The 57,671-nt window shown below is 48.8% G+C and carries 55 protein-coding genes (2 of these 55 cut by a window edge); 13 read left to right on the plus strand and 42 right to left on the minus strand.

Going from position 1 to position 57,671, the window contains the following annotated elements:
• From eutC to eutL, 14 genes are all read right to left on the minus strand, one after another.
• A protein-coding gene (eutC, locus tag C3B52_RS03675) for an ethanolamine ammonia-lyase subunit EutC (RefSeq protein ID WP_103104752.1) crosses the window boundary here: on the minus strand, positions 1-260 show its beginning. 658 nt of this gene lie to the left of the window's left edge; the window shows 260 of its 918 coding nt (coding positions 1-260); it begins with the start codon at positions 258-260; the stop codon falls past the left edge of the window.
• Between the two features lie 20 nt (positions 261-280).
• Positions 281-1,642, minus strand: coding sequence for an ethanolamine ammonia-lyase subunit EutB (locus C3B52_RS03680; RefSeq protein ID WP_103104753.1), 1,362 nt, complete (start codon positions 1,640-1,642; stop codon positions 281-283).
• A 20-nt stretch (positions 1,643-1,662) separates the two neighbouring features.
• Positions 1,663-3,123 carry an ethanolamine ammonia-lyase reactivating factor EutA gene (locus tag C3B52_RS03685; RefSeq protein ID WP_103104754.1) on the minus strand — a complete coding sequence of 487 codons (1,461 nt, stop codon included), beginning with the start codon at positions 3,121-3,123 and terminating at the stop codon, positions 1,663-1,665.
• A gap of 173 nt (positions 3,124-3,296) precedes the next feature.
• On the minus strand, positions 3,297-3,887 hold the full coding sequence (locus tag C3B52_RS03690; protein WP_441299876.1) for an ANTAR domain-containing response regulator: 591 nt from the start codon (positions 3,885-3,887) through the stop codon (positions 3,297-3,299).
• Positions 3,853-5,313: a sensor histidine kinase gene (locus C3B52_RS03695; protein WP_103104756.1), complete on the minus strand. Its 1,461-nt coding sequence runs from the start codon at positions 5,311-5,313 to the stop codon at positions 3,853-3,855. The genes C3B52_RS03690 and C3B52_RS03695 overlap by 35 nt, the downstream gene beginning before the upstream one ends.
• Positions 5,314-5,391: 78 nt before the next feature.
• A complete protein-coding gene (locus tag C3B52_RS03700) occupies positions 5,392-5,835 on the minus strand; it encodes a EutP/PduV family microcompartment system protein (protein ID WP_103104757.1) in 444 nt (147 codons plus the stop codon).
• Positions 5,832-6,173 carry an ethanolamine utilization microcompartment protein EutS gene (gene eutS, locus C3B52_RS03705; RefSeq protein ID WP_049740732.1) on the minus strand — a complete coding sequence of 114 codons (342 nt, stop codon included), beginning with the start codon at positions 6,171-6,173 and terminating at the stop codon, positions 5,832-5,834. The genes C3B52_RS03700 and eutS overlap by 4 nt, the downstream gene beginning before the upstream one ends.
• A 2-nt stretch (positions 6,174-6,175) precedes the next feature.
• Positions 6,176-6,463: a EutN/CcmL family microcompartment protein gene (locus C3B52_RS03710; RefSeq protein ID WP_049740731.1), complete on the minus strand. Its 288-nt coding sequence runs from the start codon at positions 6,461-6,463 to the stop codon at positions 6,176-6,178.
• Positions 6,464-6,467: 4 nt separating this feature from the next.
• The gene (locus tag C3B52_RS03715; RefSeq protein ID WP_103104758.1) at positions 6,468-7,286 is read right to left on the minus strand and encodes a hypothetical protein; all 819 of its coding nucleotides are present in this window, start codon (positions 7,284-7,286) and stop codon (positions 6,468-6,470) included.
• Positions 7,287-7,301: 15 nt separating this feature from the next.
• Positions 7,302-8,078, minus strand: a complete 777-nt coding sequence (gene pduL / locus C3B52_RS03720) for a phosphate propanoyltransferase (protein WP_049740729.1) — start codon at positions 8,076-8,078, stop codon at positions 7,302-7,304.
• Positions 8,079-8,084: 6 nt separating this feature from the next.
• Positions 8,085-8,372 (minus strand): ethanolamine utilization microcompartment protein EutM, encoded by a 288-nt coding sequence (gene eutM, locus C3B52_RS03725; protein ID WP_005827515.1) that lies wholly within the window; start codon positions 8,370-8,372, stop codon positions 8,085-8,087.
• Between the two features lie 95 nt (positions 8,373-8,467).
• Complete coding sequence (locus C3B52_RS03730; RefSeq protein WP_103104759.1) at positions 8,468-9,961, minus strand: acetaldehyde dehydrogenase (acetylating); 1,494 nt, start codon at positions 9,959-9,961, stop codon at positions 8,468-8,470.
• Positions 9,961-10,452 carry a BMC domain-containing protein gene (locus C3B52_RS38015; protein WP_103104760.1) on the minus strand — a complete coding sequence of 164 codons (492 nt, stop codon included), beginning with the start codon at positions 10,450-10,452 and terminating at the stop codon, positions 9,961-9,963. The genes C3B52_RS03730 and C3B52_RS38015 overlap by 1 nt, the downstream gene beginning before the upstream one ends.
• Before the next feature lie 35 nt (positions 10,453-10,487).
• Positions 10,488-11,138: an ethanolamine utilization microcompartment protein EutL gene (gene eutL / locus C3B52_RS03740; RefSeq protein WP_103104761.1), complete on the minus strand. Its 651-nt coding sequence runs from the start codon at positions 11,136-11,138 to the stop codon at positions 10,488-10,490.
• A gap of 573 nt (positions 11,139-11,711) precedes the next feature.
• Here eutL and C3B52_RS03745 point away from each other — a divergent pair.
• Positions 11,712-12,401 (plus strand): hypothetical protein, encoded by a 690-nt coding sequence (locus C3B52_RS03745; RefSeq protein WP_103104762.1) that lies wholly within the window; start codon positions 11,712-11,714, stop codon positions 12,399-12,401.
• 118 nt (positions 12,402-12,519) lie between these two features.
• Here C3B52_RS03745 and C3B52_RS03750 read toward each other — a convergent pair whose 3' ends face one another.
• Together C3B52_RS03750 and C3B52_RS03755 are read right to left on the minus strand one after the other, a co-directional pair.
• Positions 12,520-13,278, minus strand: coding sequence for an SDR family NAD(P)-dependent oxidoreductase (locus tag C3B52_RS03750; protein WP_103104763.1), 759 nt, complete (start codon positions 13,276-13,278; stop codon positions 12,520-12,522).
• 6 nt (positions 13,279-13,284) lie between these two features.
• On the minus strand, positions 13,285-13,722 hold the full coding sequence (locus tag C3B52_RS03755; RefSeq protein ID WP_103104764.1) for a MarR family winged helix-turn-helix transcriptional regulator: 438 nt from the start codon (positions 13,720-13,722) through the stop codon (positions 13,285-13,287).
• A gap of 289 nt (positions 13,723-14,011) precedes the next feature.
• Here C3B52_RS03755 and C3B52_RS03760 point away from each other — a divergent pair, with 289 nt between their 5' ends.
• The 5 genes from C3B52_RS03760 to C3B52_RS03780 all read left to right on the plus strand — a co-directional run bounded on the left by C3B52_RS03760 (position 14,012) and on the right by C3B52_RS03780 (position 18,796).
• The gene (locus tag C3B52_RS03760) at positions 14,012-14,689 is read left to right on the plus strand and encodes a response regulator transcription factor (protein ID WP_103104765.1); all 678 of its coding nucleotides are present in this window, start codon (positions 14,012-14,014) and stop codon (positions 14,687-14,689) included.
• The gene (locus tag C3B52_RS03765; protein WP_235615594.1) at positions 14,640-16,181 is read left to right on the plus strand and encodes a sensor histidine kinase; all 1,542 of its coding nucleotides are present in this window, start codon (positions 14,640-14,642) and stop codon (positions 16,179-16,181) included. Before C3B52_RS03760 ends, C3B52_RS03765 begins: the two co-directional genes overlap by 50 nt.
• An 83-nt stretch (positions 16,182-16,264) precedes the next feature.
• Positions 16,265-16,831: an RNA polymerase sigma factor gene (locus C3B52_RS03770; RefSeq protein WP_103104767.1), complete on the plus strand. Its 567-nt coding sequence runs from the start codon at positions 16,265-16,267 to the stop codon at positions 16,829-16,831.
• 3 nt (positions 16,832-16,834) lie between these two features.
• Positions 16,835-17,587, plus strand: a complete 753-nt coding sequence (locus C3B52_RS03775; RefSeq protein WP_103104768.1) for an anti-sigma factor — start codon at positions 16,835-16,837, stop codon at positions 17,585-17,587.
• A gap of 78 nt (positions 17,588-17,665) precedes the next feature.
• On the plus strand, positions 17,666-18,796 hold the full coding sequence (locus tag C3B52_RS03780) for a stalk domain-containing protein (RefSeq protein ID WP_164684690.1): 1,131 nt from the start codon (positions 17,666-17,668) through the stop codon (positions 18,794-18,796).
• Between the two features lie 64 nt (positions 18,797-18,860).
• Here the strand turns inward: C3B52_RS03780 and C3B52_RS03785 are convergent, their stop codons facing one another.
• Positions 18,861-19,757 (minus strand): LysR family transcriptional regulator, encoded by an 897-nt coding sequence (locus C3B52_RS03785; RefSeq protein WP_103104770.1) that lies wholly within the window; start codon positions 19,755-19,757, stop codon positions 18,861-18,863.
• 128 nt (positions 19,758-19,885) lie between these two features.
• Here C3B52_RS03785 and C3B52_RS03790 point away from each other — a divergent pair, with 128 nt between their 5' ends.
• Both C3B52_RS03790 and C3B52_RS03795 read left to right on the plus strand, forming a co-directional pair.
• Positions 19,886-20,953 carry a YeiH family protein gene (locus C3B52_RS03790; protein WP_103104771.1) on the plus strand — a complete coding sequence of 356 codons (1,068 nt, stop codon included), beginning with the start codon at positions 19,886-19,888 and terminating at the stop codon, positions 20,951-20,953.
• Between the two features lie 105 nt (positions 20,954-21,058).
• The gene (locus C3B52_RS03795) at positions 21,059-22,726 is read left to right on the plus strand and encodes a sulfatase-like hydrolase/transferase (protein ID WP_103104772.1); all 1,668 of its coding nucleotides are present in this window, start codon (positions 21,059-21,061) and stop codon (positions 22,724-22,726) included.
• A 118-nt stretch (positions 22,727-22,844) separates the two neighbouring features.
• Here the strand turns inward: C3B52_RS03795 and C3B52_RS03800 are convergent, their stop codons facing one another.
• The 9 genes from C3B52_RS03800 to C3B52_RS03840 form a co-directional block, all read right to left on the minus strand.
• Positions 22,845-23,102 (minus strand): HPr family phosphocarrier protein, encoded by a 258-nt coding sequence (locus C3B52_RS03800; RefSeq protein WP_103104773.1) that lies wholly within the window; start codon positions 23,100-23,102, stop codon positions 22,845-22,847.
• Between the two features lie 14 nt (positions 23,103-23,116).
• Positions 23,117-24,844, minus strand: a complete 1,728-nt coding sequence (gene ptsP / locus C3B52_RS03805) for a phosphoenolpyruvate--protein phosphotransferase (RefSeq protein ID WP_103105058.1) — start codon at positions 24,842-24,844, stop codon at positions 23,117-23,119.
• A gap of 18 nt (positions 24,845-24,862) precedes the next feature.
• A complete protein-coding gene (locus C3B52_RS03810) occupies positions 24,863-26,023 on the minus strand; it encodes a mannitol-1-phosphate 5-dehydrogenase (RefSeq protein WP_103104774.1) in 1,161 nt (386 codons plus the stop codon).
• 6 nt (positions 26,024-26,029) lie between these two features.
• Positions 26,030-26,464, minus strand: a complete 435-nt coding sequence (locus C3B52_RS03815) for a PTS sugar transporter subunit IIA (protein WP_103104775.1) — start codon at positions 26,462-26,464, stop codon at positions 26,030-26,032.
• Positions 26,464-28,569 carry a BglG family transcription antiterminator gene (locus C3B52_RS03820; protein WP_103104776.1) on the minus strand — a complete coding sequence of 702 codons (2,106 nt, stop codon included), beginning with the start codon at positions 28,567-28,569 and terminating at the stop codon, positions 26,464-26,466. The genes C3B52_RS03815 and C3B52_RS03820 overlap by 1 nt, the downstream gene beginning before the upstream one ends.
• 62 nt (positions 28,570-28,631) lie before the next feature.
• Positions 28,632-30,074 (minus strand): PTS mannitol transporter subunit IICB, encoded by a 1,443-nt coding sequence (locus C3B52_RS03825; RefSeq protein ID WP_103104777.1) that lies wholly within the window; start codon positions 30,072-30,074, stop codon positions 28,632-28,634.
• Positions 30,075-30,354: 280 nt separating this feature from the next.
• Positions 30,355-31,884 (minus strand): DEAD/DEAH box helicase, encoded by a 1,530-nt coding sequence (locus tag C3B52_RS03830; RefSeq protein ID WP_103104778.1) that lies wholly within the window; start codon positions 31,882-31,884, stop codon positions 30,355-30,357.
• Between the two features lie 253 nt (positions 31,885-32,137).
• Positions 32,138-32,515 carry a PH domain-containing protein gene (locus C3B52_RS03835; RefSeq protein WP_103104779.1) on the minus strand — a complete coding sequence of 126 codons (378 nt, stop codon included), beginning with the start codon at positions 32,513-32,515 and terminating at the stop codon, positions 32,138-32,140.
• 124 nt (positions 32,516-32,639) lie between these two features.
• Complete coding sequence (locus C3B52_RS03840) at positions 32,640-34,289, minus strand: formate--tetrahydrofolate ligase (protein WP_268811875.1); 1,650 nt, start codon at positions 34,287-34,289, stop codon at positions 32,640-32,642.
• 253 nt (positions 34,290-34,542) lie between these two features.
• On the opposite strand from C3B52_RS03840, the gene C3B52_RS03845 reads away from it, so the two are divergent.
• Positions 34,543-34,986 (plus strand): hypothetical protein, encoded by a 444-nt coding sequence (locus tag C3B52_RS03845; protein WP_103104781.1) that lies wholly within the window; start codon positions 34,543-34,545, stop codon positions 34,984-34,986.
• Positions 34,987-35,065: 79 nt separating this feature from the next.
• Here C3B52_RS03845 and C3B52_RS03850 read toward each other — a convergent pair whose 3' ends face one another.
• The 9 genes from C3B52_RS03850 to C3B52_RS03890 form a co-directional block, all read right to left on the minus strand.
• Positions 35,066-36,430, minus strand: a complete 1,365-nt coding sequence (locus C3B52_RS03850; protein ID WP_103104782.1) for an FAD-binding oxidoreductase — start codon at positions 36,428-36,430, stop codon at positions 35,066-35,068.
• 16 nt (positions 36,431-36,446) lie between these two features.
• The gene (locus tag C3B52_RS03855; RefSeq protein WP_103104783.1) at positions 36,447-37,721 is read right to left on the minus strand and encodes a TRAP transporter large permease; all 1,275 of its coding nucleotides are present in this window, start codon (positions 37,719-37,721) and stop codon (positions 36,447-36,449) included.
• 7 nt (positions 37,722-37,728) lie between these two features.
• Positions 37,729-38,196, minus strand: coding sequence for a TRAP transporter small permease (locus C3B52_RS03860; protein ID WP_103104784.1), 468 nt, complete (start codon positions 38,194-38,196; stop codon positions 37,729-37,731).
• A 63-nt stretch (positions 38,197-38,259) separates the two neighbouring features.
• Positions 38,260-39,327 (minus strand): TRAP transporter substrate-binding protein, encoded by a 1,068-nt coding sequence (locus C3B52_RS03865; RefSeq protein ID WP_103104785.1) that lies wholly within the window; start codon positions 39,325-39,327, stop codon positions 38,260-38,262.
• An 82-nt stretch (positions 39,328-39,409) separates the two neighbouring features.
• Positions 39,410-40,180: an SDR family oxidoreductase gene (locus tag C3B52_RS03870; RefSeq protein WP_103104786.1), complete on the minus strand. Its 771-nt coding sequence runs from the start codon at positions 40,178-40,180 to the stop codon at positions 39,410-39,412.
• Positions 40,177-41,601, minus strand: coding sequence for an aldehyde dehydrogenase family protein (locus tag C3B52_RS03875; protein ID WP_103104787.1), 1,425 nt, complete (start codon positions 41,599-41,601; stop codon positions 40,177-40,179). Before C3B52_RS03875 ends, C3B52_RS03870 begins: the two co-directional genes overlap by 4 nt.
• 20 nt (positions 41,602-41,621) lie before the next feature.
• Positions 41,622-42,698 carry a tartrate dehydrogenase gene (locus C3B52_RS03880; RefSeq protein WP_103104788.1) on the minus strand — a complete coding sequence of 359 codons (1,077 nt, stop codon included), beginning with the start codon at positions 42,696-42,698 and terminating at the stop codon, positions 41,622-41,624.
• Positions 42,699-42,887: 189 nt separating this feature from the next.
• Positions 42,888-44,747: a sigma-54 interaction domain-containing protein gene (locus C3B52_RS03885; RefSeq protein ID WP_103104789.1), complete on the minus strand. Its 1,860-nt coding sequence runs from the start codon at positions 44,745-44,747 to the stop codon at positions 42,888-42,890.
• Positions 44,744-46,480, minus strand: a complete 1,737-nt coding sequence (locus tag C3B52_RS03890; protein ID WP_103105059.1) for a sigma-54-dependent Fis family transcriptional regulator — start codon at positions 46,478-46,480, stop codon at positions 44,744-44,746. The genes C3B52_RS03885 and C3B52_RS03890 overlap by 4 nt, the downstream gene beginning before the upstream one ends.
• Positions 46,481-46,722: 242 nt before the next feature.
• Between C3B52_RS03890 and adh the strand changes: the two genes are divergently transcribed.
• Together adh and C3B52_RS03900 are read left to right on the plus strand one after the other, a co-directional pair.
• Complete coding sequence (adh, locus tag C3B52_RS03895) at positions 46,723-48,243, plus strand: aldehyde dehydrogenase (RefSeq protein ID WP_103104790.1); 1,521 nt, start codon at positions 46,723-46,725, stop codon at positions 48,241-48,243.
• A gap of 4 nt (positions 48,244-48,247) precedes the next feature.
• Positions 48,248-48,589: a DUF779 domain-containing protein gene (locus C3B52_RS03900; protein WP_103104791.1), complete on the plus strand. Its 342-nt coding sequence runs from the start codon at positions 48,248-48,250 to the stop codon at positions 48,587-48,589.
• Between the two features lie 158 nt (positions 48,590-48,747).
• Here the strand turns inward: C3B52_RS03900 and C3B52_RS03905 are convergent, their stop codons facing one another.
• Complete coding sequence (locus C3B52_RS03905; RefSeq protein ID WP_103104792.1) at positions 48,748-50,337, minus strand: DEAD/DEAH box helicase; 1,590 nt, start codon at positions 50,335-50,337, stop codon at positions 48,748-48,750.
• A 29-nt stretch (positions 50,338-50,366) separates the two neighbouring features.
• Positions 50,367-50,984, minus strand: a complete 618-nt coding sequence (locus C3B52_RS03910) for a class I SAM-dependent methyltransferase (protein ID WP_164684691.1) — start codon at positions 50,982-50,984, stop codon at positions 50,367-50,369.
• 184 nt (positions 50,985-51,168) lie between these two features.
• Here C3B52_RS03910 and C3B52_RS03915 point away from each other — a divergent pair, with 184 nt between their 5' ends.
• Both C3B52_RS03915 and C3B52_RS03920 read left to right on the plus strand, forming a co-directional pair.
• Positions 51,169-51,861, plus strand: coding sequence for a response regulator transcription factor (locus tag C3B52_RS03915; protein WP_103104793.1), 693 nt, complete (start codon positions 51,169-51,171; stop codon positions 51,859-51,861).
• Entirely contained in the window at positions 51,839-54,031 is a 2,193-nt protein-coding gene (locus C3B52_RS03920) for a sensor histidine kinase (RefSeq protein WP_103104794.1), read from the plus strand. Before C3B52_RS03915 ends, C3B52_RS03920 begins: the two co-directional genes overlap by 23 nt.
• Before the next feature lie 374 nt (positions 54,032-54,405).
• On the opposite strand, the gene C3B52_RS03925 is transcribed toward C3B52_RS03920, so the two are convergent.
• The 5 genes in view from C3B52_RS03925 to chbG are tightly spaced (at most 21 nt apart) and all read right to left on the minus strand, a layout consistent with a single transcriptional unit that may run on beyond the window.
• Positions 54,406-54,669 (minus strand): HPr family phosphocarrier protein, encoded by a 264-nt coding sequence (locus C3B52_RS03925; protein ID WP_103104795.1) that lies wholly within the window; start codon positions 54,667-54,669, stop codon positions 54,406-54,408.
• A gap of 21 nt (positions 54,670-54,690) precedes the next feature.
• Complete coding sequence (locus C3B52_RS03930) at positions 54,691-55,536, minus strand: Cof-type HAD-IIB family hydrolase (protein ID WP_103104796.1); 846 nt, start codon at positions 55,534-55,536, stop codon at positions 54,691-54,693.
• On the minus strand, positions 55,533-56,855 hold the full coding sequence (locus C3B52_RS03935; RefSeq protein WP_103104797.1) for a 6-phospho-beta-glucosidase: 1,323 nt from the start codon (positions 56,853-56,855) through the stop codon (positions 55,533-55,535). Before C3B52_RS03935 ends, C3B52_RS03930 begins: the two co-directional genes overlap by 4 nt.
• Positions 56,852-57,178 (minus strand): PTS lactose/cellobiose transporter subunit IIA, encoded by a 327-nt coding sequence (locus tag C3B52_RS03940; protein WP_103104798.1) that lies wholly within the window; start codon positions 57,176-57,178, stop codon positions 56,852-56,854. Before C3B52_RS03940 ends, C3B52_RS03935 begins: the two co-directional genes overlap by 4 nt.
• A gap of 12 nt (positions 57,179-57,190) precedes the next feature.
• On the minus strand, positions 57,191-57,671 hold the 3' portion of the coding sequence (gene chbG / locus C3B52_RS03945; RefSeq protein WP_103104799.1) for a chitin disaccharide deacetylase. 272 nt of this gene lie beyond the right edge of the window; 481 of the gene's 753 nt are visible here — the last part of the coding sequence; its start codon lies beyond the right edge, outside the window; it ends in the stop codon at positions 57,191-57,193.

Below are 57,671 nucleotides of genomic sequence, written 5' to 3' on the forward strand. Positions count from 1 at the left end.
GCAGGCGTGCTGTCCAAAAGCTCGTTTAATCCTTCCTGCCATTTCGGGTTGGGTACATGCGCCGTTCTTTCCGGTTCTACTGGCAAAGCCAGCTGCTCACGTACAGTAGGAGAAGCGGCTTTTTGCTCCGCCTCCATCTGTGGTGCGGCAGGTGCTTCTGTCTTGTGCGTCCCGGCTGGTGCGGTCTGTCCCATTTCCCCCAGCTTCTTTTGCAATTCAGCTACTACCTTGTCTACTAGAAAATCCAATTGTTGTTCCATCCGTATGTCACCTCCCCTTCTTACATGAAGATTGTCGGATCGCCCGCGATTGAAGTCAGCTTGCCATTTTCCATGATGCCCATCTTCTCCAGCCACTTTTCAAAAGCTGGTGCTGGACGCAGACCAAGCACTTCACGGAAAGCCGCGATATCATGGAAGCTGGTCGATTGGTAGTTCAGCATGACGTCGTCCGCCATCGCTACACCGATCACAAAGTTTACGCCTGCTGCCGAAAGCAGGATGCCGAGATTGTCCATATCGTTCTGGTCGACCTTCATGTGGTTCGTATAGCAAACGTCACAGCCCATTGGGAGTCCGTGCAGCTTGCCCATGTAATGGTCTTCCAGTCCAGCACGGATAACCTGACGGCTGTCGTACAAATATTCAGGTCCGATGAAGCCAACTACCGTATTGACGATAAACGGGTTATACTTGCGAGCCAAACCGTAGCAACGCGCTTCCATTGTCAGCTGGTCAATGCCAAAATGCGCTTCAGAGGAAAGCTCAGAGCCTTGGCCCGTCTCAAAATACCAGAAGTTCGGCCCGTAGGAGGTACCTTCCTTGCGCATCAGCTCATCCGCCTCATCCAACAGCGCGACGTCGATACCGAAAGCATTGTTTCCTTTTTCGCTTCCCGCCAAGCTTTGGAAAATCAGGTCAGCTGGTGCGCCCTGGCGAATCGCCCGCATTTGGGTAGATACGTGAGCCAGTACACAGTTTTGCGTCGGAATATCGAACTTATTCATCACGTCTTTGGTCATCGTCAAAATGTCCTTGACGCTGTCCGCAGTATCAATAACCGGGTTGATCCCGATAACGGCATCGCCAATACCGTAGCTGAGTCCTTCGTACAAAGCAGCCTTGATGCCCTGTACATTGTCAGAAGGATGGTTTGGCTGCACGCGTGCCGCCAGTACCCCTTGCTGACCAATTGCTGTGTTGCAATGTGTAATGTTGCGAATCTTGGCTGCCGCCGTGATCAGGTCCAGGTTGCTCATAAGCTTTGCAGTAGCTGCAATCATTTCACTGGACAAGCCTCTGCTGATGCGTTTGATTTCACTGTCGCCAGCCTTGTGGCTCAAAATGTACTCGCGCAGCTCTGCAACGCTCCAGTTTTTGATTTCGTTGTAAATCTTTTCGTTAATACCTGCTTCAATTACCCGGGAAACCTCATCCTCTTCTGGCGGAAGCATCGGGTTATTGCGAATGTCTGCGAGCGTAAGATCAGCCAATACTTGCTTGGCAGCCACTCGCTCTCTCGAATCCGCAGCAGCAATACCTGCCAGCTGGTCACCCGATTTGTCTTCATTCGCTTTCGCAAATACTTCTTTTAAATCACGGAATTGATAGGTCTGTCCAAGCACAGTCGTTTTCGTGTTCATCGCGTCCACCCCTTCTTACGTTACGGCCTTTCATCGAAAGCGAGCGTTTTTACCACGACCGGAATAATCGTTCCCGAAATAGGCTCTCCCAGGTCGATGTAATCGCCATATTCTACACGCACCTGATCGATACAAATTATCTCCGGTGCTCCTTTGCATCTGAGCGCCAATGCCTGACCAAGCGCTTTTGCCATATCCGTTTCACAAATGACTACCATGGTCTTGCTCTCGGTAAATGTCTGTCGGTATTGATCGGCCAGTTCCTGTGCGATTGTCTGAAGCAGCGCATAAGAACAGTAGCCAATACCCGAAATCGCCAAGGCAAACGGAATTCCCGCCGTCTTTTCAAACAGACGCTCTCCCATGCCATACACCGATGCTACTTCTTTGCGCAATTGCTCTGGGTCCGTCAATTGCTCTGATGTCAGCTCCAGCTTGAGAATCGGAATGTTCTTGATCGGCAAAAGCTCTGGTTTGATATGGACTGTTGATCCACTAATCTCTGTGCTTTGCATCCCTGCACCAATTACTGTCGCCCGCACTGTCTGCTCAGGATCGAGCCATCGGACCGGATACGCTCCCTTTTCCCGTTCCTGCTGGAGGACGTATCCGAGGAGCGGACCAAAATCGCCGTACCGGCTAACATCAGCGATACTGTTCACTGGCCCCGCCGTCATGAGCTGTCCAACCCCACCGGAAACAGTGAGTTCATCGACTGGAAAAGCAGCCCGCAGATGCGGGCCTAGCACTAACAGCCCGGATACCTGGCGCTCTTTACCCGTCAAATAGTCCAGCATGCTTCTTGCCATTTGCTCTGCAACTTCCTTGATCTGTTCAAATCCGATTGCTTGCCCGGTCTGGATACGCAGCCCTTTGGCAGACAGCCACTGCGAAATGTTTGGAGAAACGTATTGGACTACTCCCTGTGGATCGAGGCGTATCAGTCGTCCACCAACATGAAACGTAACGGTCGCAATCGCTCTGCCTCTCGCAAAATACGCGGCATTCGCCGTTCCGCCTCCAATATCGACGTTAACGATCGTCCCTTGAAGCGTTTGGGAACGCTTTTCCGCACCTGCTCCCTTACCCGCCAGCACGCCTTCCAAATCGGCACCTGCCGTCGCCACGACAAAATCACCGGATCGCTCTGCCAGCAAATGAACAATATGCTGAGCGTTCTTTTTACTCGCTGTTTCCCCGGTAATAATAACCGCGCCTGACTTGATGGAAGAAAGGCTAATCTGTGCCGTTTCATATTCACGGCGCAGAATCTCACCGATGCCTTCTGCGTCAATCTCGTCAAATCCAAGCAGCGGTGTAGAATGGACAGCACTTGCGTAGAGCAGCTGCCTCTCTACAATTTGGTAGCGGGGCAGCGAAAAAGTGCTGGACATCCGTCCTAGTCGCAGTCGACTCACAATCATTTTGGTTGTGCTGGTTCCGACATCTATTCCAACGCTTTGGATCCATTGTTCATCCATATGAACCTCCTTGAACCATTGGCGTGCCTGACGGGGAGTACGAGAAAAAACGCTTGAACAGCCGGTTCCTCGCTTCCGGTCTGACTCAAGCGCCTTTGCTTATTCGTGCTATCCACTTGTCATGTTCGATCTAATCGTGCATGAGCAACCTCTAAAACGGTTACCTATGCAACCTAAGGCAAAAGCTCGTGCTCGCCGGAGAGGATTTCCTCTGCCAGCTTTACAAGTGGCATGCGCCGTTGCATGCTTACTTGCTGCAACCATTTATAAGCAGCATCTTCTTCCAGGGAAAGGGCGCTCATCAGCTTGCCTTTTGCCTTTTCCACTGATTTTCGATCCTCAATTTTTTGTTTCAAATCGCTGATATCCTTCTTGAGCGACACTACTTTTTCCTTCTGGCTCAAGGCGATTTCAACTGCGGGAATCAGATCATCCTCAGATACTGGCTTTACCAGATACGCGGTCACTCCAGCCTTTCTGGCATCCTGCACCAGCTCCTTCTGACTGTATGCAGTCAAAAGCAGGATCGAGCTGTCGGAAAAGGAACGAATGATGCTGCTTGCCTTGATCCCGTTCAAGACAGGCATTTTCACATCCATGATAATGAGATCGGGCTTGTGACGATGGGCGAGAGAGACAGCCTCTTCCCCGTTCTTCGCCTCGGCAATAACCTGATATCCTTCGTTTTCGAGCATCTCACGCAAATCCATGCGAATGATTGGCTCATCATCAACGACCATAATCTTCGGCTGTGTCATCTTCATCCCCCTTTTGGATCGGATAGAGAATCGTAACCTCTGTACCGTTTCCTGTATTGCGGAAATGCATCGTGCCTTCCAGGTCTTCCTTGACCAGCGTATCCACGATTTTCAATCCCAGATGGCCTTTTTTCAAAATTTGTTCCATGTCCTCGATGCCATTGCCATCATCAGTAACGGAGATGCTGACGAAGTCTTCCTTGGAGACGAGCGCGATGGAGATTTTGCCTTCATGCAGATTGCGAAACCCATGGATCATGCAGTTTTGAATCAATTCGGTAACGATCAGGGCAAATGATGTCGCCTTGTTTGATGGCAAGTAAACCGATTCGCCCGATACTACTACTTGTATAGCTTGCTCAGAACGTCTCATGGAGGAGACGATAATTTTCGATATTTTAGTGAGAATCTCTTTGAAATCAATCTGTTCCAGACCATCTTGTGCCAGATACTCGTGTATGATGGCGATGCTGTTGATTCGATTGATGCTTTCCCGGTATACCTTTTCAATCTCCGTTGATTGCGAGCGCCGCATCTGCAGTCGCAGCAAGCTGGAGATGGTTTGCAAATTGTTCTTCACGCGATGGTGAATCTCTTTAATAACAGCCGATTTGATCATCAGCTGCTTTTCTTTTTCCCGAATATCGGATATATCTCTCAGGAGAATGATTCCCCCGATGATGTCTGGCTTGCGAGCGGACGAAACCGCTTTCATCATGATAAAATGCTTTCCTCGTGACAGCTCATCCTGAATGTAACCCCCGTGTCTGACAAAATTCTCCGGGGAAACACGCCAGGAAAAAATCCGCTCAATGCTCTCTCCCTTTTCCGGCTTCTCAAAGCCGATCAGAGACAAAAGCTTGTGCGCACGTACATTGGCGTACGTGATCATCCCATTTTGATCAAACAAAATCATGCCTTCATGCAAAAGGGATGAAATCGGCATATCTGGAGCGGCAAACTGGATCAGAGTCTCGCTTAAATGCTCGGTGGTTTCCTTGAGCATTTCCACGTTTCTCTCCTGCTCCACCTGCTTGGAAATATCCTGCTCCGTTATCAACGTACCAATCGTTTCTCCTACCGCGTTTGTGATAGGAACTACGCTTTGCCGCATCACGACTTGCTCCTGTGATACACCGCGCGATCCGATCACTGGCTTTCCTGTTGTCAGGCAGTACATGACCGCAGGCTCGTTGACCGCTGTCGCCAGTTGCCCCACGACCGATCCACTATACATCGAACGAGCTGTAGAAGGCGTTGCCTGCGCGATGACAAGCGCTGAGCTACGGTCAATCGTCGGGCAGTCGATAAACATATCGGCTTGCGACAGATCAGCAAAAATCTGCAATTTGGCAGCCAGATCTTCAATGATCCGAATATCGTCCTCACTCAATGTTGTGGCAGCAATACACAGTTCTCGTATAGATTGCATGCATGTGAACCTCTTTTCACCTGCTTGAAATAGATACTGACCTCATTTTCTCACAGACTAGCCATGGCGGATAGAGGTTTATTGATTAACAATTTCTTGTAAATAGGCACGTAATTCCGGTACCCCTTCACTCGTGTAAGAGGAAGTCCGAAAAATGTTCCCGTCGCCAAGCGATTGGCGCAAAAATCCTTCTGCCCGCTCTACATTGGCATCGGGATGATCCATCTTGGTAATCACCCCTACACATGGTTGGGGAAATCCTTGCGAAAACCCTGGGGGAAAATAGTTGCGCTCGCGTGTGGCATCCTGCACCATCACAATAAGCTCCGCCTCCAGAGAAGTCGCCATGAGCGTACGATAAAACATCGGGTTTTCGCTGTACTCTCCTGGAGTATCAATGACCCAATCCCGATATTCCAAAGCCTGTGTCTTTCTGGCCGGCTGTTCGTCATTGAACAGTGCCTTGACCAGAGAAGACTTGCCTGCTTCGATGGCTCCGATAATCATTACACGCCCGGTCATGATTTCGTCACCAAAGCCGGAGTAAAGCGTAGTTTTTCACTCAAGACCGTGTTGACTGCCTCTACAGCCATCTCCACCGCGGACACATCGCCCACGACGATCAGCGATCCTGTAAACCGGTCAAGAAAGCCGAGCTCGACACCTGCTGCCTTCGTCGCGATATCAGCTGCGATAATGGCGGTCTCTGTTGGGGTCAGGGTTAAAATTCCGATTGCCCCTGCTTCCTTGATTCCGAGCTTGGTGTAGAGCATCTGGTCAGGGTTGGCAATCACATGAGCCAATGTTACCTGTTTGCCCGGAACAAATTCCTGTATGACTCGTGAGCGTTCCTGTTCCATCTTTATCCCTCTCCTCCTGCAGCTCCCGGCACCTCAAACGAATCCACAATTCCTACGATGATCGCATCAATTGGAACGCTATTTCCGGTGAAAAGGATACGGGCAGGTGTTCCTCGGGAGACAATAACCTGCTCGCCAATTCCTGCCCCAATCCGGTCTGCTGCGATAACAGTTTGTCCGCCTTCCTCACCACGCCAGTCAATCGGCTGGACAACCATCAATTTCAGATTTTCCATACCTGTTTCCTTTTGTGTAGCCCACACGCTGCCGATCACTTTTCCCAAAAACATGCGATCACCCTTTTCCCAAATAGCTGACGGTAATGCCGCGTTCTCTCATGCTGTCAAAAGCCAGCGGAGAGACGATCGCTCCTTTTTTCACGTGCAGGATCGTATCTTTAAGCTCTGGCTGCGATTTAATCCAGTCTGCAGTCAACAGCTTCCCGGAAAAGACCGCTTCCGCCTCATCGAGAGCGGTCAGAGCTGGCTGCTCTGGCTTGGTCTCATCCTTTTGCAGCTGTGCTTTCAGCTTGGAAACAACGCGATCTGCCAGACGTCTTTGTTCTGCGAACTCTACGCCCAGCTCTTTCATCGCTTCGACATGACGTTGGAACAGCTTTTCGTAAGCTGGTGGCAGCGTCAATGTTTGCAGCGTGCGACGGTCTGCGCGCTTGATGCCCGGAACATCGGAGCCTGCGATGACGAATTTGCCTGTCACCAGTGCAGCAAAAACGATCTCCGCTTTGATTGTTCCCTTTAGCCCAGCAGCGATACGCCCTGCATTGTCCAGATCAATCTCTGGAATGACGATACCGGCATAATCTTTCGGCACTTCGAGTGGAGCAGGAGCGTATTCATCAGCAGTAATGATCTTGCCTGCTCCGCCACATTCGATTTTGTGCATCCCCAGCCAGGAGGAGGTTTCCCCGTCCAAGAAGAGGATGTCGTGGCAGATGCCGTGATTTTTCAGCTGGATGAAATGATCGGTATACGCCTCATGAGCCTGGCTGTCACAAAAGACATACAGGACACGAGGCGCTTCTTTTTTCTTTTCTGTATTCATCGATAGCAGAATCTCTTTTGTAATAGATGCCACCATTTCTCTGATGTCCATCAAGCTCTACCTCCGTTAGCCGGAGTAAAACTGGCCGTTTTTGCCGATCACTTTTACCCGGTCGCCCGTTTTCAAATTAGCGGCATTCCCTTCATCCAAATCCACATGGAAATCGAGCGCAAATCGCGGATGAACGCGAACGACTACATCCGGATAGATAATAGGGCGGTCGCTCTGTGTCGCGAGGATCAGCGTATCGCCATCATTTACTTGAAAGCTCTGTGCTTCCTCTGGCGACATATGAACGTGCCGCTTGGCTACAATGACGCCTTTGTCCAGCATGACTGTGCCTTTTGCCGTGACGAGTACCAGACCCGGTGTACCTTCGATATCTCCAGACATCCGTACAGGTGCATGAACACCCAGTGCAAAGCCGTCTGTACGGGAGATTTCCACTTGTGTCGCTCCACGCGCCGGACCGAGGATACGAACCCCGTGGATGCTGCCTTTTGGCCCTACGATTGTAACGGTCTCCTGGCAAGCAAACTGACCTGGCTGGGACAGATCGCGCATAGGCGTCAGCTCATGTCCTGCTCCAAACAGTTTTTCCACATCTTCCGGTGACAAATGGACGTGACGATTGGATACGCCCAGGGGAATTTCACGTACTGCCTCGGCAGCTTGATTGGTGGAAGGCTGCTGATGTTCTTCAAACGATTTCACTTCAATCCCTCTTCCTTTCAAGAAATCTGCCGCTGCGGGTGTTATTTTATCCCCTTTCTCTAGGAGAAAGGGGTTTGGTATGCCTGTTTTGTGCATCGCTCTAAGGGATGCTTCTGTAATGACTGCCATCGGGGATTACCCTTCGAGCTTAGGCAGGATCAGTTCAATGTCGCCATGAGGGCGTGGGATGACGTGTACAGATACGAGTTCGCCTACTTTTTCGGCAGCAGCGGCACCTGCGTCCGTGGAAGCTTTTACTGCACCTACATCACCGCGTACCATTACTGTGACGAGACCGCCACCTACGTGTACTTTACCAATCAGTTTTACGTTTGCTGCTTTTACCATTGCGTCAGCAGCTTCTACTGCTCCTACCAAACCTTTTGTTTCTACCATTCCCAATGCGGACATTTCTCCAGCCATGATTCATTTCCTCCTTAAATGTATGGACATTTTTTTAGTAGTTAATGCTGTTATGCAAAAGTCCGCCATATTTCGCGGTCTTTTTAAACTGTTTTTTAAGACGTCATTTCAGTCAAAACCGATTTGATAATATTTTTGATCTCATCACGGCTCAGACCGACATTCATCGAAGAGACAGCTTGCAGAACCGCTTCTTCCGCTGGGGAAGTTGCTTGTGTCTGTGCTGGCTTGGACTCCGGCATCTCTCTTACGCCAAACGCAATGCGCTTGATGTTGAACAGATGCTTAGGTCCGATGTTGTCCGAAGTTATGTTGCCGCCAAACGAACCGCAACCAAGTGTAAAGGATGGCTGAATGCCAGTAGTGGCGCCAATTCCTCCGAAGGTCGTACCGGTGTTGACCGGAACCCGGGATGCTGGCATCGCTTGGCCATAGGACGCAATTACGTTTTCGTCTGTAGCGTGGATACCTGCTGTATGTCCCAGACCACCATGCTCCAATAGCTCGCGGCAACGTGCAAATGCTTCTGTCGCATCCTGAACAGTATACAGGGCAAGGATCGGAGCCAGCTTTTCGACGGACAGCGGATACGCCTTTCCGACACAGCTTTCCTCAGCGATCAGTACACGTGTATCAGCCGGGATGGAAATGCCAGCCATCTGCGCTATCACATGCGGGGAGCGACCTACAATCTTGGCATTGAGCGAACCGTTGACCATGATAATAGCGGCTACGCGCTCTTTTTCATGCTCATCGAGGAAGTAGGCTCCTTCTCGCTTCAGTGCTGCGATCATTTGGTGCTTGATGGTTTCTTCAATCACCAGCGCCTGCTCGGAAGCGCAAATCGTACCGTAGTCAAACGTTTTGCTCTGTACGATCCGTTTAGCAGCTGCTGCCAGATCTGCACTGTGGTGAATGTATACCGGTACGTTGCCCGGTCCCACGCCATATGCTGGTTTACCAGAGCTATAGGCAGCGCGTACCATTGCCGATCCACCTGTAGCCAGGATGACGTTGGTCAGCTTGTGCTTGATCAGCTCGTTGGTAGCTGGGAGCGTTGGTTTGCTGACACAATGGATCAAGCCTTCTGGTGCCCCAGCCTGCACAGCGGCCTTCGCCATCAGCTGCGCTGCTTCCAGCGTACATTTGGCTGCGGACGGGTGAGGACTGAAAACGATCGCATTTCGTGCCTTGAGGGCAATCATCGATTTGAAAATAACGGTGGACGTAGGGTTGGTGGAAGGTACGATACCAGCGACAACACCGAACGGCTGTGCCACTTCCCATACTTTGTTTTCCTCGTCCTTACCTATGATGCCGACCGTCTTTTGGTCTTTGATCCACGCGTAAACATCCTGAGAAGCAAACAGATTTTTCATTCGTTTATCAGGGATGTTACCGAAGCCTGTCTCTTCCACTGCCATTGCGGCCAGTCGTTCTGCTGCCTCGACGCCCGCTTTGGACATCGCTGCAATGATCGCATCGATTTGTTCCTGCGTGTAGGAAGCGAGCTTTGCTTGTGCCTCCTTGGCCTGAGCCAGATAGGTGCGCACTTCCTGAATGGAATATAAATCAGCATCGAGTGTCATTAGGCTTGTTCACCTCCGCCTTGTTGCTTTTCCTCTAGCAGGCGAATGAGATCTTCTTTTTTCGCTGTATTGATTTCATTTGTGGAAAGAGGGAAATCAGCGTACGAACGCGCCAGCTTGCGCAGATCGTTGATCGATTGTTCAGCAAGAGCGGATGCAGGTTGTGCCTGTGCCGGCTCCGGCTTTACCTCTTCCTGTACGGGTGGTTTCAACAGGTTCTTAATCATTTTCGGTACACTTTCATCCGGGCGCGGGATGACGTGAGAGTGGAGCAATCGTCCAACACGTCTCGCTGCGTCAGCTCCAGCATCGACAGCCGCTTGTACCGAGGATACATCACCGATCACATACACGGTGACGATTCCGCCATCCGCTCCTTCATAAGTCGCTACCTTGACATCTGCGGCTTTGGCAGCAGCATCTGCGGCAGCGATAAGAGCAGGCAAGCCCAATGTTTCAATCATGCCAAGTGAGTATGCATGAGCGCGCATTTACACGTCCTCCCCTTATAGAGGGAAATTCCCTTTTATCGTTTTACAGGTTGTTGGGCGACACTTCTAACTGCAGTGGCAAATGCATCTGCCGCTGCTGTGCAAGCAGACTGGCTACCCGTTAAAAGCGCTCCCCCGAAGTTGGTTTCTGTAGGCGGTCCAAAAAACTGCATCATTTGTACGTCTGCTGCCTTGAGAGCTGCATCGATTCCGTACATGGCTTCCAATGGTGGAGCGATCAAATAAGCGAGCGGCTCCCCTTCTGGAATTCCCGCCAGCTGGGACAAATAGCTTCCAGTCCGCGACACGACATGGGCGTAATACGCATGCGTTCCCTCTTCATTTAGAGAGTAAAAGCATGCTCCGCTTTCCATGAATGCAACGGCTGCATCCAGACCGCTCTGTACCTCCGATGGCGTCGCTCCTCCAATCATCCCGATGAACTCGCCGGATAACGGACCAGAAGCGTGGCCGGAGCCCGCATAAAACGACTTGGCATAAACAACTTCTACTGCTGCCTTTTTCGTCGCCTCATCGATCGCCGTGTATCCCACATCATCAATCGTGGAAGTCAAAAGACCCAGACTTCGAATATTCGAAGGCAGGTTCAGCTTCTCCGCGAATTGAGGATCGACATTGGGAATCAGCCGGATCGCAAGCGGCGTCGCTCGAATTGGTTTTTCCATGCGTGTCACTCCTTTCAAACAACTACTACCCTTTTCAAAACGCAAAAAAAGGTGTCCAGAACACAGGAAACAATCCTCATGTTCATGGCACCTTTGCCTTTTGTTTGTTCACTTGTTGAATAAGAAACAAAACAAAATTTTGTATTCTTATCCGTGTCTCTAATGTAAGACAATGGCGGGAAAATTGCAAGCGTTTTCGCTTACCTGTCACTTTCCAAATTCCTGCATGTTTTGATTTTACCGAACTGATCGACAACGATAAAATGGACTAATCTCACGAAAAATAAATGGAGGGATGTTCAAGGTGGATCATTGGATGATGCTTGTGTCGATCGTCCTAAAAGGATCAGCCAGAGTGTATTCCAAATCCTCACCTACGTCATCCTGCTGTTTACAGGCTTGTATTTATTGACTACAAGTCTGTTTACGGAATTCAATCCCGTTCCATCACTTTTTCTAAATTCAGCCATTTAACGGACACACGCGCGGATTATCTTTGTTGTGTAGCCGGGACGGGCAAGCCCGAAAGCTGGCTTAACACACTAAAAGATGAATCCCGAGGAGGAATTTCACATGAAAAAGAAAATCGTAATGTCTGTAATGGCTCTCGCCGTATCCGCAATGGCAGGTTCTGCATTCGCAGCTGAAAAAGCACCTGCTGCCAAAATCGAAGGCGCTACCCAAATGAAGATGGTAAACCTTACAACAGCGGCACCTGCCATCAGCTTGGAGCAAATGGCAAAGGAAAAAGGCATTACTGTAGAAGAGCTGATTGCTCAGCTTGAAAAAGAAGGAAAAATCGTTAAAAGATTAACTCTGGTTGACGGCAAAACCGATCCAGCTGATGGTGACAGTAGCGTACCTATGACGGCAATCTTCCATTTAAACGATGATGAGCAAGGAAATGCGACCATCTCCCTCACAAAAGTGATTAGTTTGGAAGAAATCGCGAAAGAGAAAGGGATCACTGTAGAAGAGCTGATCGCTCAGCTAGAAAAAGAAGGCAAGCTCGCAAAGGCTCTCCCAACAACAGAAGCTGCACAGAATACTGAGGGCGACTCTTCTAAAGCAGTAATGATGAAAAGAATCGAACTGAATGGTGAGGCAGGCGAACTCTCAACCTCCGTACCATTTGCAACAGTTATCGACCTGGAGCAACTCGCCAAAGAAAAAGGAATCACTGTTGAAGAACTGATCGCTCAACTCGAAAAAGAAGGCAAAATCTCCAAAGCCGTACTTACAACTCCTGCAGCAAAGAAATAAGCAACTAGAAAAAAATAACGCATCTTAGGCGATTCGGGCTACGTGTAAATAGCAAAAAGGCCTTTGACGAGAGAACTGAGCTCGTCGAAGGCCTTTTGCTTATTGGTAGTGAGTAGAATTACAAAGTAAGTCCGCCATCAATCGCTACAATCGAACCCGTCATGTAGCTTGACCCACTCGAAGCCAAGAACGCAACCACATTGGCGATTTCATCGGCTTCTGCCATGCGTCCGATGCGCGGGAATTGAATTTCTGGCACGTTTCCGGTTTCTTTGATCGTTTTTTCCAATCCTGCCACCAGGCTTGTTGTTACTCCTCCAGGGCATACCGCATTGATGCGAACACCTGTTTTTGCATATTCCAGTGCTGCCGCTTTAGTAATACCCACTACAGCGTGCTTGCTTGCTGAATATACGGACAAGCTGTGCTCGCTCTTCAGTCCAGCTGTGGATGCGGTGTTAATGATGGAGCCCGAACCTTGTTTCACCATCACCGGAATCACATATTTCAAGCCAAGAAATACACCCTTTAGGTTAACGGCCAAAATACGATCATACTCCGATTCCGGTACCTCAGCCAACAAGGATGGCTTTTGGATAACTCCAGCATTGTTGAAGAAGACGTCGATCTGCCCGAAAGCTTCCATCGCTTTGTTTACATAGTTTTGTACGTCTGCGGATTCTGCTACGTTTGCTTGCACAAAGATACCGGCTCCGCCTTTTTCCTTGATCATACCTAATGTTTCTTCACCTGTTTGCTGATTGAAGTCGACCAGAACTAGCTTCATTCCCATCTCAGACAGCTTCAGGCTTGTAGCACGTCCCATTCCGCTTCCAGCACCTGTTACTACAGCAACTTGTCCTTGTTGATTGGTCATGTCATGTCACTCCTTATGTTTTTGATGTTCTTCGAGGTTCGCTACCATCTTTTTATAAGATTGGAGAAGCTCACTTAGCTCTTCATCGGAAAAATTGGTCCATAGCGCATCTGTCAACGTCGCATAGCGATTGTTAATCATGTCGAGAATTTCTTGGCCTAATGGAGTTATGGCAAGCAGAGTAACACGTCGATCTGTTTCGGGTATTTGTCGTTCAATATATCCTTTTTTCACTAGTTTATTGGCTAGATTCGTGACGGCAGGCAAGCTGATGAACAATCTCTCAGCGAGCTCCGAGCTTTTGACTGCACCATCTTCCGCCAAAATTTCTAGGATGTACACCTGAGAACCCGACATGTCGCTGTCCAGAATCTTTCCATACGAAATGATAAACTTGTGGACCATGCTCGACAGTAATTTGGATAGTTCGTCCCGCTCTCTCATCTTGGCTGGGTCGTCACCTCTTTTTATAAATAAGTTAAAACTACTAATAGTTAAAAGTATTAACTATTAGATAATTACAGTCTACTCGTCCTTCTTACTCTTGTCAACCAGCCACACATCGGACAGCTTCGCCATATTTCAGACACACAGATCACCTACAATAGAACATCCATGTTTAAATGGTGGATAGACGCACTCCTTAACAAATGATGGCAGACCATATACCCCATTGCCTTGCTATGATAAAAGCAATCCAATATGGACCGGTTAGAAAAGAGGTCGTAAACTCGTGAAACGAATTTATATCATTGAAGATGAAATGCCGATTGCTCGTCTGATGCAGGTATATCTGCAGCGAGCCGGCTATGAAGTCAATTGGAATGATGGAAATCTGGACCCTCTCCAAACCTTCCTTTCCTGGAAGCCCGATCTGGTTTTGCTTGATCTCATGCTCCCTGACCACGACGGTCTGGAAATACTGGAGCAAATTCGTCAGTACAACAGCTGCCCCGTGATCATCATAACGGCCCGCGGCACGGTGCCTGACAAGCTTCAGGGCTTGTCCCAAGGTGCGGATGACTACATCGCCAAGCCTTTTGATCCCGAAGAGGTTCTTGCCAGAGTACAAGCTGTACTGCGCCGTTCCTCCTATCTCGCTGAAGCGGACATTGTCAGACTTGGCATGCTGTCGATTGACTTTTCGGCACAAAACGTACTCCTTGGAAAAGAACCTGTTTCGTTGATGCCGCGCGACTGGCAGCTGCTTGCTTTTCTGGCACGTCACCCCAACCAGTGCTTCAGTCGCGATCAGCTTTTGGACCAGGTATGGGGAATGGATTTTGACGGAGGAGATCGCGCTGTGGATACTGCTGTCAAACGCTTGCGCAAGAGCTTGCAGCAGTGGCCAAGTACCGAGGGTGAAATCACTACAATCAGAGGAATGGGGTACAGTCTGCGTGTTTATTAAACGAAGCTCTAAGCCCAAGTCGCCAGTGCCTCTCTTGCGCTACTGGACCTGGCGCTATGCGATGATTTTGTCGATCATGCTGCTTGGGATTGGCTTTTTCGGCATTTACTGGATTAATAAAAATGCCACCGAGCAGCAGTTTGCTGTATTGGAAGCGAGAACGCAGCTGTTGGCTGATTCGTATTCCAAGGTAGCTTTTGCAAGAACTTACACACTTTCTCCAATAGAAACACTGCAACCCTCGATCTCGCTGGTCAAAGCGACTCAAGCGATGCCAACGACAACAGCTGCCCTTGCTGCGAAGGGCATGCCTGATATTCCAATGGATCATGTGGTTCAAATCTCTAATCTGTCAAACATGCAGCTCAAGAACTTGACTGCTGTGACTCCTGCCACAAAGGTTGTGCTGCCAACTCCGATTACACCTGCCAACAAAAAAATGGAAACTCGTGAAGTCATCGCTACAAATGATGCTACCTGGCTGCGTGTAGGTGTACCATACTATCTGCAAAATGAAGTAGCCGGTACGTATTATGTGAGCACTCGGCTTAATAATGATCTCGTCCATACGTATATCACCATCATGGTATCCATCGGGATCATTACCTTGTGTGGCTGGGGTATTGTTTATGTCTTGTCACGCTCACTGACCCAGCCACTTCGACAGCTGGCACTGGCTGCCGAGCAAATTTCTACTGGCAACTATGAACCCGCTTTGCCTGATGCTTCGCGAATCAAGGAGTCCGAAATCAGTCAGTTGATCGTATCCTTTGATGAGATGGCTAATCGCCTGGGTCAGCTGGAACGGATGCGCACGGATATGCTCGCTGGCGTTTCACATGAGCTGCGTACTCCAGTCACTTCAATTCGCGGCATGATACAGGCAGTAAAGGACGGGGTAGTAAGCGGACCTGATGCAGACGAATTCATGCAAATCAGCATGGATGAAGCCAAACGCTTGCAAACGATGGTAAATGACCTGCTTGATTTTTCCTCTATGGAGGCAGGGGCCGTTCACGCGGAAAACAAGGAAATAAACGTATCGGAACTTTTCGATCAATTGATTTCACAGGTGAACACACTGCCCTCCTTTGCAGATGTTGAAGTAAGCGCCTCTCTCCAACCGACCGATCTCATCTGGACAGGAGATGAGTCACATATCAAGCAAATCTTGCTCAATCTGCTTGGAAACAGCGCTGCCGCCAAAGCGACACAAATTCAAATTATTGCGGAAAAACAGGGTGATCCATTCATCATCGACGTTATTGACAATGGCAGGGGCATCCCGGAATCAGAAGCACCGTTCATTTTCGAGCGGTATTATCGCGGGGATAGCAAGCGAAAGAAAAAGCATGGACTCGGTTTGGGACTGACGATTTCTAGGCTGCTTGCCAAAGCTCATCAAGGCAATGTGGAATTAGTCCGAAGCAGTGAGGCAGGTACAGTTTTTCGCCTCACTCTTAAAAACTCACCCACACCTAAAAACTTTTAGGGAAAATCGAACCGCTCGCACAATACAATCGTTTCCTAGAGAAAGAAGTAGAGATCAGGGGGAGAAAGAGGTGTGCCTATCTCATGCAAAACTGGAGTGACGCGGACTTAATGCAACTCGTCATGCAAAAACACCGTCCAGCGCTAGAGGAACTATATGACCGCTACATTAAGCTAGTCTACTCTTTTGCTTTGAAAAGCACACAAGACGAGCAGCATGCCAGAAGCATTGTTCAGGCAGTATTTACTCGTCTGTGGACATCGGAGTCGGGCTACAGCGCTGAAAAGGGGCAGTTTGTAAACTGGCTAATTACGATTACCCGAAACATTACGATTGACCATCTTCGCCGTGAAAAGCGGAATCAGCGTTTCGTTCCCGTCTCCCCCGACAAATGGGAGCATATCCCGGACCATCCGGCCAACAATCCAGCCGACGTCCTCTCCCGCAAGCTGATACGCGAACAGATGGAGCAGGCATACAAATACCTCTCTCAAAGCCAGATTGAATTGATTCAGTCTCTGTATTGGGAGGGCTATTCGCTTAGTGAAATTGCTCAGATGCGGAATGAACCGCTCGGCACTATCAAGAGCCGCCTGCACCAAACGTTGAAAATCTTGCGGCACCACCTGATACCAGAGATGGAGGGGTAAAACGTGGATAACCGTAACCGCTGTTCTTTTTCAGACGATCTGATTTCGTATGCAATTGGGGAATGCACAGATACTCAGAAGCACATCCTTGAGGAGCATATTGCGACTTGTCCGCTTTGCCGACAAGAAGTGATTGAATTGCGGGAGGCATGGGAAATGATACCTTACCAAATACCGTATCAGCCACAAAACGTGGATGTGCCTGCTGATCTGAAGGATCAAGTAATGACTGCGATTTTTGCACCAAATGAAAAGACCCATAAAACCTGGAAGCAACGTGTGGACACCATTACAGCCAAATGGAGACCTGTTTCCCAGCGATTTGTCGTAGTGGGCTTTGCGCTCGCTTTAGTCGGAGTGATCTGGAATAACCTGTCGCTACGTCAACAATTGCTCGCCTCAAGGGAATCCGCACAACCTGCCCAGGTGGTACAGTCGTATTCCCTGCAAGCGACTGTAAACGCCACTGCTTCATCTAAGGGAAATGCCTGGATGTATGACCAGGGCGAGAAAAGAATACTCGTTTTTCATCTCCAGGGGCTTGCTGCCACGAAAGGAACAGAAGCATATCAGGTCTGGTTGATTCGCGATGGCAAAAGGCACAGTGCGGGTGTCTTTCGTGTAGACAGTCAAGGGACGGGCGTACTCGCCTACGAAATGAACGATCCCTCTCTACCGTTTGAAGCAATAGGCATCACACTCGAACCGGATGAAACCGGAAGCCAGCCTCGCGGAAAAAAAGTGTTGGGCACATAGGCAAAGCCGCAAACCGCTCTCCCCTCCTCAGCGTTACCTAAGTCGAAATCATTTAGAAGAGACTTGGAGGGATTTATGATGAAAAAATCGGTCATCCTCTTACTTTCAAGCATACTGCTGACAGGCGCTCTTGGAATTGGCTGGGCAAGCGCGGCTACACTTGTGCCTTATGCTGCGATGACTATCAAGGTAGACGGAAAAGCACTCCTTGGAAACGGAACATTGTTCATATCGAATAGCCATGCGCTGGTTCCAGCAAGCGACATCGCCAAAGCTGTCGGAGCCAGTGCTGCTTATGATCAAGCAGCAAAAACGATCACCATTAAAAAAGATTCGAATACGTATCTTTTTACGGTAAATAGTCAAGCAGTCAAGATCAACGGTGTTTCTATTACAGCAGACACACCCGCTTCGATTATTCATGATGTGCCTTATGTGCCAGTCCGTTTTCTTGCAGATCAGCTCGGGATGGAGGTAGCATTTGACAAAGCCTCCAACTCGATTTCTCTGACTTCTCCTCAAACGCCCTCGTTCCACATTATTTCCCCTGCAAATGGGGACATCTTATACTCCGACCAGGTAAAAGTAGCCGTCACCGCTTTCCACCATCAGCTAGCAGATTTCCGCCAACATGTGCAAACTATGGCGGGACAGGGACACATCCATGTTTGGCTCGATACCGATTCATCAGATCCCAAGCTCGCTTATAAAATGATCAATGGTGAGCCTGCCGTCTTTGATAACGTCCCTCCTGGGTCTCACACATTGACCGTACAGCTGGTTGGCAATGACCACAAGCCTATTTCACCTGAAGTAAAGCAAGTGATCCATTTTAAAACAGCTACAAAATCAGCCCATGAAATGACATCCCACAGTCCGGTAAAGGAAACGGCTACAGCTCCATCACCAGGTGCTACGGCTCCAACGGCTCCTGCATCGATGGCTCCTGCTCCTGCTGCTAAAAGCTATCAGGTAAACATTCAATCATTTTCCTTTTCCCCTGGCTCGATCACTGTAGAAAAAGGGTCAACAGTGACCTTTACCAATCTCGATGATGTAGTCCATACAGTCACTGCGACAGACGGCTCATTTGACAGCGGTCCCATCAAACAAAATGCAACTTACACCATGACCTTTTCTAAATCAGGCGTGTATTCCATCTACTGCAAACCGCATACCTTCATGACAGGAACTATCACTGTGAAATAAGTCTGTTATAAACGTTCAAAAAAGGGGAAGCAACACGTGCAATCACACGTGCTGCTTCCTTGCTTTATGTATATGCTCCTTCTGGCAAATGAGTGCGTATGAGATCCATAAAAATGTCTAATGCTTTTGTATGAAACTCATTTGTTTTGGTCACCAAAGAAAAATCTCGCGTCACTGGTGTTCCTGCCACCTTCAGCGTGCAAAGAGTACCCAGCTTGCGTTCTTTGCGGATTGCCCAATATGACAGCAGACTGATGCCAAGCCCAGCCTCCACAGATTCCTTAATGACCTGGGTACTCCCGAATTCCATCCGTTTTTTTGGTTGAATCTGCAGCATGCGAAACATTTTTTCTGCGGCTTCTCTCGTACCTGACCCTTCTTCTCGAACAATCCATGTTTCATCCAGCAGTTCAGTGACACTGACCTCTTCTTTTTTAGCCAAAGGGTGGGCTGGCGAAACAATCAGGTACATGCGATCATCAGCAAACGGCTCGATGCACATTTTTTCGTGTACAAGCTCTCCCTCTACAATTCCTACATCCAATTGCCGATTCGCTACCAGCTCGGTGATCACAGTGGAATTGTGGATCGTTATCGTCGGAGTGATCATCGGATAATACTCCTGCATGCGCGCAATGACATGGGGCAGCACGTATTCGCCGTAGGTGTAGCTGGCACCAATGGTCAAATGACCACTTGGCGTATTCATCAAATCGTCCACAAGACTTTGCATACGCGTGTACAACCCGAGAATCTCGCGCGCGTGATGGTATACGATTTCCCCTGCCTTATTCAGTCGAACATACTTGTTGCTGCGCTCCAAAAGCTTCGTTCCCACCGAGCGCTCCAAGGAGAGTATGTACTGGCTGACAGCAGGCTGGGTCATATGCAGTTCTTCGGCTGCTCGCGAAAAGTTTTGCCTGTCTGCCACTGTTACAAAAACGAGTAGCTGTTGATCCACGCTGCATCACCTCGCTCTTTTTATCTATTATAAGTTATTACTTATCGTGATTATCGTAATGATTTATTTTTCTTATTATAACAGTTGTTTTATTCTGAGGTTGTAAATCTTTTCAAGGAGTGATTGCAATGGCTACACAGCTGAAAGACAGCGTGCCATTGAACAACAGCAGTGCAGCTGCACTGCCTGGAAAGCCCCAAGGAAGCAAAGCGTCCTCCCTGCCGTTATGGATCGGCGGCGTCGCCTTTACTTTTGTAATCGCCCTGCTCGGGTATGGTCTGTCACATGTTCCTGGCTTTGATCGGGTCGGTCCTTTGGCTTGTGCGATCCTGATTGCGGTCGCCTATCGGCAATTTTGGGGATATCCCGAGGCATTGCGACCAGGCATTCAGTTCTCTGCCAAACGTTTATTGCGTCTTGCCATCATTTTGTACGGTCTTAAACTAAATATTGACGTCGTGCTTCACCAAGGTCTCGGTCTGCTCGTCTATGACGTAGGCGTGATTGTTTTCGCTATCGCTCTCACCATGCTGATAGCGAAATGGCTGAAGGCAGAGCCATCCCTCTCCCTCATGCTGGGAGTAGGGACAGGAGTATGCGGGGCAGCAGCCATCGCCGCCGTTTCCCCTATTATTCAAGCAAAGGATGAAGATACCGCAATCGGCGTAGGCATCATCGCTTTGGTCGGAACGGTGTTTGCTGTCGGCTATACAGTACTGCGCCCGTTTTTGCCTATGTCTGCAGTAGATTACGGCATGTGGTCGGGGATTAGTCTGCATGAGATCGCCCATGTCGCTCTGGCGGCTGCACCTGCTGGGCAGGATGGCCTGGCAATCGGGCTTTTAGCAAAATTAGGTCGCGTTCTGCTGCTAGTCCCGCTCTGTTTTATCTTGATGTTTTGGATGAAACGAACCGGCAAAATTCAAAGCGGCACCAAAATCGAGTTTCCTTGGTTCTTGATTGGCTTTCTAGCCATGAGTCTGTTCGGCAGCTATGTACTCGGCAAACAGATTCCTGTTTCTGAAGCATTCAACACAGGCGTAGCCAACGTAACGACTTTCGTTTTGACGATGGCCATGGTTGGACTTGGGCTAAATGTTAATTTACGTGCACTGCGCTCAAAAGCGGCACGTCCCTTGATTGCCATGTCGATCACGTCAGTTCTGCTCTCCATCTTGTCGTATGTATTGATTTAATCACTATTGGACTTGGGGATAACCTGAGATTTTCTAATGGATAAGGACAAAGGTTATCCCCATATGTTGATAAGGGTGTGATTATCTTTTCATGGGGGCATCCACATGTTGAGAAAACCATTTTACAGGCGACCTAATATTTTGTTTATCATGGTGGATGAAGAACGTTATCCACCTGTTTATGAGGAACCCGCGATCACGGCATGGAAACAGGAAGCTCTCCACGCCCATTCCTTTTTACGCAGGCATGGACTTGAATTCACACGTCACTACGTGGGAGCTACCGCCTGTTCACCCAGCAGAGCGACATTATTTACGGGACAGTACCCTTCCTTACACGGCGTTTCCCAAACTACAGGCGCAGCCAAAAGGTCGGCAGACAGCGATATGTTCTGGTTGGACAGAAATACGGTACCAACCATGGGTGAATACTTCCGGGCAGCCGGCTATCGCACATTTTACAAAGGCAAATGGCATTTTTCCGACCCTGATATTTGGATACCCGGAACCCATATTCCCGTTCGAAGCTACACGCCTGGGACCGGAGTGCCCGACCCGGAAAAAGAGCGCTTGTATTTGCTCGCTGATCGATTGGACGGGTACGGCTTTTCCGGCTGGATCGGGCCGGAGCCGCACGGGAGAGCTCCTCATAATTCCGGGTCATCTGCTGCGATCGGGGTGAACGGCCGAGATGTGGTTTACCGTACTGAGGTAGTTGAATTAATCCGACAGCTAGAACAGGAAAAAGACGAGCACGAATCGTACCAGCCGTGGCTAATTGTCGCATCCTTCGTCAATCCACATGACATCGTCCTCTACGGTGACCTAACTGCTCATCTACCTTTTTTTCGCTTTCACGTTGATGATTCTGTTCCTGACGTTCCTCCGCCTCCTACTCATGATGAATCACTAGTCACGAAGCCTCGCTGCCAAGCAAGCTATCGCGATGTTTTCCCGCAGGCTTTTCAGCCGATCAGCAACAACGAATTTTATCGTCGCCTATACTTTCAGCTTCAGAAAAACGCTGACCAAGAGGTAATGCATGTACTGGAGGCGATTTCCCAATCCTCCTTTTACAACGAAACGATCATCATTTTTACTTCCGATCACGGTGAGCTACTCGGTGCACATGGCAATCTCCATCAAAAGTTTTATTGTGCGTACGAGGAAAGCATCCACGTTCCGTTTATTATCCACAACCCAATTCTTTTTCCACAGCCATTTTATACAGATCAGCTGACAAGCCATGTAGATATTCTCCCCACATTGCTCAGCCTGATTGGAGCAAATACTCCCGCTATCACCCAGCTTCTCAAGCAAACGCATAGTGAGGCACGGCATCTCGTCGGGCGCGATCTTACCCCCCTCATCCTCGGGGAAGATGCTACATGTCCTACATATCCAGAGAGTCTCTACTTCATGACCGAGGACAACGTGACCAAGGGACAGCATCAGGTCAGCGTATTTTTCCAGCCGTACCACGCTGTCACTCCTCCCAATCGCATAGAAACGGTCATCGCTCGCCTCCATCACGAGGATAAAGAAAGCTTGTGGAAATATTCCCGGTACTCCGCCTCTGACAATGACCATTTATCCACAAATAACATGGCAATACCGGATGAATATGAATTATACAACCTGACATCTGACCCTCTGGAGGCGTACAATCTGGCTTCTCCTGTGTACGCCAATCCCCACTCAGAACGCATTCGACTGCAGATGGCGGCACTGCTTCAGGAGCAACGAGAACAAAAGCGGCTCACCCCCAGGTAGCTTTTCTCCCAACGTGAAATGTGGATAAACTCAAAAAGGCAACCACCTCCGGAATCGAAGATAGCTGCCTTTCTATTTATACCCGGAAATATCCACAGCGAAGTGGAAAACTCCTTGTTTACTCTTGCTCCAGAAGCACCTTTTCCAATGCGTTAATTGCTTCCTGCTCGTCTGCTCCATCTGCGATCAATGTAATTTCATCGCCTTTTGCAATTGCAGAGGACATGATGCCCATAATGCTCTTTCCATTGACGGTCTTTTCTTTTTTCACGATTTTGATTTCACTTGAAAACGACGTTGCCACCTTTACAAAAGTAGCCGCAGGTCGTGCATGCAGACCATGCGATAGCTGAACGACAATTTTCTTCTCCACCATTGTGCTGTACCTCCTCAGATGTCATTTTGATTAAGCACTTTCTTTACGAATGCTTCTACCTGCTCAGACGTGCTCATGGATAAGATGGCTTCCTTATGCTGCGATACTTCCTCCAGACTGAGGCGACTGATCTGCTGGCGTGCTGGCAAAATACTGCCGGCACTCATACTGAACTCATCGAGACCAAAGCCAAGCAGGATCGGTATCGCTATCGAATCGCCCGCCATTTCGCCACACATCCCCACCCATTTGCCATTAGCATGGGCAGCCTTGATGACATTGTGGATCAAGCGCAAAACAGCAGGATGGTACGGCTGATAGAGATAGGCGACGCGCTCATTCATACGGTCCGCAGCCATTGTATATTGAATCAGGTCATTGGTGCCGATGCTAAAAAAGTCTACTTCTCGAGCCAGCTGATCGGCCATCATCGCTGCAGCAGGGATCTCAATCATAATACCCGCTTCGTAGCGATCAGATACAGCGATACCTTTTTCTAGCAAGCCTTTTTTCTCTTCCTCCAAGATTTGCTTCACCTGTCGGAATTCCTCCAAAGTAGCAATCATGGGGAACATGATTTTCAGGTTGCCATAGATACTGGCACGCAGAAGAGCACGTAGCTGAGTACGGAATAGCTCCTGGTTATCCAAACACAAACGGATCGCCCGGAAACCGAGAAACGGATTCAGCTCCTCTGGCATAGGCAAATAGGAAAGCTGCTTGTCACCGCCAATATCCAACGTACGAATAACGACAGGCTTTTCCCCCATCTGCTCCAGTACTTGTTTATAGGCAAGAAACTGTTCTTCTTCCGTTGGGAAATCCTCGCGTCCCATATAGAGAAATTCGGTGCGAAAAAGCCCTACTCCTTCTGCGCCATTTGCCAGTACACCCGGCAAATCGTCAGGACTGCCAATATTGGCTGCGAGCTCCACGTGATGCTGGTCTGTTGTCAACGTCTTCTCATGCACCAGCTTTGCCAGCTCTGCCCTACGTCCTACATATTCAGCCTGCTTGCGTTCATAGTTTGCCAATTCTTCCGGACTTGGATCAATAATAACGATTCCTTCGTACCCGTCTAAAATGATCGTAGTAGAAGTCTTAACCACATCTGTGATGACACGGGTACCCACTACTGCCGGAATTTCCAGTGATCGTGCCATGATAGCGGAATGGGAGGTCCGTCCCCCGATATCCGTTACGAAGCCTTTGACAAATCGGCGATCCAGCTGTGCTGTATCCGATGGGGTCAGGTCCTCCGCTACTACGATGACTTCTTCCGTCAGCTCGCCTGGACCAGCGAATGATATACCGAGCAAATGTGACACGATACGCTTCGTCACATCGCGGATATCCGCTGCTCGCTCGCGCATGTATTCATCATCCATCTGTTCGAACAGACCAATAAAGACTTGAGCAACGTCGCTTACGGCACTCTCGGCGTTGACCTTTTCCTGCTCGATCTTCTCTTTTACTGTATCGACCAGCTCTGGGTCTTCGAGAACGAGGAGATGAGCCTTGAAAATATCAGCATGATCATCGCCCATTTCTTGTTCCACACGAGTAACAATGCCTTGTAAATCAAGCTTGGCACTCTCTAAAGCCGCTTCAAAACGCTTGATCTCACTCGCTGTGTCTTCTATGGCAACCATTTTGATCTGAAAATCAGGAGCCGCCATCAAAAATGCCTTGCCGATTGCAATTCCACCAGAAGCCTTTACCCCAATGATTTTTTGCGACATTTCCACACTCACCTCTCCTCAAAGTGTACTAGTCCATTCCTGTAACAAACGAGCCTGCCTACGTACCACTTGTTCTAACGAATGACCCGTCGGAATACCTGTACAATTGTGTAATGTATATTCCCAGCCAAACTCATTTTTGTCTGCTTGTATACGCACCGCTTCTGCATCTTCCGGAAAGTCGAACAAAAGTGCGGCTGCAATAGCCAAGCCTAAATAATCGGGAGTAATTCCATGCTCGATACATTGCAGCGCTGGACCGACCAGACGATCTTGCGCAGAAAGCTTGCGAATCGGTGAGCGTCCCACGCGAGTAACCTCGTCAGACAGCATTGGATTCGTAAAGCGCTCCAGTATTTTTTCTACGTAGCGCCGATGCTCTTGCTCGTCAAAGCCGTGCTTGATCACTAGCAAGGCACTCGTCTCGCTCAATGCTCCTCGTGTAGCTTTACTAATCTCAGCATTTTGGATCGCTGCATCGATCGTTGCATATCCCATTTGATAGCCCAAATAAGCAATGACCGCATGCCCGGTATTTGCGGTGAACAGCTTTCGTTCAATATACGGCGCCAGGTCATCGACATATGTGAGTCCTTCTACTTGCGGCTTTTCCCCGACAACCTGAGATTGATCCACCGCCCATTCAAAAAACGGCTCCACCATAACCAACAGTTTGTCATCGTGCTGCTGCAAAGGTACGATCCTGTCTACAGCGGCATTGGGAAAACCGATTTTCTCTGCTGCCAACATCCGATCGGCCTCTGGTAAAAAGCCGTAAACATGCTCCTTCAGTGCTGCACTGCCCCCGATCATATTCTCGCAGGCAATGACATTCAATGGTCGCTTTGAGGTGGAAAGCCTTTTCGAAATACCTGCTGCGAACGCACTCGCGATATGAGGGAGAATGTTCGGACCTACTGCAGTCGTAACGAGATCCGCGTCAGCGATTGCCTGGGCAACAGCATCCACATCTGCACCATGGAGCGCACTGACGTTTTCTACTACCGACTCAGGTTTTCCTGCAGTAGCAAGCTGCACGCGATACGCTTTTCGCTCGTTCAGCTCATCAACCAAAGCCGTATTAACGTCGACAAACACTACCTCGTACCCCGCCTGATGCAGCAATTGACCGATAAATCCCCGGCCTATATTTCCGGCTCCAAAATGGACAGCTAGCATGAGTGATTACACCTCCTCAGAGAACAGGGCGATAATCTCATCAGCCGACGTCGCTTGCACTACCCGCTTGACGTTTTCCTCCTCGGAGCAAATGATCGCGATATTGGAGAGCACCTCCAAATGCTCGTCTCCAACGGCCGCAATACCCACGAGCAAGTAAGCGGTATTTCCTTCTCCGAAATCAACCCCTTCAGGAACCTGGACAATCGAAATCCCTGTAGATTGGATCTCCTGCTTCGATTCGTTCGTGCCGTGGGGAATCGCAACCCCACTGCCGATATAGGTTGTAGCAAGCTGTTCACGTTCTTGCATTTTCTCCACATATGCTGCCGTTACATGACCAGCCTGCACGAGCAGATTACCAGCCAGGCGGATTGCCTCTTCTTTGCTTGCTACCTTTGCATTCAACATGATTTTCTCAGCTGTCAGTATGTTTTTCATTATGTTCTCTCCCATCCTATCTTTTTCTGGCAAAACGCATACAATTTATCTGCTATATAATCAGCAATTTGCTGTGTTTCTCCTGTCTCCAAAACACTCTGCATCTCTTCTTCAATGAGTAGTGAGCTGATCTCACTTAACACTTCCAGACCCTCTTGTGGTAAGTCCCTCGGGCCTATCATCGCTAGTAACCAATATATGGACATGTCTTCTTCATCCATAGACCGGAGCAGAAGCGGTTTCTGCAGCCTGTGAATGGTAAAGGACACTTTTATTACGTTGTCATTTCTCCCGTGAAATAATGCCATTGATGTACCGGGAATACCCAATCCGCCGAGCTTTTCCCGATCCAGCAGCTGCTGCATGACGGGAGCTGCTTCTTTGATCGTTTGGCTCTCTTTTAATTCCTGACTCATTTGTTGCAAAAGGCTACGCAAATCGAGCCCATGGTTATCCCATTCCCGCACCCGCAGGCCCTCTACGATCTCACTTGCGTAGCGAGAGTAGTTTTGCATCTCCCTGAGCTGCTCAATCGACTTTTTCCCGCTTGTGACGACGCTCATTGCTCTGGGTGCAGATGGCTTCTCCCCGGTGGTGCTATGGAGATGAAATTTGATTTTCTGGATATCATCCTGCGGCAAGAGCGGGCTGACGACTACATAATCCATCGGCGAAAGCGGCAATGGAATGGTCGAGATGATCAGATCGTACTCACTTTCCGGGATGTCCCCCAGATCGAACATGGACAAATTTTGTAGGCTGACGATCTCGGGAATTTCCTTTTTGATACGCGTAGCTAATATCTTGGACGAGCCGATTCCACTCGAGCAAACTACGAGTGCCCGGTAACGCTGCTGCTCCTGACGCGTTCGCTCAAGCGCCGCTCCGAGATGCATGACGAGATAACCAACCTCCTCGTCAGGAACGTCGAATTGCGGGAATAATGCCGCCACAGCGTCTTTTACTACCAAAAACAGCTCTTGATAGTTGCTTTTGATTTGGTCCAGGATCGGATTGCGAATCTCCATCTTGCGCTTCAGTCTGTACAGTGCTGGCTCCAGATGAGTAAGCAGTCCATGAAACAGGGACGAATCCTCTTTCAGCGGTACCCCCAGGCTCTCTTCACATAGCTGAATCAGACGGTAGGTAGTTGCCATCAGCTCTGTATTTTCCGGCCAAAAGGAGTCATCCTGGGAATGACGCAGCTTGGCTCCACGCAAATGCATCGTTATATAACCAACTTCCGCAGCGGGAATCTCCATCTGAAAGATCAGCTGGAGCCGCTCCATGATACGTTGCGCAGCCTGATACTCTGACGTGTTGATTAACTCACTCAACGTTTTTTCGTCAAAATGGATATTCTCTCCCTTTTCCACCCGCTCGACAGCCAGCGCTAAGTGGGTAACCAGACCGATATAGGCACTGTCAGCCAAATGGTAGGAGAGATCGTCCTCCAGGTTGTTTAACGCATTTTCTACTTTGATCAGCTTTTCCCGGTCAATCAGACCAAGCAGGCGCTCCGAGATCGAGTCAATATTTCGCAGGGCCTTGTTCTGTATGTTTTCTTTGATAACCCCGATCATTTCATGGTCGTCCAAATGCTCAGAGATCAATCGGCTGATCACCCTTCGCTTGGAAGACTCCGTGCCGAGCAGCTCCACGCCGTAGCCTCTTTTGCGCAAAAGGGATAGCTCATACCGGGCAAGCATGACCTCCAAATCATCCAGGTCATGACTGATGGTAGCTGTCGTCACTTTCAGATCAATGGCAAGAGAGATGAGCTTGACTGGCTCCGATGCTTCTAGTAGCGAGCATAAAATGATGACCTTTCGCTCCTGAGCGGTGAACTCTGTCGTTGTCTGATGTAACACAGAGGTTTGCAAGCCCTGCTTCTGCTCCTCTGATCCGACGATTTCTACACCTGCTCCTGCTTTTCGCACCAGCTTCATTCCGTATTCTGAAAGCAGCTCATCTACTGCCTCGAGTTCCCTGTGTATGGTTCGCGGACTTACTCCGATGTGCTCGGCAATGAAGCCAATTGTTGCCCCTTTTTGCTCCTGCATCAAAATTTCAATGATCGATCGTTGTCGCGAGGATATCTGCATGCTCTGCTCCCCTCCTTAACACAAAGAGGGAAAACGCTAGCTCACACTAGCGTTGATTCCCTTTAACCGAGGCGTTTGACCAGCTTGTCATACTCCGGACTATTCAAGAAGTTATCAATTGAAATATGCTCAGCTTCAGGCGCTTTGACTTGCGCTCGATCGGTCAACGATTTGTGTGTGATGACAATGTCCGCGTCATCTGGAATGTCGTTGATCGCTGTATTGATGATCGTAATATGCTCCAAGCCCGCTGTTTTAAATTTCTTGCGCAAGGATGCGGCACCCATCGCACTTGATCCCATCCCAGCATCGCAAGAAAATACAACCTTTTTCACGTCTGTTGCGATTACAGCTTCAGTAGCTGCAGCTGCCGCAATTTCTTCCTCTTCTACCTTTTCCTGCTTTTTACCTTTTAGCTCCTGCATTTTTTCCGTAGCTTTCTCGATGTCATCTTCCTCAGTCTTGCCACCCATTTTCAGGAATGCAGAGGCAATGAGAAACGAAACCACAGTCGCTGCAACGACGCCAGCCAGTACAGGTAGTAATCCCCCGCGTGGTGCCATCGCGCTCAAGGCAAAAATACTGCCTGGCGAAGGTGGCGCTACCAAGCCCGCGCCCAGTAAAGAGAAGGTGAATACACCAGCCATTCCGCCCCCGATTACCGCCAAAATCAGGCGCGGATTCATCAGGATGTACGGGAAATAAATCTCGTGGATTCCGCCAAAGAAGTGGATAATTACAGCGCCTGGAGCAGATTGCTTCGCATTGCCCTTGCCTGCCAGCCAGTATGCCAATAGGATTCCCAATCCAGGTCCAGGATTTGTCTCAAGCAAAAAGAAAATGGATTGACCAACCTTAGAAGCTTCATCGAGACCAATCGGGCTTAAAATGCCATGATTGATCGCATTATTTAAAAACAAAATCTTGGCCGGCTCAACGAGTATGCTCGCGAGTGGCAAGAGTCCTGCATTGACAATCACCTGTACTCCAGCCGCAAGCGCTTTACTTAACCCAACCACTACCGGACCAATCGCACCGAATGCAATCATCGCGAGCAAAGCTCCGAAAATTCCTGCTGAAAAGTTGTTTATCAGCATCTCAAAACCAGAAGGTATTCTCCCTTCCAACATTTGGTCTACTTTTTTGATGACCCAACCGCCAAGCGGTCCCATAATCATTGCACCCAAAAACATCGGAATATCGGCGCCAACGACTACCCCCATCGTGGCAACGGCACCAACGACACCGCCTCGCACATCATGAACCATTTTCCCGCCGGTATAGCCAATCAGGAGCGGCAATAGATACGTAATCATCGGTCCAACCAGCTTAGCCAGATCCTCGTTTGGCAGCCAGCCTGTTGGAATGAACAGGGCAGTAATCAATCCCCACGCGATGAATGCCCCAATGTTCGGCATAACCATCGCACTTAAGAAACGACCAAACTTTTGTACCGCGACCCTGAGTCCTCCCGAGGCCTGGTCCTTTGTAGCTACGCTCTCCATACGTTGACCCTCCTTTTACAAAATGATCATATGTTGACATGATTCAATAGAAGTAGTTCATGCCTCAAATATAAAGCGTTTACATACTTGTCACAACAAAATCAAAAGGCGCTTTTGTCGGTTTCACTGTTGCCAAAACTTAATAATGGGTAGGAATATGCCTGCTCCCCCTTGTCATATGTAGGTTGTCCAAGCACCACCACAGTCACGATGGCATTATGCCAGTCTGCACAAAAAAAGACCGATGCGCTTGTGATCGCATCGGTCTGTTCTTTTACTATTAGCGTTGTTTGTTATATGGTCTGCTGCCAGTTTCCGAGCTACGCGGGCGAGAGTCACCGCTACGTGGACGAGAGTCGCCACTACGTGGGCGGGAATCACCACTACGCGGACGAGAGTCGCCACTGCGTGGGCGAGAAGGACGCTTGCCTCCTCCAAAACCGGAGCCAAATCCACCTCTGCCTTTTGGCGGCAGCTTTTTCTTGCCGACTCGCAAAGGTGCTTCTTCAGTCAGACGAACTGGTGTCATATCTGGCTCTTTGGTTAACAGCTTGAGTGCTGCAGATACGAGTGTAACGGAATCCACATCCTCAAGCAATTGCTCTGCAAGAGTTTTGTAAGCGGACAGATTGTCTAGTCCAGAAGCCTCCAAAATCTTGTCCACAGCCATGCGCTGTTGTCCTTCCAATGCTTCCGCCATTGAAGGCACAGTGCGACGCTCCATGCGGCGATTAGTAGCACGCTCGATCAGACGCAGATGGTCAATTTCACGAGAGGTAACAAAAGTGATCGCCAAACCGGTTTTACCAGCACGTCCTGTACGGCCGATACGGTGTACGTAGCTTTCGGAGTCTTGCGGAATATCGAAGTTGAACACGTGTGTAACACCACTGATATCCAGTCCGCGAGCAGCTACATCTGTTGCTACGAGTACTTCAATCGTACCTTCTTTAAACTTGCGCAGGACGCTGTCGCGTTTTGCCTGGTTCAAGTCGCCATGAATACCTTCTGCACCATAGCCACGCTTGGTCAGTGCTTCAGACAATTCATCTACACGACGTTTGGTTCTACCGAAGATGATAGCCAGCTCAGGCGAGTGAATGTCCAACAAGCGGCAAAGAACATCAAACTTCTGCTTTTCAGCGACTTCCATATATTGTTGTTCGATGTTTGGAACCGTTACTTCTTTTGCCTTCACAGAAATCAGTGTCGGCTCAGTCATGAATTGCTGAGCGATTTCTTGAATTGCTCTAGGCATAGTTGCTGAGAACAGCAAAGTCTGACGGTTGTCCGGCACTTCCTGCAGAATTTCTTTAATGTCGTCAATAAAGCCCATGTTCAGCATTTCGTCAGCTTCGTCCAATACCACGATCTCAATGGAATCGAGTCGAATGGTTTTTCTTCTCATATGATCCATGAAGCGACCCGGTGTCGCTACGATGATTTGAGGACGTTTTTTCAAAGCCTTGATTTGCCGCGTAATGTCTTGACCACCGTAAATAGGCAGAGCAGAGATGTTTTTAAACTGGGCAATCTTATTGATCTCTTCTGCTACCTGAACTGCCAGCTCGCGGGTTGGGGTCAAAACAACACCTTGAATGTTTCCGCTTTTCTCATCCAGTCTTTCGATGAGTGGGATACCAAATGCTGCTGTTTTACCAGTTCCCGTTTGCGCCTGACCAATCAAGTCACGGCCTTGCAGAGCTACTGGAACGGTTTGAACTTGAATGGCCGTTGCCTCTTCAAATCCCATATTGCTTAATGCGCGAACAAGTGAGTCGCTTAATCCAAATTCATAAAAAGTTGTCAATGCACTTCAGTCTCCTTTTTCAATACCTTCTTCTATAAAATTCTCATTAAAAAAGGGCACTATTCCTTACGATCCGGAACATGCCCTTTTATCCCCGATTGTACAAATGCACCCCACAAAGAACATAGCTGTAATCGTACCATGCATTCCTTCAAAATGCAAATGTCTGATCACCTAAAATCGTTCGACACTCCTCGGTTTGCAGATCGGTAAAAAGCCCCAATTTCTCCGAGTATTCGACTCCTTTATTCCTCTATCTGAGCACATAGTCCGCCAGCACACTCTGAACCTCATAAATGTTGAGGTTCTTGTTAAATTGTTTCTGGATAGGCATCTGACTGCCAGAAATATAGATCTTCAATTCGGCATCCCAATCAAAATTACCCGCGGTTTCAATGCTGAAATGCGTAATACTTTTATACGGGATAGAATGAAACTCGACCTTTTTCCCAGTAAGCCCCTGCTTATCAATTAGTATTAGACGCTTATCTGTAAAAATAAACATGTCGCGAATCAGTTTGTACGCTTTTTCCAATCGTTCATTTTTCGCCAAAATGTGACCAAGTTCATTTTGGACTTCCACAATATTGACCTCCGAGGCATTGCCCATCAAACCATCAAACAATCCCATTTTTCTCTCCCCCTCACATGTTCTTTGCTTATATGTATACGACGAAGTGTGCACTTTTTTGTTCCCAAACTTGAAAAAGCTGACTCCCACGTATAGGTGTCAGCTTGAATCATTTGCCAAAGTCTTAGCTTAGTCCGTTGATCACGCCACCTTCATCGACGTAGAGCAGTTCTGCTGCTGGTTTTTTCGGAAGTCCTGGCATCGTCACTAAGCTACCTGTCAGGGCAACAATAAAGCCTGCTCCTGCAGACAGGCGGATTTCACTCACTTGAATCGTAAAGTCAGTAGGTGCCCCCAATAGATCGGCACGATCTGTAAAGGAGTACGGTGTTTTTGCCATGCATACTGGCAAATGAGACATACCCAGTTCTTCTACCTTTTGAATGGTTCTCAGTGCACCTGGAGAAAACACGACTCCCGATCCACGATACACCTCTTTCACAATCGTCTCGATTTTTTCCTTTACGGAAAGCTCCTCTTCATAGAGGAAGCGGAATTGTGACAGTCTTTCTGCTGCACGTGCCACCTTTTCAGCCAGCTCCGTTCCACCTGCTCCACCCTCTGCCCAAACGTTGGAGAGTGCCGCCTCGACGCCAGCCTGCTGGCAAAGCAGAATGACTTTGTCTACCTCTGCTTGTGAATCTGTCGCAAAGTGATTGATAGCGACTACTGCCGGAACACCAAATTTTTCGAGGTTTTCCAAATGTCGCTTCACGTTGGCAAACCCTTTTTCCAATGCCTCCAGGTTCTCTGTGGCCAAATCAGCAACCTTTACCCCCGCATTGTACTTCAAGGAACGAACTGTTATCACGACGACAGCAGCTGCTGGTGTCAGCCCTGCTTTTCGACATTTGATGTCAAAAAACTTCTCCGCTCCTAGGTCCGCGCCAAACCCGGCCTCTGTCACCACGTAGTCAGCCAGCTTCAGTGCTGTTTTAGTCGCGATGACACTGCTGCAGCCGTGGGCAATATTCGCAAACGGACCACCATGAATGATGACTGGCGTGCCTTCGATCGTTTGGACGAGATTCGGCTTGATTGCTTCCTTCAAAAGCACCACCATATCTTCAACTGCATTCACTTCCTCCGCCCGAACAGGCTGGTCGTCAAAGTCGTAGCCGATAATGATATGTGCTAGGCGATCTCGCAAATCTGACAAGCTCTCGCTCAAGCAAAGAATCGCCATGATTTCCGAAGCGGTAGTAATCATAAACCCGTCTTCCCGTGTCATGCCATTGCTATCCCCAAGACCTACGACGATGTTGCGCAGGGCACGGTCGTTCATATCCATCGCGCGTTTCCAAACGATCTTCTTAGGATTCAGTCCACGCGGATTGCCGTGAAATATATGGTTGTCAATCATGGCTGCAAGCAGATTATGGGCTGCCGTAATCGCATGTATGTCGCCTGTAAAATGGAGATTGATCTCATCGGCAGGGAGAATTTGCGCTTTTCCACTGCCTGTTGCTCCTCCTTTAATGCCCATGCATGGGCCAAGTGATGGCTCGCGGAGTGCAGCAATCGTCTTTTTTCCCAGTAAATTAAGGGCTTGTGACAACCCAATCGTGGTGAGCGTCTTACCTGCACCTGCTGGATTGGGATTCATTGCAGTAACGAGGATTAGCTTGCCATCTTGACGTTCCGCTACCTTTTCCCACAGCTCGTTAGATAGTTTCGCTTTAAACTTTCCGTAAAGCTCCAGATCCTCTTCTTCGATACCTGCTGTCTTGGCAATCTCAACAATCGGCTTCATGCTTGCCTCCCTACATTCCATGAATTTCTTGTTTATTTACCAATGATCTACATTCCACATTGTAGTCGTTTCTCCTTTCCTTTGGTGCTTATTTGACTAAGAAAAGCATGTGGGTAGCCTCAGAATCATATGGCTATGAACTTTTGATCCCCCGCAACCATTACCTGGAAAATGGCGTCTATTGTCTATATAAAGAAAGCGAGTGTGACATCGTTTGAACCTTTTTTCATCTGAAGCTCGAGTATGGTATAGGAAAAAAAGAAATGTCGTCCGGATGGGTATTATGCTGGGGTGGCTGATCGGTACGATAGCTATTTTCTCGAAATATTCTTTGGATGAACGCAGCATCCTCTGGATGGGGCTCAGCGGATACTGCGGCGTGTTGCTTTTTTTCAGTTACATTTTTGGTTACATGAGAACTAAATTTATAAAATCAAGGTTTACTTATTTTCTTTTAGTAGTCTTTGCTGTCATGCTCTTATATCTGCTCATCATGCTCGGTAAGGTCGTAGCAGATATCGCTACAGGTCCAGTCATCAAGGAAGTATTGATCGAGGAGAAATGGGACCCACGAAGGGGTGGCGATCAGGTCAAGACAAGCGACGGCGATCATTATGAGATTGCAGGAAACCATGTAGTCATTGAGGCGGGGCGCAAATACGTCATTACCGTATTTGAACACAGCAGACTTATCGTAAACTCCAGAGAGATAAGATAGGGGCATGTGCTGGGCAAGCTCTGCATCGTGGCTTCAAAAAAAACCTGCACCCTGTTTAAATACAGAATGCAGGTCACAGCTACGCTCCAAAAATCTTTCCCGGATTCAGTATGCCTGTCGGGTCCAGTACATTTTTAAAGGATTGCATCACGTCTAGCGCTTCGCCATGCTCGATGCGTTGGTATTTTGCCTTTCCTACACCGACTCCGTGCTCACCGGTGCATGTCCCTCCACGGCTGAGCGCGTATTCTACCAGGTGTGCATTCAGTTTTTCTGCACGAGCTACTTCATCAGAATCATCCAAATCAATCATCAAAATAACATGGTAGTTACCGTCTCCGACATGGCCGAGGATGGCCCCATCTAATCCCGAACGGTCAATGGCTTGCCGCGCATCGACGACTGCTCCAGCCAGCTCGGAAAAAGGCAGACACACATCGGTCACCATCATCTTTTTACCAGGTGATTTGTGCAGGAATGCGTAGGCCATGTTGTGCCGCACATCCCAGAGCTGGGCACGAGCCTTGGAATCTGTCTCAAACAAAAACTCCTGGCATCCGTGCTCTTTTGCGATGTTTTGGGCAAATTCGATATCGTGAGTCAAGCTTTGCTCACTGCCGTGAAACTCGATAAACAGTGTTGGGGTTTCCGGGTAGCTCGTTTCCTTGTAAATATTAACCTGACGAATGGAACGCTCATCGATCAGCTCAATCCTGGCCACCTGTATGCCAGCGGATAATATATCGACAACCGTATCGACTGCATCCTGAACGGAAGGAAAGCAAGCCCGGGCTGCCGTTGTCGCTTCGGGAATTCCGTACACACGCAATGTCAATTCTGTAAAGACACCGAGCGTCCCCTCCGAGCCTACGAACAAGCCTGTCAAATGATAGCCAGATGATGATTTCGCAGTCATGCTCCCTGTGTGAATGATTCGACCATCAGCGAGTACGACCTCCAGATCACGTACCTGATCACGCATGACGCCGTAGCGGACCGAAGTAGTTCCACTTGCATTCGTCGCTGCCATTCCGCCAAGTGTCGCATCCGCACCCGGATCTACGGAAAAGAACAGTCCATGCTTTTTCAGCTCTTTGTTCAGCTGAGTGCGCGTGACTCCTGGCTGGACCCGAACGAGAAAATCTTGCGGGCGAACCTCCAGCACTTGATTCATCTGGGAAAAGTCCATGCTGATGCCGCCCTCATAAGGAATTGCATGGCCCTCCAGACTCGTACCAAGACCAAACGGGGTAACTGCAATGTGGCGGGCATGGGCCAGCTTCATAATTTGGCTAACCTCTTCAGCCGTTTGCGGAAAGACGACGACATCCGGCAGTCTTGGCGTGTGGTACGATTCATCATGACTGTGGTGCTCCAAAACGGTTTGATTTGTCGTAACCCGTTCTTCTCCAAGCAATTCGACCAACGCTTGCATGTATTCCACTTTATCTTCCCCTCCGTTATTTGCTCAGGTTCACCAGGAACAAGCTGATTTCAGGAATGTAGGTGATGAGCAGCAAATCAATGACCATAATAATGAGGAACGGTATAACTGCCTTTTCAATTTCTGTATTGGACAGCTTAGCAATTTTTCCTGCCACCAAAAGATTAATTCCAACAGGAGGCGTCAGCATACCGATAGCAGAGTTAACGACCATGATCACCCCGAACAATACAGGATCAATGCCCAAGGTTGTAATGATCGGAAGCAAGATTGGTGTCATGAGGATAATGGTTACTGCCGTTTCCATGAATGTTCCCAAAATTAGCAGCAACACATTGATGATCAGAAGAGTAATAATCGTACTATCGGTAATCCCCAGCATGAATTGGGCAATTTCCTGAGGAATATTTTCCCTAGTCATAAGAAATCCGAATGCGTTGGCTGTAGCGATGATCAGCATGATAACAGCTGTCATAGTACCTGCGCCTGTAAAAATTTCTCCAAGATCCTTCCATTTAATTTCACGGTAAACAAATAAGCCTATGATCAATGCATAGACCACTGCTACGACTGCCGCTTCAGTAGCGGTAAAAATTCCTCCGTATATTCCGCCAAGAATAATAACCGGCATGAGAATTGCCAAAATTGCGTCTTTAAAAGACTTCCAAATCTCAGCTGGGGAATGCTTTTCTCCACCACCCCAACCCTTTTTCTTACTAACCCAAAAAGAATAAGCAACAAGCGAGATCGCGACGAGAATACCCGGGCCGATTCCAGCAATAAACAAATCATTAATGGAGGTACTCGCTGCTACTCCATACAAAACCATCGGCACACTCGGGGGAATCATGACACCGATTGTTCCACCCGCCGCATGTAATGCAGAAGAAAATCGCACATCATATCCCTTTTTTACCATGTGCGGAATTAAGATACCACCCACAGCCGCAGTCGTTGCTGCTGACGAACCAGAAATAGCAGCAAAAAATGTACAACCCATAACGGCTACAATCGCCAAGCCTCCTGGCAAATTCCCGACAATCGTATTTGCGAAGCGAATTAGTCTGGCCGATATCCCTCCCGTTTCCATCAGCTTACCCGCGAGCAGGAAAAAAGGGATCGCCATTAGCGGGAACGAATCGGTCCCGTTGAACATTTTTTGGATAACGACCAACAGCGGGATATTCCCCTCTACCATAAAAGCAACGACTACAGAAAGACCCAGCGCCACGGCAATCGGCACATTGATGATCAGGAGAACCACAAGCGTCAAAAATAAAATCGTACCCACGATCGATTCACTCCTTCCCTGTGATGTCTTTCCACGTTACATGGAGAGCGTTCATGATGAGCAGAACACCGCTGATCGGGATCACCATGTAGACATACCCCATGGGAACGAGCAGAGTGGGCGATAACTGTGTCATGCTTCTAGTAGCTAAGCTATATCCCTGTTGAACCATCACAACAAAAAAGAAAATGCTAAGCACCGCCGCTACAGAAAGAACTACTTTGTTCATGAACGGAGACAAATGCTTTTGTATATATTCCGTTCCAATATGCGCTTTGATCGCCATCGCATATGCCGAGCCTAAAAAAGTGATCCAAATCAGCAAATACCGAGCGAGCTCTTCCGTCCAGGCAAGCGGCATGTCCAAGAAAAAGCGGAACAGAACTTGAAGGAAAACGGCAACAACCATTATGGCTAACAAAGCAATAACGATAAGGCGAGTGATGCTGTTTATCTTGGAAATAATGTTGCCCACACGACTTCTCCTTTCGTCGGGGAAAGGGGGGAGAAAAGCACGCAGCTCTTCTCCCTTCTCCTTTTATTTTGTATTCATGATTTCATCAACCAGCTCTTTGCCGAATTGACCGGAAAACTTGTCATATACAGGCTTCATCGCATCGCGGAAAGCTTGCTTGTCTACATCCTCCGTAATGACTACGCCTTTACCCTTGATGTTGGTAATCGCTTCCTCTTCCATTTTGATCATCAGCTCGCGCTCGTATTGACCTGCTTTCTTTGCTTCTTCGGCGATGAGCTGCTGTACATCAGCAGGCAGCTTGTCCCATACTGGCTTGCTGAACAAGATCATGGCAGCCGAGTATACGTGACCAGTCAAAGCCATATGTGTTTGCTTCGATTCGTACAGCTTGTAGGTTTGTGCTACGATTGCAGGGTTTTCCTGCGCATCTACAACACCTTGCTGCAGGGCGGTCAGAGCTTCTGTCCAAGCCATCGGAGTCGGTTTTGCTCCCAATGCTTCAAAGGCAGCGAGGTGAATCGGGTTTTCCTGCGTGCGGATTTTCATTCCTGCCACATCTTCTGGCTTTTTAATATCCTTGGAACCGTTTGTGATGTGACGGAAACCGTTTTCAGCCCAAGCCAGACCAATCAGGTTCGCGCTTTCCATGTCTTTGAGCATGTCCTGACCTACTTTTCCATCCAGAACCTTGTATGCTTGCTCACGGCTTTCAAACAAGAACGGCAAGTCCAGCACCCCAAGCTTTTGATAGAAGTTGGTCACTGGCGCTGTCGAAGTAATCGACATATCTGCCGTCCCAAACGTAAGTGCTTCTGTCAGCTCACGCTCAGCTCCAAGCTGGCTGAGTGGATATACCTCGATTTTGACTTTGCCGTTAGAACGCTTGTCCACATCCTCCGCCATCTTCTTCAAAGCCAAATGATACGGATGATCCTCTGTCAAGGAATGTCCTGCTTTCAGCACATAAGATTGCCCGTCATTCTTTGGAGCTTCTGAGCTAGCAGCAGGCTGTCCACCTGTCTGACCGGAAGGCTGGGCGGACTGGCCGCCGCCCCCTCCACATGCTGTAAGTAGTAAAGAAGCCGACATGATACCGGAAAGTAACAAACTCCATTTTTTTCGCAACATCTCGATGGTCCCCCTGATTTCATTTCTTTATTTTAGTTCATTTCTAAATTCATTTAATAATATGAAAATTTAACACATTTGACTAGATCCCTCTTCCACCATCCACGTTCATCACTTCTCCAGTGACGATTTTGGACAGGTCGGAAGCCAAGTACAGCGCAGCTTGAGCAATATCCTCCGGCTGAATGAGCATACCCATTGGAACGCTGCTGATGAAAATGTCCTTCTTGCCAGCTTCTACCTGATCTTCATCTCCGTTGATAAATTTGCCCAGCATCGGTGTTTCGGCTGGCCCAGGGTTAATCACATTCACCCGAATTTGATTGGGAGCCAGCTCGATAGCGAGTGCCTTGCTCAGCATGATCGCCGCGCCCTTGGATGCGCAATAGGCGTTCAGACCAGGTCTAGCGCGAATTCCCGCAATTGAAGCGATATTGATGATGCTTCCTTTGCTCGCTGCCTTCATATGCGGAACCACATGCCGCGCTGTCAAATAGATCGATTTCGTGTTCACAGACATGATCTTATCCCACTGTTCCAGAGACAGCTCCTCAATCGGCGTAAAAGCTTGAGGAACACCCGCGCAATTCACCAGCACGTCAATTGAACCAAACGCAGTGATAGTCTCCTGAATCATAGCTGCAACACTTTGATCATCGGCTACGTCGGTTTGGACAGCATGCCCCTTGCCTTCTGGAAGCTCCTGCGCTACTTGCTGGGCCGCTGCCTTGTTCAGGTCAGCCAAAACGACCTGTGCCCCTTGGTCTGCGAACAGCTTGGCGATGGCTTTCCCCATGCCTGACGCTGCTCCTGTTACAATCGCTGTTTTCCCCTGCAATAGTTGTCCGTTCATAGATTAATGACCACCATCCTTTCTTCTGTCATCTCCTCGACAGCATAGCGCGGTCCTTCCTTGCCAAGTCCACTGTTTTTGACTCCGCCATACGGCATGACATCGTTGCGATACGTGGATACATCATTGATCACAACGCCGCCATATTCGAGAGTACGTGCTGCCTTCATAGCGATATTTAAATCTCGCGTAAAAATGCCCGCCTGCAAACCGTACTCAGAATCATTCGCTTGGGCAAACGCTTCGTCCAGGTCGCTATAGGGGATGATGGTTACCACCGGTGCAAAAACCTCCCGGCACACGACCTTCATTTCCGGCGTTGTATTAACCAGCACAGCAGGATAGAACAAAGCTCCCTCACGTTTTACAGGCAGCAGCGATTTAGCCCCCTGGCTGATCGCTTCCTGTACCCATTCCTCGGTGCGGATCGCTTCTTTTTCACTGATCATCGGGCCAACATCTGTATCCGGGTCTTCCGGATTGCCGACCTTCAGCTGATTGACATGTGAAATGTACAAGTCAGAAAACTCCTGCATGACTGCCTCATGGACGTAAATACGCTGTACAGCAATACAAGCCTGCCCTGCATTGTGAAAGCTGCGTGCTGCCGTCTGACGGGCTGCCAGCTCCAAATCCGCGTCCAGATGAACGATATTGGGAGAATTGTTCCCCAGCTCCAGTGCTACAGGACGCATGCCGCTGCGTTCTTTGATATGGCGTCCTACCTCACCTGACCCGGTAAACGTATACATGGCGATTCGCTCTTCATCCAAAAGCCATTCGCCTACCTGGCTGCCCGCTCCCGTAACGATATTGATATAACCCTTTGGCAAGCCTGCTGCTTCCAACACCTCAAGCAGGAGAAAGGTCGCAATCGGAGTTACCGTCGCGGGTTTGACTACCAATGTATTGCCCGCCGCAATAGCAGGAGCAATTTTGTGCGTGCTGAGCAAAAGTGGATAGTTAAACGGCGTGATCGCTCCAATTACTCCTTTTGGCACGCGAATGGTGAAGCCCAGACGATTTTCGGAGCCCTCTGTTGATTGCAGTGGGACCATTTCACCGTGTATCTTTTTCGCTTCCTCTGCCGACAAAAGCAAGGTATTGATTGTCCGATCAAGCTCATTCATCGCATCCTTGCGTGTTTTTCCCACCTCACGAATGAGGGATCGCTCCATCTCGTCTCTGCGTTCCTCCATTAACTGTGATGCTTTCAACAAAATTTTATAGCGCTGAAACGGCGTCAATGTGTCCTGCTTAAAGGTTTTCTGCGCTGCATCTACTGCTTCTGTCACATGATGCTGCTCCGCACGGGCGATGTATGCGATACATTCTCCACTATATTTGTGGAAAACAGGAATGGAGCTCTCCGTTTTTACCCATTCTCCACCGATGTACAAATCATACGATTTCGCTTCCATTCTCCTCTTCCTCCTCATTTTTATTTCGCCTGGGCATAAATGTGGCGAACAAGCTCGTCTCCCAGTTCCTTGGTCGATGCCTTGCCTCCCAGGTCAGGGGTCAATATTTTGCCATCTACTAAAACCTGTTCGATCGCATTCATAATTACCGCACTGATTTCAGGCAAATCGAGGTGATCCATCATCATCGCCAGGCTCCATACCTGCGCAATTGGGTTGGCAATGCCTTTCCCTGCAATGTCTGGTGCGGACCCGTGAATCGGCTCAAACATGGATGGAAATTTTCGTTCCGGATTGATGTTTGCAGATGGTGCGAGACCCAGCCCCCCGACAATCGCGGCACCCAGATCTGTCAAAATGTCTCCAAATAAATTACTAGCGACGACCACGTCAAATGTCTCTGGACGCGTAATAAAATAGGCGGCGAGGGCGTCGATATGGTAGAGATTCGTTTCTACCGCAGGATGCTCGCGAGAAATTTCCTTGACGATTTCGTCCCAGAACGGCATGGAGTGGTTAATTCCATTCGATTTTGTCGCAGCCGTCAGCCTCTTTCTCGGCCGCTTTTCAGCTAGAGAGTAAGCATATTTGAGGATGCGCTCCGTTCCGTAACGAGTAAAAACGTTGTTCTGTACAGCCATTTCGTACGGTGTTCCTTGGTGCATACGCCCGCCCATATTGGAATATTCGCCTTCTGTATTTTCCCTGACTACCACGAAGTCGAGATCAGCATGCTCCTTGTAGCGCAGCGGACTTTCTAATCCCCGGAGCAGCTTTACAGGGCGCAGATTCACATATTGCTGAAATGCTCGGCGAATAGGCAAGATTAATTCCCATACCGAAACATGATCGGGTACTTCAGGTGCACCCACTGCACCAAGCAGGATCAAATCGTAATCCTTTAATGTATCCAATCCATTTTCCGGCATCATTCTGCCGTGTATGAGGTAATATTTACAGTTCCAGTCCATCACATCATTGGCGAAACGAATTCCCCCATGGCTTTCTTCGAGTGCTTTTAATACTTTCAGTCCCTCGTCCATCACCTCGGGACCGATTCCATCTCCGGGAATCACGGCGATCGAGTAATGAAGCAATCGACTCCCCCCTAAATAATCTAAATTATTTGACCATTCACCAGCTAACTCTTGCACATTTGATGCCAAGTCAGAGGAAAAAGGGCAAATCGATGAAACGCTTTCATAGCAGGCAAATAAAACAACGTCATTCGACATTGTTCCGCACAAAGCAACGAAGTGCTGCAACGAAACGTTGCAACACTTTGCTCACTCGATCTGATATTGTTTGATTTTTCTCCAGAGAGTCGTCCGATCCATCCCCAGCAGCTTTGCCGCCATGGTTTTATTATGCTTGACCTGTAGCAATACCGCTTCAATCCTCTTCGCTTCCGGGTCAAAATGATCTGTTGCTGCAGGCCGCAAGCTGTGGGCCGGGGCTGTCCTTTTTCTGGCAAATAAAAAAGCAGCGTCCCCTTTTCCGATCCTGCCGCCCTTTGCTAAAAGTACCATTCGTTCTACCACATTACGAAGCTCCCTCACGTTCCCAGGCCAATGATATGTCTGAAACAGAGAATACAGTTCCTCATCTACCTTCACCACTTTTTGCTCATGCTGTTCATTCATTTCCTGAATCATGCTTTCCACGAGCAGCGGAATATCAGACAGTCGTTCTCGCAAAGCAGGAACATCCAGCTTTAACATATTTATGCGGTAATAGAGATCGGCGCGAAAATGCTCTTTTTCAATTTCCTCGGCCAAGTCGCGATTTGTTGCAGCTACAATCCGCACATCAATAGGGATGATTCGCTCCCCACCCACGCGGCGGACTCGCCGCTCCTGCAGCACTCTGAGTAAAAGCACCTGAATACGCAGCGGCATCTCTCCGATTTCATCCAAAAACAGCGTTCCACCGTGTGCCAGTTCAAATAGTCCGGGCTTTCCACCCTTTTTGGCACCGGTAAAAGCACCATCCTCATATCCAAACAGTTCACTTTCCAAAAGGCTTTCCGGCAAAGCAGCGCAATTGACAGCCAAAAAGGGCCCGAACGCTCGACCGCTTTCCAAATGAATTCCTTGGGCAAACAGCTCCTTGCCCGTTCCTGATTCACCTGTTATTAATACCGTTGCACTCGTCTTTGCAAATAAGGCTGCCTGCTCCCTTGTTTCCACAATCTTGGGCGCTGTACCGATGATGCTGTCGAGCCGATATCTAGCTTCCAGACCGTTATCATGCAGCTTTTTCCGAAGCGACATCTCCATCTTTTGAATGTCGCTAATCTCTTTAAAATTGGAGACCGCACCCACGATCTGATCCTTGACGATGACCGGAATACGGTTAATGACAATAGAACGGTCCAGCACGGTAGCTACATCCCCCAGCTCCTGACGCCCAGTCTTCAAGACACGCAGCATGTCCGAGTGGGGAATATAGTCCGTGATCGGCTTCCCCAACACCTCTCCGGTAAGCCCCAAAAGAATTTTGGCATGCTCGTTGACGAGCGTAATATGTCCCAGGCGATCAACAGCGATTACCGCATCGTGCGCGGAATTGACGACAGCCTCCATGAGGTGCTTTTCTCGCAATCGATCCTTGGTGTACGTGACCAAAGATGCTGCCTGCTGTACTGCCCTACGTAGAGTCGCAATGGATGGATCAATCATAAATCGCTCTGCTCCTGTCTGTGTACTGGACAAGAGTATAGCGTCCCAGGCAGGTATCAAGTAAATCTTTTGGTCGTGATCATGATTGGCATGGAATTCGTCCTGGCACCAAAACTGACAAGCAAGCTCGTCTTCCGTACCCAGTTCATGCTCCAGCTGTAGCCAGTCTCTTTCCTTAGCTGATGCACAGACGACCACGAGCTGCTTGTCTGTATGCTCCGCTCCCTGCAGCTTCACCCATGCTCTTTTCACATCGCTCATATCGATGGACAAAGAGACGACTGGGAGCGATAGCGACTCCAGCTCTTTTGCGTAACGTTCGGTTGTAATGACAACAAACGGATTCATCATCTGATCCAAAATCGATTTAATCGAGTAAAAATAACCGGCACTATGTCCACTTCTCTCCAACAAAGCAGCCATCTTTTTCTCCAGTTCTTTCTCTAGCCTGTATAAGGCAATCATAGATCCCCCTGATTCATTGGCGATGTGATGTGGTATTCAGCCATTTTGCGGTATAACGTGTTTCGCCCGATCTGGAGCAATTTTGCCGCCTGACTTACATTTCCTCCACTCGTATACAATGCCTTTTTAATGGCTTGCAGCTCTGTTTCACGCAAAGATTGAACGGCCTCTTCAGTCTCTTGTGAGACGACAGCTTCCTCCAGCCCTTCCAATTGAATATGCTCTGCGGCGATCTCGTAGGTCTCTGATAGAAAGCACGCCTGCATTAATACGCCTTGCAGCTCCCGCACATTTCCCGGCCAAGAATAGGACCGCAGCTTGAGCTTCGCTTCCTTCGACAAGAAAATCGGCTCTTCTCCCGCTATTTTTTGAATCAAATACTCAGCCAGCTGGACCACATCCGCGCGCATGCGAAGCGGCGGTACCTGAATCGAAACACCCTTGAGCCGATAGTACAAATCGGCCCGAAAACGGCCTGCCTTGATCTCCTCTGGTAGATTGCGATGGGTAGCAGCTATCACTCTCGCATGGATAGGACGGGACTGGTTACTCCCCACAGGAGTGACGATTTTCTCCTGCAATACGCGCAATAGAGCCGCTTGTGCCCGCAATGACATGTCCCCAATTTCATCCAAAAATATGGTTCCATGCTTCGCTGCTTCGAATTTACCGATCCTGCCCTCGCGATGTGCTCCAGTAAAGGCTCCACCCTCATAGCCAAACAATTCACTCTCGATCAAATTTTCCGATATTGAACTGCAGTTCACTGCGATGAAAGGCTCCTTTGCACGCGGGCCCATCTCGTGAATCATTTGGGCAAACAGCTCTTTGCCTGTGCCGCTCTCCCCGTTAATCAATACAGGAAAGTCTACATGCGCTGCCTTTTGTCCAAGCTTTTTTGCCTGAAGAAAAAGCGGGCACGAACCCGCCAGTCGCGGAAATGGCTTGGCTTGAGAGCCCGGTGACATCGACCAGACGCGTCTCCGCTGATCCTGTATTTTGGCTCCAGCTCGCTCTACCTCTGGGTCTATAGTAGTTCCCAGCGCTTCCTTTCCCAAATGCTTTTTTGCATGCTCATTAAGACTAATAATTCGATCATCCTGATCCAGACCCACAAGCGGCAGACTAAGCCCAGCTCCTCCAGCCGTCGTTAACGGTCTCGGGAGCGCAATCACACGCTCTGCTTCTGCAAGCATCAACCGATTCTGCACTGCCTCGGCAATCATGCAAGCGATCGTTAGTGCAAAGGGATGTGAATATTCTTTTCTCGTACTAATATCAATAACGCCTAGCAGCTCACCCGTCGGTGAAAAAATAGGCGATGCCGAACACGTCAGAAACCGATTTTCCAAAAAGTAATGCTGGTCACCCTGGATTTGGACAGGCTGCTGTGCAATCAGGGCCGTACCGATCGCGTTCGTCCCCTTATTGCCCTCGGTCCAGTTGGCGCCAATCTGCAGCTGTACCTTTTGCGCCTGATTCGCAAATACAGGGTCTCCTACTGTATGAATAATGTTTCCATCCTGATCGGACAACAAGGCGATATGCTCAGTCGACAACAAAAACGGTGCCAATTTCGTAAAAAGGGGAAAGCTTTCACGGATCAGAGGATGATTTTCCTGAATGATTTCTTTAATCCTTCTGCTAGAGATAATTTGATCATTAGCCTTTTCCGTGGCTTTGAGGCTAGATTCCTGGCAGCGTTTCCAAGATTGCTGAACAATCGTCGACAACACTCTTCCCCTCCCCCAAAATCATTCCCTTTCAGTATAGCACGAACTGGAATTTTTTCACTGTTCGCAGCTTTAAATCGTATTGATCGTTCTTTTTTGGAACACTTTTTGCTCCATTTCAGAACACACCTCTCCTTATCTATTCTAGAAAGCGTTGTCATTTCCCCCTTTTTCGACTTGGTACGATATTTGCTTTTGGAAAAGGATGTACAGAACCAAGTGATAATAGAGGAGGCGCTCGCATGATCTACGCTCAACCCGGCCAAGCCGGATCCAAGGTGACTTTCAAAAAACGCTACGAAAACTACATTGGGGGAAATTGGGTTCCGCCAGTGAAGGGTGAATACTTTGAAAATGTCTCTCCTGTCACAGGTAAAATGTTTTGCGAGGTAGCTCGCTCCACTGCTGATGACATTGAGCTGGCTCTCGATGCTGCACATGAAGCAAAAACAGCTTGGGGTCGCACTTCGGTTGCGGCGCGCTCCAACATTCTCTTGAAAATCGCTGACCGCATGGAAGCTAATCTGGAGCTTTTGGCTGTTGCGGAATCGTGGGAAAACGGCAAACCTGTACGTGAAACGCTAAATGCAGACATTCCTCTTGCGATTGATCACTTCCGTTATTTCGCCGGAGCCGTCCGCGCTCAAGACAGCTCGCTTGCCGAAATCGACAACGATACAGTTGCTTATCACTTCCATGAACCACTTGGTGTAGTGGGACAAATCATTCCTTGGAACTTCCCTCTGTTGATGGCTACTTGGAAGCTGGCTCCTGCTCTCGCTGCCGGAAACTGCGTGGTTCTCAAGCCTGCTGAACAGACTCCTGCCTCCATCATGGTGCTCATGGAGCTGATTGGCGATCTGCTGCCTCCAGGTGTCGTAAACGTAGTAAATGGTTTTGGTCTGGAAGCAGGAAAACCGCTCGCCTCCAGCAACCGCATCGCCAAAATTGCCTTTACTGGTGAAACGACAACAGGTCGACTCATCATGCAATACGCTTCCCAAAACATCATTCCCGTTACATTGGAGCTCGGCGGTAAATCGCCGAACATCTTCTTCCCGGATGTGTGTGCCCAAGACGATGCCTTCCTCAACAAAGCGATCGAAGGCTTTGTGCTTTTCGCACTCAACCAAGGCGAGGTTTGCACATGCCCATCCCGAGCCTTGATTCATGAGAGCATTTACGATCAATTCATGGAGCGTGCACTGAAACGGGTAGCAAGCATCAAGCAAGGAAATCCGCTGGATACAGATACAATGATTGGCGCTCAAGCTTCCCTGGAGCAGGTAGAGAAAATCCTCTCCTACCTGGATATCGGCAAGCAGGAAGGCGCAGATTGCTTGATCGGCGGTTCGCGTGCACAGCTCACAGGTGATCTTGAGGGTGGCTACTACATCCAGCCTACGGTCTTCAAAGGCCACAACAAAATGCGTATTTTCCAAGAAGAAATTTTCGGTCCTGTCGTCTCTGTTACGACCTTCAAGGATGCTGAGGAGGCCCTCTCCATCGCCAACGACACCCTGTACGGCTTGGGCTCCGGCGTATGGACTCGCGACGTAAACACAGCATATCGCTTCGGACGTGAAATTCAGGCAGGTCGCGTGTGGACCAACTGCTACCACGCCTACCCTGCTCATGCAGCATTCGGCGGATACAAAATGTCTGGTATCGGTCGTGAAAACCACAAGATGATGCTCGCTCACTACCAACAAACCAAAAACCTTCTGGTTAGCTACAGCGATCAAGCATTAGGATTCTTTTAATCATATGGAACAACAAGAAAAAGTGCTCGCAACAGATGCTGCGCTGCAATTGATTGAGCGGTTACGAGCGAAGCACGGCGACTTGATGTTTCACCAATCGGGAGGCTGCTGCGATGGCAGCTCCCCGATGTGTTACCCGCTCGGTGAGTTTCTTGTCGGGGATCAGGATGTGCTGCTCGGCGAGATTGGCGGCTGCCCGTTTTATATGGGGAAAGCACAGTACGAGTACTGGAAACACACCCAGCTCATCATTGATGTAGTCGAAGGACGCGGCGGGATGTTCTCGCTGGAGGGCCCTGAGGGACTCCGCTTCCTCACTCGTTCACGTATGTTTCCTGAAGCTTAGGAAAACCTCTATCGAGGAATCCCAGGGAGGAGCGACCGTGATTTAGTGGAAGGTTATTCTTGCTAAATCATGATGTAGATTCGTGTAGTTTATACTTTCTGATTTAGAAAAAACAAGACCGCCCTTTCACCTGTCTAGGTGGGGACGGTCCTGTTTTTTTATCGCTGTCTCGGCTTCTTTTTCGTTGTACGTTGGGTAGATGGTGTGCCTGCCCGCTTCGGTGCTTTTGTGGCAAAACGGTCTGTGCTTCGTTGTGCTTTGGCAGGCCTGCTGTTCTCTCTGCCTGGCTTTCTAGTGCTGTCCTTTGATTTCTGTCCAAATTCACTTGGCTTGCGTGTATTTTGCTTACTATTGCGCTTTTGCCCATCCGATCGGCGATCATTCTCTTTGCCTGGACGGTCTTTTCCACGTGATTCATTACCACGTGACTGATCACGCCCGCCTCTCGCATTACGGTCCTTGCCCTCACCACTTTTTCTACGGTCGTCACTCTGACGCTTCCGCCCAAATCCTCTTTCATGTCGCTCAGAGCGATTTTTTGGTTCCCCTCTGCGCTCTTTTCCTCCGTCAGAATAGGCTGTCCCTGCCTTTTGCTGTCGTGCTCCTGCTTTCGCCTCGCTCGTATCCTTTTCCATCCTGATTCGTTCAAGCGGCAGCTTAATTCCTTTTTCAATCATCTCCAAGAGATTACGGTCCTTCGCAGCTACCAGGGTATACGCGATCCCCTGCTCTCCTGCGCGGCCCGTTCTGCCGATACGGTGAATATAGCTGTCCACATCTTCAGGGATGTCGTAGTTGAACACATGTGTGATCCCTTCAACATCTAAACCGCGGGCTGCTACATCAGTGGCAACGAGATACTGAATCCTTGCCTCGCGGAATCGCTTCATGACGTCTTCGCGTTTTGCCTGTGACAAATCCCCGTGTAGTTCGTCTGAAACATAGCCATACCCTTGCAGGGCTGCATTCAAGGTACTCGCTCTGCGCTTCGTCCGGCAGAAAATGACTGCCAGAAAAGGTCGCGCTTCATCCAGCAAGCCACGAAGAGTCGCTTGCTTCTGCCGATCAGTCGTTTCCACAACAATCTGCTTGATGTCATCCAGAGTGATACGTTTACCCTGTACGTGGATATCCTCCGGCTGCCTCAGAAAGCGTTTAGCAAGGGAACGTACTTGTTCCGGCATCGTTGCGGAGAACAGCAAGGTTTGGCGATCCGGCGAGGTCGTTGCGATGATTTCCTCCACCTCAGGCAAAAAGCCCATATGCAGCATCTGGTCTGCCTCGTCGAGTACAAACGTCGAAATGCTGGAGAGCTCAATCGTGCCGCGTCTCAAATGATCGAGCAGACGACCGGGAGTCGCAATCACAATCTGCTTCTTACCTGCCAGCTTTCTCATTTGCTGGGCGACGTCTTGTCCTCCGTAAACAGCCAGCACATGTATATCGTCTAGCCTTGCTGTCAGCTTTTTCACTTCTGCCGTAATTTGCAGGGCGAGCTCTCGGGTTGGCGTCAAAATCAATGCCTGTACATGTGTTGCCTGTGGATCAGCCTGCTCCAAAATGGGCAGTACAAAAGCAAGAGTCTTTCCTGTACCCGTCTGTGCCTGAGAAATGACGTCTTTTCCTGTAAGGATAACGGGTATGGATTTTTCTTGAATTGGAGTAGGCTCGGTAATCCCGTTTTCTTGCAATGTATATACTAGTTCCTTACGTATTCCCAATCTAAAAAAGTCAGCCAGTTTCGCCATCTCCCATTCTGTGTTGATCGAAATCGCGCTTATTTTGTACAGACCGCGACTCCGATAAAATAACGTACGCCATCACGCGGCTTTTCAAAGGTAACGCCTCGTTGATAGTAAATTTCTACTTCCGAAAATCGGACAAAAAGCTGCTCGAATTCCTCCGGGGTTAGCTGGTGAACGTGAAACGGCTCACTCGTCTGCATTCCTCTTCCTCTTCCAAAAGGACTGGAGAGGACAAGCGTTCCGCCCGGCTTTAGCATTCGGTACAGATTGTTCATAAAGAGCAAGTCGTCCTCGACATGCTCAATCGTTTCGAAGCTGAGTATCGTATCGAATTGTCCGAGCTGCTCGGGTAGCTCGGGATCAATCGCATTACCGGTCTGATACGTAATTTTTTGATGGTTGTACTCCCGATTGGCATAGTAGATCGTTTCAGCGTCGATGTCTACGCCTACAAGGTGAGTCAGCTCTCTCTTACGTTCCTTGGCAACCATGTGACACCCATATCCAGTCCCGCAGGCGATGTCCAGAACTCTTCCCCTGATATAAGGAGTAGCAAAGTAATATCTGGCTATATGCTCCAGCAGCATGCCGTTCGTAGGCTTTAGCAGCTTGGGGATGATTCGCTCCCCTGTCCATTCTAGCAATCTCATCACCAATTTTCTCGATTCTACTTGATCACATCTTACCTCATTCCTATGATGGATCATACCTATTCTCCGATTATAGGAGAAGGAACTCATACCTTAATAAATTTGTAAGAGTTTTCTATGCTGTTTTGTTAAAGCTGGCCGTTAAGATAGTAACATGAATGCATTCATAAGGTGGGAAAAAAGCATGACGAATTACCATGTCCTCGTTGTCGACGACGAGGCTGAGATTAGAGACGCGATCGAAATTTATTTACAGAATGAATCGATGATCGTCCACAAAGCAGGCGATGGACTTGAGGCGCTAGCCATTTTGGAAAAAGAAGAAATCCACCTCATCATCCTAGACATCATGATGCCCAAAATGGACGGAATCACTGCCACGTTTAAGATTCGGCAGGAAAAAAACATTCCGATCATCATGCTTTCAGCAAAATCCGAGGACACCGATAAAATTCTCGGACTCAATATCGGAGCGGATGACTATGTAACCAAGCCCTTCCATCCTCTCGAGCTGTTGGCACGGGTCAAATCCCAGCTCCGTCGCTATACCAATCTGGGCACCTACAAAGTCACCGAGGATGAAATACAAGTACGTGGACTCACTTTAAACAAGAGCACCAAGACGGTCTCGGTAGACGACAATGACATCAGGCTAACCGCGACTGAGTACAAGATCTTGGAGCTGTTGATGGAAAACAAGGGGCGTGTCTTTTCGATTGAGGAAATCTACGAGCGCGTCTGGAAGGAACCTTATTTGAATGCGGAAAATACGGTCGCCGTACACGTCAGACGTATACGCGAAAAGATCGAAATCAACCCGAAGGAACCGAAATACTTAAAGGTGGTATGGGGAATTGGATACAAAATCGAAAAATAGCCGCACTCCGTTACTGGCAATGCTCGCCTTGGTAGTGAGCATTTCCCTCGCCTTGTTGACTGCGGCCGATCTCTACCACAATCGTGAATACTTGCAAAAAGACAATTACTTTCAAAGCTCCAGTTTTCGCTGGGAGCTACAGAATTTTGTCGAGCTGGTAAAAAAGGTGCATGTGGATTATGCAGGTTATGAGACGAAGACTCCTCAAGAAAAGCTGGGGAAAGAAGAGCTCCGGCAGTATGCCTCACAACGGGAATATAGTCTGCAAGAGAGCGTAAAAAACATTTCCCAAGAGTACATGCCGCAAATCGAGGACGCCAGAAACGCTGGTAAACCGGAAGAAGTAGCAAGACTCACGACTGAAATGGAACAACGCAAAAAAACCCAATCTGCCAAGGACGTCGCTTGGTGGGATAAGCAGCTTAGCGAAATGGTAACGAATAAGGATCAGGATTATGAGGAGAGCAAAAACAGCTTAACCCTCCGAAGCGGATCGATCAGCTATTATGTAAATGACAAAAAAAATCACAAAGTATATACCAATCTCGATCATGAGCCCACGGAAACTGAGATGAGAACAGCTCGTTTCTCAATCTCCTTCCCGCAAAACACGTATCAAAAATACAGCGAGTTCTCAGGAATTAGTCGTACGTATCAGATCAATCAATGGAATGGTGTGTTCTTTATTCCGGTAAATTCCGAAGGGTACAGCCAGATCCAAGCCGACGCTATTTATTTTGACTCCATCCGTGACCGCCTATTAAAGGAATGTGCATTGCTTACTGTAACTCTCTTGATTGCTGCTATGCTTTGGTGGTATCTGAGCATGATGAATGCAATCAGACTTCCGGTCATAACAAAAAGCTTGGCGCTGTTCAGACTCATTCCACTGGACATTCGCATGATCCTGATACTACCGCTTGGTATCACGTATATGCTCATGATTTCAAATATGCAGTTCTTCTATTTACCGCTTGAAATTGAGCACTTTTTTACGCTAGGCTTCATTTCCGTTTTTACTGCCTACTGGCTCCTGCAGCTATTGGAGGGTTGGCACATGTACAAAGAGCCTGAGCTTTTCAAAGAGCAATGGCAACAAAGCCTGCTGAACAGACAACGCGTCCTTTTCCGGGAGAGCTTCGCGAATAAAGGAGTATTTTTTAAGGTTGCGACTTTGTTCATCCTAACCATCGGACTTGGCATGAGCATCGCATTAGGGCTCGTTTCCTTAATCAAAGGCGCGGGTGCCCTCTTGATTCTATGCTTTTTCTACGGATTGTTTTATATGATTGTAGTGTTTCCATATGTCCTGCGACGTATCGGATTGATGAATCGAATCCTGCTGGGAGCATCCGAAATGGCGTCCGGGAATATGAACGCCTCCATCGAAAAGATTCGAAAGGGCAAGCTTTCTGAGCTCGCTCACTCGCTCAACAACATACGTCAGGGTATGAAGCACGCGATGGAGGAGCAGGTGAAAAGCGAAAGGCTCAAATCAGAGCTGATCACCAACGTTTCGCATGACTTAAAAACGCCACTTACTTCTATCGTCAACTATGTGGACTTGCTCAAGCGAGATAATCTGTCCCCAGAAGAAGTAAAGAGCTATGTAGAAGTATTGGAGCGGAAAACAGACCGACTGCGCATTCTAATTGACGATCTGTTTGATGCTGCGAAAATGGCAAGCGGCTCGGTTGAGCTGAACATCGAAGAAGTAAACGTTGCAGCCTTGCTTAATCAGGCGATTGCTGAATTCAGCGACAAGATTGAGCAATCGCCGCTCACCTTCCGCGTCAATACGGAGCAGTCCAAAATCTACGCTCCGCTCGACGGCAAAAAAACATGGCGTGTCTTTGAAAACCTGATCGGCAACGCATTAAAATATTCGATGCCCAAAACGCGTGTTTTGATTGATTTGTTTGAGCGTGACCATGAGGTTATTCTCACGATCAAAAACGTCTCTGCCTATGAAATTGACTTTGATGCAGAAGAGCTGTTTGAACGCTTCAAGCGAGCGGATCAATCGCGGAATACAGAAGGCTCCGGTCTGGGGCTGGCCATTGCAAAGAGCATCGTCGAGCTGCAAGGCGGGAAGCTGTCCATCGAGATTGATGGGGATTACTTCAAGGTGACGGTTGTGTTTCGCAAGTGGGCTCGGGCGGGGGGTTAGTGGAGGAGAGGAAACAGGAGAAAACGCTCCAGGTACTTGGGCCATTAGCTAGGATGTATGACTGACCGGTTCCATGTCAAAAGCGAAACCGCGTCCAAAAGTAGTCCGTTCACAGATGCCTCTCAAAGGTGGACGCTTAAGAGCATGTTTCGCTTTTGACATTCCACCTCGGTGAATGTCCCAAAGACCTTCGCTTATTTCTCCTGTTTCCTCTCACCAGCTTTATTCCTTTCTCGCTGGTATAAAAAGATAAAGATTTTTTGGGTAAAGCTAGGATGCTATACAGAAAGACTAAGAAATGATTGAATTGCCCCCTACGTAATAAAGCCGATGCCCCTTCACCAGGACATCGGCTTTTTGCTTTGTATCGACGGCTAGATCGCGAAATTTCGTTCAAACAATGCTTGCACGTCCGAGACCGCTTGCTGCTCGTCTTCTCCTTCTATCTCAAACGTGATTTCATCTCCGGTCTTTGCGCCCAGTGCCATGACGCTGAGGATGCTTTTGCCGTTGGCCTGCTTGTTGTTATAGATCATTTTGACTGTAGAGCGGTACCCATTAAGCAGGTTGACCAGAACTGAAGCAGGACGGGCATGGAGACCGCCGCTAACGGTTACTTCCACGGTAAAACGAATCATTACACTCCTCCCTTCCCGTTTTCATCCTGTTAGAAAGAACTTTCGGATGACGGCAGCAACACCATGCTGGTCATTCGTATCGGTTACTTGACGCGCAAGCTTTTTGACTTCCTCAGGCGCATTGCCCATAGCCACTCCCATTCCGGCAAATTGCAGCATCTCCACATCGTTGTAGTTGTCGCCTACCGCCACGATTTGTTCGGGAGCAATGTCCAGCCTTTTACTGAGTACAGCAAGTCCTGTTGCCTTGGAGACACCATCCGGTAAAATCTCCAGATTGTGATTCCCGGACGCAGTGACTCTGATTCCTTTTAAATCTACCCTCGCGATATCCCTTCGGGCGGCAGCTAAACGCTCTGGCTCTCCCATTACAAAAATCTTGGGAATACTCACATCATTTTCACGTACGTAGTCAACGACCTGGCAGGACGCCATGATCTTGAGTGGATATAGATTCTTCCACAGCTGACGCAGCGCAGAGGGGTTCAATAACGGAAACAGATCTCTCCACTTCCAGCTTTTATTGGTAACCGCGTACGACTCATGCAGCAGCATAACATCCAATCCATACTCCACGAGTATTTCTGAAATCCGGGCCGCTGTCTCAGAAGGGATACGCTTTACGAACAAAACCTGGTCCGTAAGTGGATCAGCCACATACGCGCCGTCATGAGAGACGAGTGGTACACGAATATGAAACTGTTTGGCTAGCGTTTTTGCAGAAGGATAGGCCCTTCCTGTCGCCAGCGTTACATATACTCCTTTGCTGGTAAGCTCTGTGATCGCTTGCAGCGTCACCTTGGACAGCGTGTGGTTAGACATCAAAATCGTCCCGTCCACATCGAGTGCCAGCAGTTTATAGCTCATGATACGGGCTTGAAAAACTGCGGCAAGTAGTCTTTATGGGCCTCTAGCATTTCATCGAGAATCTTTTTGGCAACCACATCAGAGTGCACCAACGGATTGATATTCATCGCCAGCAGCGCCTGATGATAATCCCCGGTCACGGCTGCTTCTGCCGCTACACGCTCGAATGATTTGATCTGCTGGACAAGCCCACGTACCGATACTGGCAAATCACCAACGGACAGCGGAATCGGGCCTTCTCGCGTGATGACGCAATTGACTTCGACCGCCGAATCGTCCGGAATGCTTGCAATAGCCCCGTTGTTTCGCACATTTACTGGCTGAATATCACGCTTGTCGTTGTAAATGGAGTAAATCAAATTGCAGGCAGCCTCACTATAGTACGCTCCCCCGCGCTTCTCCAGCTGTGGCGGCTTGATGTTCAAATCCGGGTCCTCGTAAAGCTTGAACAGCTCCGCCTCAACCTGCTTCACCACTTCGGCGCGCGTTCCATGCTTCTTGGCCTCTTCCTGCTCATGCGCCAGCATCGCACTGGTCTGGTAATAGTACCGGTGATAAGGGCACGGCAGAAGGCCTAGCGCCTTGATAAAATCGGGGTCCCATCCCAGATCGAGGATGTTTTGCATCGTAATTCCTGACTGCTCACCTGTCAGCTTGTCGATCACCTGGGAGATCACATTCTCCCCATCGACATAAACAGCAAGGCCAAATACCATGTGATTCAATCCCGCAAAATCAATATGGACACGTGATTGCTCGACACCTAATATCGTTGCCACACCCATTTGCATGCCGATCGGAACATTGCACAGTCCAATTACTTTTTTCCTGCTCGTGTAGCGCAATACCGCCTCAGTAACCATGCCTGCCGGATTGGTAAAATTGATGAGCCACGCATCCGGGCATAGCTCCTCCATATCGCGGCAAATGTCCAGGATCACGGGAATGGTGCGAAGCCCTTTGAATAAACCGCCTGGACCATTCGTTTCTTGACCAATCACGTCATATTTCAGAGGAATCGTCTCATCCTTGATCCTAGCATCGAGCAAGCCCACACGCATCTGTGTCGTGACAAAATCAGCACCCTCCAGTGCTTTCCGTCGATCGAGCGTCAGATGGACCTCCATGGGCACACCTGCTTTTTCCACCATTCGCTTGGCCAAGGCACCTACAATTTGCAGCTTTTTCTCACCTTCAGGAATGTCGACCAGCCACAGCTCCCGTACAGGGAGCTCGTCGTAGCGCTTGATAAAGCCCTCTACCAGCTCCGGCGTATAGCTAGACCCTCCACCGATCGTAACGATTTTGATTCCGCTCACACTCCAGCCTCCTTGCCTGTATGGATATGACCATACAGCTCTACGAATTCTGTGGCCAAATCCTTAATAGTCATGGCATTCATCAAATGATCCTGCGCATGGATCAACAGCATGCTGACCTCTGTCTTCTCACCGGATACTTCCTTTTGGATTAAAGCAGTCTGGTTTTGGTGGGCGAGGCTCAGTTCCTCCCCTGCACGGTTTAAAGAGTCTTGTGCCCCTTCCAGGTCCTTGTTTTTCGCCTTGGCGATTGCCTCCATCGCTAGACTTCTGGCATTGCCTCCATGCAAAATCAATTGAAAAATCACGTCTGTCTGGTCCAAATAGATCTCCACCTATCCGAGTTGGTTGAAATTCACCAGCTGTATCTTCTGTTTCTGTACATATTCCTTTATTTGCGGCGAAGTCAAAATTTGCAGCTCTCTGGCACGCTGATGATTATAAGAGCTGCCCGTCAGCACTTCCTGATCGAGAAATGCCGGATGGGTCATCATTTCCACGGTCGAAAAGCCTGCTTTATCAATATCCTCGAAAATGCTTATCAACGTATCTACACTCAAATCATCACCATAAAAACGATGCATAAAGCCCTCAGTCGTCTTGATTTGCGGCCAATTCACCTGTTCGCGTGGAGTCAGCGTCCACGGGTTTCGGACAGGCAGATCGTACTCCTCTGCCAGTTGGAGCACGATGGGCAAAACTGCTTCATGCGCGTGAACGTGATGATGACTGTCGATATGGGTAAGCTTGAGCCCGCTTGCCAGAAAAGTCTCGATCTGTGCCTTCAATTCACGCCGGAGCTGATCGGCATTTGCC

Source organism: Brevibacillus reuszeri (assembly GCF_002897295.1).
GTDB classification, from domain to species: Bacteria; Bacillota; Bacilli; order Brevibacillales; family Brevibacillaceae; genus Brevibacillus; species Brevibacillus reuszeri_A.

Excerpts from the sequence above, each read along its gene's own strand:
- C3B52_RS03680 (WP_103104753.1), bottom strand. The coding sequence starts at position 1,642 with ATGAACACGAAAACGACTGTGCTTGGACAGACCTATCAATTCCGTGAT.
- C3B52_RS03685 (WP_103104754.1), bottom strand. The coding sequence starts at position 3,123 with ATGGATGAACAATGGATCCAAAGCGTTGGAATAGATGTCGGAACCAGC.
- C3B52_RS03690 (WP_441299876.1), bottom strand. The coding sequence starts at position 3,887 with ATGAAGATGACACAGCCGAAGATTATGGTCGTTGATGATGAGCCAATC.
- C3B52_RS03695 (WP_103104756.1), bottom strand. The coding sequence starts at position 5,313 with ATGCAATCTATACGAGAACTGTGTATTGCTGCCACAACATTGAGTGAG.
- C3B52_RS03700 (WP_103104757.1), bottom strand. The coding sequence starts at position 5,835 with ATGACCGGGCGTGTAATGATTATCGGAGCCATCGAAGCAGGCAAGTCT.
- eutS (WP_049740732.1), bottom strand. The coding sequence starts at position 6,173 with ATGGAACAGGAACGCTCACGAGTCATACAGGAATTTGTTCCGGGCAAA.
- C3B52_RS03710 (WP_049740731.1), bottom strand. The coding sequence starts at position 6,463 with ATGTTTTTGGGAAAAGTGATCGGCAGCGTGTGGGCTACACAAAAGGAA.
- C3B52_RS03715 (WP_103104758.1), bottom strand. The coding sequence starts at position 7,286 with ATGGACATCAGAGAAATGGTGGCATCTATTACAAAAGAGATTCTGCTA.
- pduL (WP_049740729.1), bottom strand. The coding sequence starts at position 8,078 with ATGGCAGTCATTACAGAAGCATCCCTTAGAGCGATGCACAAAACAGGC.
- eutM (WP_005827515.1), bottom strand. The coding sequence starts at position 8,372 with ATGGCTGGAGAAATGTCCGCATTGGGAATGGTAGAAACAAAAGGTTTG.
- C3B52_RS03730 (WP_103104759.1), bottom strand. The coding sequence starts at position 9,961 with ATGACACTCGATGCTGATTTATATTCCATTCAGGAAGTGCGCACCTAT.
- C3B52_RS38015 (WP_103104760.1), bottom strand. The coding sequence starts at position 10,452 with ATGCGCGCTCATGCATACTCACTTGGCATGATTGAAACATTGGGCTTG.
- eutL (WP_103104761.1), bottom strand. The coding sequence starts at position 11,138 with ATGGAAAAACCAATTCGAGCGACGCCGCTTGCGATCCGGCTGATTCCC.
- C3B52_RS03745 (WP_103104762.1), top strand. The coding sequence starts at position 11,712 with ATGAAAAAGAAAATCGTAATGTCTGTAATGGCTCTCGCCGTATCCGCA.
- C3B52_RS03750 (WP_103104763.1), bottom strand. The coding sequence starts at position 13,278 with ATGACCAATCAACAAGGACAAGTTGCTGTAGTAACAGGTGCTGGAAGC.
- C3B52_RS03755 (WP_103104764.1), bottom strand. The coding sequence starts at position 13,722 with ATGAGAGAGCGGGACGAACTATCCAAATTACTGTCGAGCATGGTCCAC.
- C3B52_RS03770 (WP_103104767.1), top strand. The coding sequence starts at position 16,265 with ATGCAAAACTGGAGTGACGCGGACTTAATGCAACTCGTCATGCAAAAA.
- C3B52_RS03780 (WP_164684690.1), top strand. The coding sequence starts at position 17,666 with ATGAAAAAATCGGTCATCCTCTTACTTTCAAGCATACTGCTGACAGGC.
- C3B52_RS03790 (WP_103104771.1), top strand. The coding sequence starts at position 19,886 with ATGGCTACACAGCTGAAAGACAGCGTGCCATTGAACAACAGCAGTGCA.
- C3B52_RS03795 (WP_103104772.1), top strand. The coding sequence starts at position 21,059 with ATGTTGAGAAAACCATTTTACAGGCGACCTAATATTTTGTTTATCATG.
- C3B52_RS03800 (WP_103104773.1), bottom strand. The coding sequence starts at position 23,102 with ATGGTGGAGAAGAAAATTGTCGTTCAGCTATCGCATGGTCTGCATGCA.
- ptsP (WP_103105058.1), bottom strand. The coding sequence starts at position 24,844 with ATGTCGCAAAAAATCATTGGGGTAAAGGCTTCTGGTGGAATTGCAATC.
- C3B52_RS03810 (WP_103104774.1), bottom strand. The coding sequence starts at position 26,023 with ATGCTAGCTGTCCATTTTGGAGCCGGAAATATAGGCCGGGGATTTATC.
- C3B52_RS03815 (WP_103104775.1), bottom strand. The coding sequence starts at position 26,464 with ATGAAAAACATACTGACAGCTGAGAAAATCATGTTGAATGCAAAGGTA.
- C3B52_RS03820 (WP_103104776.1), bottom strand. The coding sequence starts at position 28,569 with ATGCAGATATCCTCGCGACAACGATCGATCATTGAAATTTTGATGCAG.
- C3B52_RS03825 (WP_103104777.1), bottom strand. The coding sequence starts at position 30,074 with ATGGAGAGCGTAGCTACAAAGGACCAGGCCTCGGGAGGACTCAGGGTC.
- C3B52_RS03835 (WP_103104779.1), bottom strand. The coding sequence starts at position 32,515 with ATGGGATTGTTTGATGGTTTGATGGGCAATGCCTCGGAGGTCAATATT.
- C3B52_RS03840 (WP_268811875.1), bottom strand. The coding sequence starts at position 34,289 with ATGGAATGTAGGGAGGCAAGCATGAAGCCGATTGTTGAGATTGCCAAG.
- C3B52_RS03845 (WP_103104781.1), top strand. The coding sequence starts at position 34,543 with ATGGGTATTATGCTGGGGTGGCTGATCGGTACGATAGCTATTTTCTCG.
- C3B52_RS03865 (WP_103104785.1), bottom strand. The coding sequence starts at position 39,327 with ATGTTGCGAAAAAAATGGAGTTTGTTACTTTCCGGTATCATGTCGGCT.
- C3B52_RS03870 (WP_103104786.1), bottom strand. The coding sequence starts at position 40,180 with ATGAACGGACAACTATTGCAGGGGAAAACAGCGATTGTAACAGGAGCA.
- C3B52_RS03875 (WP_103104787.1), bottom strand. The coding sequence starts at position 41,601 with ATGGAAGCGAAATCGTATGATTTGTACATCGGTGGAGAATGGGTAAAA.
- C3B52_RS03885 (WP_103104789.1), bottom strand. The coding sequence starts at position 44,747 with ATGATTGCCTTATACAGGCTAGAGAAAGAACTGGAGAAAAAGATGGCT.
- adh (WP_103104790.1), top strand. The coding sequence starts at position 46,723 with ATGATCTACGCTCAACCCGGCCAAGCCGGATCCAAGGTGACTTTCAAA.
- C3B52_RS03900 (WP_103104791.1), top strand. The coding sequence starts at position 48,248 with ATGGAACAACAAGAAAAAGTGCTCGCAACAGATGCTGCGCTGCAATTG.
- C3B52_RS03905 (WP_103104792.1), bottom strand. The coding sequence starts at position 50,337 with ATGGCGAAACTGGCTGACTTTTTTAGATTGGGAATACGTAAGGAACTA.
- C3B52_RS03910 (WP_164684691.1), bottom strand. The coding sequence starts at position 50,984 with ATGAGATTGCTAGAATGGACAGGGGAGCGAATCATCCCCAAGCTGCTA.
- C3B52_RS03915 (WP_103104793.1), top strand. The coding sequence starts at position 51,169 with ATGACGAATTACCATGTCCTCGTTGTCGACGACGAGGCTGAGATTAGA.
- C3B52_RS03925 (WP_103104795.1), bottom strand. The coding sequence starts at position 54,669 with ATGATTCGTTTTACCGTGGAAGTAACCGTTAGCGGCGGTCTCCATGCC.
- C3B52_RS03930 (WP_103104796.1), bottom strand. The coding sequence starts at position 55,536 with ATGAGCTATAAACTGCTGGCACTCGATGTGGACGGGACGATTTTGATG.